This window comes from Streptomyces sp. NPDC001922 (assembly GCF_042891165.1).
Taxonomy (GTDB): Bacteria; Actinomycetota; Actinomycetes; order Streptomycetales; family Streptomycetaceae; genus Streptomyces.
The window spans coordinates 1-57,671 of sequence record NZ_JBIASV010000017.1 but is presented as its reverse complement, the minus strand read 5'-3'; the positions used below and the strand labels follow the sequence as shown (position 1 = coordinate 57,671).

Annotated in this window: 44 protein-coding genes; 29 read left to right on the top strand and 15 right to left on the bottom strand. The window is 72.7% G+C overall.

Going from position 1 to position 57,671, the window contains the following annotated elements; genetic code table 11:
• Positions 1 to 222 precede the first annotated feature (222 nt).
• The 6 genes from ACFYYR_RS28235 (at position 223) to ACFYYR_RS28210 (ending at position 6,498) form a co-directional block, all read left to right on the top strand.
• The gene (locus ACFYYR_RS28235; RefSeq protein WP_388859486.1) at positions 223 to 603 is read left to right on the top strand and encodes an STAS domain-containing protein; all 381 of its coding nucleotides are present in this window, start codon (positions 223 to 225) and stop codon (positions 601 to 603) included.
• Between the two features lie 172 nt (positions 604 to 775).
• The gene (locus ACFYYR_RS28230) at positions 776 to 1,264 is read left to right on the top strand and encodes an ATP-binding protein (protein ID WP_388859483.1); all 489 of its coding nucleotides are present in this window, start codon (positions 776 to 778) and stop codon (positions 1,262 to 1,264) included.
• Positions 1,265 to 1,416: 152 nt separating this feature from the next.
• On the top strand, positions 1,417 to 2,181 hold the full coding sequence (locus tag ACFYYR_RS28225) for a peptidase (protein WP_388859480.1): 765 nt from the start codon (positions 1,417 to 1,419) through the stop codon (positions 2,179 to 2,181).
• Between the two features lie 386 nt (positions 2,182 to 2,567).
• Positions 2,568 to 3,635 carry a hypothetical protein gene (locus ACFYYR_RS28220; RefSeq protein WP_388859477.1) on the top strand — a complete coding sequence of 356 codons (1,068 nt, stop codon included), beginning with the start codon at positions 2,568 to 2,570 and terminating at the stop codon, positions 3,633 to 3,635.
• A gap of 221 nt (positions 3,636 to 3,856) precedes the next feature.
• Positions 3,857 to 5,104 (top strand): hypothetical protein, encoded by a 1,248-nt coding sequence (locus tag ACFYYR_RS28215; protein WP_388859474.1) that lies wholly within the window; start codon positions 3,857 to 3,859, stop codon positions 5,102 to 5,104.
• A 14-nt stretch (positions 5,105 to 5,118) separates the two neighbouring features.
• A complete protein-coding gene (locus ACFYYR_RS28210) occupies positions 5,119 to 6,498 on the top strand; it encodes a hypothetical protein (protein ID WP_388859843.1) in 1,380 nt (459 codons plus the stop codon).
• A 177-nt stretch (positions 6,499 to 6,675) separates the two neighbouring features.
• On the opposite strand, the gene ACFYYR_RS28205 is transcribed toward ACFYYR_RS28210, so the two are convergent.
• Positions 6,676 to 8,202: a peptide MFS transporter gene (locus ACFYYR_RS28205; protein ID WP_388859471.1), complete on the bottom strand. Its 1,527-nt coding sequence runs from the start codon at positions 8,200 to 8,202 to the stop codon at positions 6,676 to 6,678.
• 406 nt (positions 8,203 to 8,608) lie between these two features.
• Between ACFYYR_RS28205 and ACFYYR_RS28200 the strand changes: the two genes are divergently transcribed.
• Together ACFYYR_RS28200 and ACFYYR_RS28195 are read left to right on the top strand one after the other, a co-directional pair.
• Positions 8,609 to 9,289, top strand: a complete 681-nt coding sequence (locus ACFYYR_RS28200; protein ID WP_351513349.1) for a response regulator transcription factor — start codon at positions 8,609 to 8,611, stop codon at positions 9,287 to 9,289.
• A 167-nt stretch (positions 9,290 to 9,456) separates the two neighbouring features.
• Positions 9,457 to 10,695, top strand: coding sequence for an ATP-binding protein (locus tag ACFYYR_RS28195; RefSeq protein WP_388859467.1), 1,239 nt, complete (start codon positions 9,457 to 9,459; stop codon positions 10,693 to 10,695).
• Positions 10,696 to 10,839: 144 nt separating this feature from the next.
• On the opposite strand, the gene ACFYYR_RS28190 is transcribed toward ACFYYR_RS28195, so the two are convergent.
• Entirely contained in the window at positions 10,840 to 11,364 is a 525-nt protein-coding gene (locus tag ACFYYR_RS28190) for a GtrA family protein (RefSeq protein ID WP_388859464.1), read from the bottom strand.
• Between the two features lie 206 nt (positions 11,365 to 11,570).
• Here ACFYYR_RS28190 and ACFYYR_RS28185 point away from each other — a divergent pair, with 206 nt between their 5' ends.
• From ACFYYR_RS28185 to ACFYYR_RS28175, 3 genes are read left to right on the top strand one after another with little or no spacing between them, the layout of a single operon-like run.
• On the top strand, positions 11,571 to 12,725 hold the full coding sequence (locus ACFYYR_RS28185) for a 5-(carboxyamino)imidazole ribonucleotide synthase (protein ID WP_388859461.1): 1,155 nt from the start codon (positions 11,571 to 11,573) through the stop codon (positions 12,723 to 12,725).
• Between the two features lie 28 nt (positions 12,726 to 12,753).
• Complete coding sequence (purE, locus tag ACFYYR_RS28180; protein ID WP_388859458.1) at positions 12,754 to 13,323, top strand: 5-(carboxyamino)imidazole ribonucleotide mutase; 570 nt, start codon at positions 12,754 to 12,756, stop codon at positions 13,321 to 13,323.
• Positions 13,324 to 13,332: 9 nt separating this feature from the next.
• Positions 13,333 to 14,547 carry a dipeptidase gene (locus tag ACFYYR_RS28175; protein ID WP_388859456.1) on the top strand — a complete coding sequence of 405 codons (1,215 nt, stop codon included), beginning with the start codon at positions 13,333 to 13,335 and terminating at the stop codon, positions 14,545 to 14,547.
• Between the two features lie 103 nt (positions 14,548 to 14,650).
• On the opposite strand, the gene ACFYYR_RS28170 is transcribed toward ACFYYR_RS28175, so the two are convergent.
• Positions 14,651 to 15,991 (bottom strand): UDP-glucose dehydrogenase family protein, encoded by a 1,341-nt coding sequence (locus tag ACFYYR_RS28170; protein ID WP_388859453.1) that lies wholly within the window; start codon positions 15,989 to 15,991, stop codon positions 14,651 to 14,653.
• Between the two features lie 162 nt (positions 15,992 to 16,153).
• Between ACFYYR_RS28170 and ACFYYR_RS28165 the strand changes: the two genes are divergently transcribed.
• Positions 16,154 to 17,323, top strand: a complete 1,170-nt coding sequence (locus ACFYYR_RS28165; RefSeq protein ID WP_388859450.1) for an acyl-CoA dehydrogenase — start codon at positions 16,154 to 16,156, stop codon at positions 17,321 to 17,323.
• Between the two features lie 114 nt (positions 17,324 to 17,437).
• On the opposite strand, the gene ACFYYR_RS28160 is transcribed toward ACFYYR_RS28165, so the two are convergent.
• Entirely contained in the window at positions 17,438 to 18,718 is a 1,281-nt protein-coding gene (locus ACFYYR_RS28160; RefSeq protein WP_388859447.1) for an LCP family protein, read from the bottom strand.
• Positions 18,719 to 18,847: 129 nt separating this feature from the next.
• Between ACFYYR_RS28160 and ACFYYR_RS28155 the strand changes: the two genes are divergently transcribed.
• Positions 18,848 to 19,396: an acyl-CoA thioesterase gene (locus ACFYYR_RS28155; protein WP_388859444.1), complete on the top strand. Its 549-nt coding sequence runs from the start codon at positions 18,848 to 18,850 to the stop codon at positions 19,394 to 19,396.
• Positions 19,397 to 19,546: 150 nt separating this feature from the next.
• On the opposite strand, the gene ACFYYR_RS28150 is transcribed toward ACFYYR_RS28155, so the two are convergent.
• Positions 19,547 to 20,974 carry an LCP family protein gene (locus tag ACFYYR_RS28150; RefSeq protein ID WP_388859441.1) on the bottom strand — a complete coding sequence of 476 codons (1,428 nt, stop codon included), beginning with the start codon at positions 20,972 to 20,974 and terminating at the stop codon, positions 19,547 to 19,549.
• 196 nt (positions 20,975 to 21,170) lie between these two features.
• On the opposite strand from ACFYYR_RS28150, the gene ACFYYR_RS28145 reads away from it, so the two are divergent.
• A complete protein-coding gene (locus ACFYYR_RS28145) occupies positions 21,171 to 22,196 on the top strand; it encodes a glycosyltransferase family 2 protein (RefSeq protein WP_388859438.1) in 1,026 nt (341 codons plus the stop codon).
• 69 nt (positions 22,197 to 22,265) lie between these two features.
• Here the strand turns inward: ACFYYR_RS28145 and ACFYYR_RS28140 are convergent, their stop codons facing one another.
• From ACFYYR_RS28140 to ACFYYR_RS28125, 4 genes are all read right to left on the bottom strand, one after another.
• A complete protein-coding gene (locus ACFYYR_RS28140; RefSeq protein ID WP_388859435.1) occupies positions 22,266 to 23,915 on the bottom strand; it encodes an LCP family protein in 1,650 nt (549 codons plus the stop codon).
• 52 nt (positions 23,916 to 23,967) lie between these two features.
• The gene (locus tag ACFYYR_RS28135) at positions 23,968 to 25,689 is read right to left on the bottom strand and encodes an LCP family protein (protein ID WP_388859432.1); all 1,722 of its coding nucleotides are present in this window, start codon (positions 25,687 to 25,689) and stop codon (positions 23,968 to 23,970) included.
• Positions 25,690 to 25,904: 215 nt separating this feature from the next.
• Positions 25,905 to 27,431: an LCP family protein gene (locus ACFYYR_RS28130; RefSeq protein ID WP_388859429.1), complete on the bottom strand. Its 1,527-nt coding sequence runs from the start codon at positions 27,429 to 27,431 to the stop codon at positions 25,905 to 25,907.
• A 194-nt stretch (positions 27,432 to 27,625) separates the two neighbouring features.
• Positions 27,626 to 28,381, bottom strand: a complete 756-nt coding sequence (locus tag ACFYYR_RS28125) for a TIGR03089 family protein (protein ID WP_388859426.1) — start codon at positions 28,379 to 28,381, stop codon at positions 27,626 to 27,628.
• 128 nt (positions 28,382 to 28,509) lie between these two features.
• Here ACFYYR_RS28125 and ACFYYR_RS28120 point away from each other — a divergent pair, with 128 nt between their 5' ends.
• From ACFYYR_RS28120 to ACFYYR_RS28110, 3 genes are all read left to right on the top strand, one after another.
• Positions 28,510 to 29,841: an N-acetylmuramoyl-L-alanine amidase gene (locus tag ACFYYR_RS28120; protein WP_388859423.1), complete on the top strand. Its 1,332-nt coding sequence runs from the start codon at positions 28,510 to 28,512 to the stop codon at positions 29,839 to 29,841.
• A 134-nt stretch (positions 29,842 to 29,975) separates the two neighbouring features.
• Positions 29,976 to 31,058: a sugar phosphate nucleotidyltransferase gene (locus tag ACFYYR_RS28115; RefSeq protein WP_388859420.1), complete on the top strand. Its 1,083-nt coding sequence runs from the start codon at positions 29,976 to 29,978 to the stop codon at positions 31,056 to 31,058.
• A 67-nt stretch (positions 31,059 to 31,125) separates the two neighbouring features.
• The gene (locus tag ACFYYR_RS28110) at positions 31,126 to 32,058 is read left to right on the top strand and encodes a DNA-3-methyladenine glycosylase family protein (protein ID WP_388859840.1); all 933 of its coding nucleotides are present in this window, start codon (positions 31,126 to 31,128) and stop codon (positions 32,056 to 32,058) included.
• A gap of 461 nt (positions 32,059 to 32,519) precedes the next feature.
• Here ACFYYR_RS28110 and ACFYYR_RS28105 read toward each other — a convergent pair whose 3' ends face one another.
• The 3 genes from ACFYYR_RS28105 to ACFYYR_RS28095 all read right to left on the bottom strand — a co-directional run bounded on the left by ACFYYR_RS28105 (position 32,520) and on the right by ACFYYR_RS28095 (position 35,714).
• The gene (locus ACFYYR_RS28105) at positions 32,520 to 33,965 is read right to left on the bottom strand and encodes a coenzyme F420-0:L-glutamate ligase (RefSeq protein WP_388859417.1); all 1,446 of its coding nucleotides are present in this window, start codon (positions 33,963 to 33,965) and stop codon (positions 32,520 to 32,522) included.
• Positions 33,962 to 34,942 carry a 2-phospho-L-lactate transferase gene (cofD, locus tag ACFYYR_RS28100; protein ID WP_388859414.1) on the bottom strand — a complete coding sequence of 327 codons (981 nt, stop codon included), beginning with the start codon at positions 34,940 to 34,942 and terminating at the stop codon, positions 33,962 to 33,964. The genes ACFYYR_RS28105 and cofD overlap by 4 nt, the downstream gene beginning before the upstream one ends.
• A gap of 277 nt (positions 34,943 to 35,219) precedes the next feature.
• On the bottom strand, positions 35,220 to 35,714 hold the full coding sequence (locus tag ACFYYR_RS28095; RefSeq protein WP_388859411.1) for a cysteine dioxygenase: 495 nt from the start codon (positions 35,712 to 35,714) through the stop codon (positions 35,220 to 35,222).
• A gap of 626 nt (positions 35,715 to 36,340) precedes the next feature.
• Between ACFYYR_RS28095 and ACFYYR_RS28090 the strand changes: the two genes are divergently transcribed.
• The 3 genes from ACFYYR_RS28090 to ACFYYR_RS28080 all read left to right on the top strand — a co-directional run bounded on the left by ACFYYR_RS28090 (position 36,341) and on the right by ACFYYR_RS28080 (position 42,914).
• A complete protein-coding gene (locus ACFYYR_RS28090) occupies positions 36,341 to 36,604 on the top strand; it encodes a WhiB family transcriptional regulator (protein WP_004952403.1) in 264 nt (87 codons plus the stop codon).
• Positions 36,605 to 37,524: 920 nt separating this feature from the next.
• Positions 37,525 to 41,397 carry a glycosyltransferase gene (locus ACFYYR_RS28085; RefSeq protein ID WP_388859408.1) on the top strand — a complete coding sequence of 1,291 codons (3,873 nt, stop codon included), beginning with the start codon at positions 37,525 to 37,527 and terminating at the stop codon, positions 41,395 to 41,397.
• Positions 41,394 to 42,914, top strand: a complete 1,521-nt coding sequence (locus tag ACFYYR_RS28080; RefSeq protein WP_388859405.1) for a DUF5719 family protein — start codon at positions 41,394 to 41,396, stop codon at positions 42,912 to 42,914. Before ACFYYR_RS28085 ends, ACFYYR_RS28080 begins: the two co-directional genes overlap by 4 nt.
• 88 nt (positions 42,915 to 43,002) lie before the next feature.
• Here the strand turns inward: ACFYYR_RS28080 and ACFYYR_RS28075 are convergent, their stop codons facing one another.
• Entirely contained in the window at positions 43,003 to 43,464 is a 462-nt protein-coding gene (locus ACFYYR_RS28075; RefSeq protein ID WP_388859402.1) for a metallopeptidase family protein, read from the bottom strand.
• A gap of 239 nt (positions 43,465 to 43,703) precedes the next feature.
• Between ACFYYR_RS28075 and ACFYYR_RS28070 the strand changes: the two genes are divergently transcribed.
• The 6 genes from ACFYYR_RS28070 to ACFYYR_RS28045 all read left to right on the top strand — a co-directional run bounded on the left by ACFYYR_RS28070 (position 43,704) and on the right by ACFYYR_RS28045 (position 49,873).
• The gene (locus ACFYYR_RS28070) at positions 43,704 to 44,156 is read left to right on the top strand and encodes a DUF3499 domain-containing protein (protein WP_388859399.1); all 453 of its coding nucleotides are present in this window, start codon (positions 43,704 to 43,706) and stop codon (positions 44,154 to 44,156) included.
• Between the two features lie 282 nt (positions 44,157 to 44,438).
• Complete coding sequence (locus tag ACFYYR_RS28065) at positions 44,439 to 45,797, top strand: phosphomannomutase/phosphoglucomutase (protein WP_388859396.1); 1,359 nt, start codon at positions 44,439 to 44,441, stop codon at positions 45,795 to 45,797.
• A gap of 309 nt (positions 45,798 to 46,106) precedes the next feature.
• A complete protein-coding gene (locus ACFYYR_RS28060) occupies positions 46,107 to 46,301 on the top strand; it encodes a Trm112 family protein (protein ID WP_388859393.1) in 195 nt (64 codons plus the stop codon).
• 56 nt (positions 46,302 to 46,357) lie between these two features.
• Positions 46,358 to 47,536 carry an SIS domain-containing protein gene (locus tag ACFYYR_RS28055; RefSeq protein ID WP_388859390.1) on the top strand — a complete coding sequence of 393 codons (1,179 nt, stop codon included), beginning with the start codon at positions 46,358 to 46,360 and terminating at the stop codon, positions 47,534 to 47,536.
• Positions 47,537 to 47,614: 78 nt separating this feature from the next.
• Entirely contained in the window at positions 47,615 to 48,817 is a 1,203-nt protein-coding gene (gene manA, locus ACFYYR_RS28050) for a mannose-6-phosphate isomerase, class I (protein ID WP_388859387.1), read from the top strand.
• A gap of 87 nt (positions 48,818 to 48,904) precedes the next feature.
• The gene (locus tag ACFYYR_RS28045) at positions 48,905 to 49,873 is read left to right on the top strand and encodes a cation diffusion facilitator family transporter (protein ID WP_388859384.1); all 969 of its coding nucleotides are present in this window, start codon (positions 48,905 to 48,907) and stop codon (positions 49,871 to 49,873) included.
• A gap of 238 nt (positions 49,874 to 50,111) precedes the next feature.
• Here the strand turns inward: ACFYYR_RS28045 and ACFYYR_RS28040 are convergent, their stop codons facing one another.
• Positions 50,112 to 52,334, bottom strand: coding sequence for a fructose-specific PTS transporter subunit EIIC (locus tag ACFYYR_RS28040; RefSeq protein WP_388859381.1), 2,223 nt, complete (start codon positions 52,332 to 52,334; stop codon positions 50,112 to 50,114).
• A gap of 375 nt (positions 52,335 to 52,709) precedes the next feature.
• On the opposite strand from ACFYYR_RS28040, the gene ahcY reads away from it, so the two are divergent.
• Both ahcY and ACFYYR_RS28030 read left to right on the top strand, forming a co-directional pair.
• Positions 52,710 to 54,167: an adenosylhomocysteinase gene (gene ahcY, locus ACFYYR_RS28035; protein WP_388859378.1), complete on the top strand. Its 1,458-nt coding sequence runs from the start codon at positions 52,710 to 52,712 to the stop codon at positions 54,165 to 54,167.
• A 66-nt stretch (positions 54,168 to 54,233) separates the two neighbouring features.
• Positions 54,234 to 54,848 (top strand): hypothetical protein, encoded by a 615-nt coding sequence (locus ACFYYR_RS28030; protein WP_388859375.1) that lies wholly within the window; start codon positions 54,234 to 54,236, stop codon positions 54,846 to 54,848.
• Between the two features lie 133 nt (positions 54,849 to 54,981).
• Here ACFYYR_RS28030 and ACFYYR_RS28025 read toward each other — a convergent pair whose 3' ends face one another.
• Positions 54,982 to 56,106 carry an RDD family protein gene (locus ACFYYR_RS28025; protein WP_388859372.1) on the bottom strand — a complete coding sequence of 375 codons (1,125 nt, stop codon included), beginning with the start codon at positions 56,104 to 56,106 and terminating at the stop codon, positions 54,982 to 54,984.
• Between the two features lie 182 nt (positions 56,107 to 56,288).
• Here ACFYYR_RS28025 and ACFYYR_RS28020 point away from each other — a divergent pair, with 182 nt between their 5' ends.
• Positions 56,289 to 57,296 carry a stage II sporulation protein M gene (locus tag ACFYYR_RS28020; protein ID WP_388859369.1) on the top strand — a complete coding sequence of 336 codons (1,008 nt, stop codon included), beginning with the start codon at positions 56,289 to 56,291 and terminating at the stop codon, positions 57,294 to 57,296.
• The last annotated feature ends 375 nt before the right edge of the window (positions 57,297 to 57,671 follow it).

Genomic DNA, 57,671 nt, shown 5'->3' with positions numbered 1-57,671 from the left:
GGCGTATGGCTGCCGATGCCGATATCTCCTACTGCGGTGTGCGGCGCCTCCGAGCCGGCCGTGGTTGAACGTGTCTCTACTAGCCCTACCCGTTCGGACCCGAACAAAGCAAGGCCAGAATGTGGCGGTATGACCGTTTCGAGGGGATGTTCGGCTACCAGACGGCGTATCGAAGGCGTAGGGTTCTCAGTGCGCCGTCGCAAGCAACCAGAAGGGGTGCGCATGGACCGCGGGATGGTCGGCAGTACCAGTCGGGGCCGACTCCAGGTCGAGGTTCGGCACCACGGGTCCAGCGCTGTCGTGACGCCTGCGGGTGAGCTCGACCACCACACTGCCGAGCTGCTGCGGGAGCCGCTGGAGGAGTGCGTGGACCAGGGGCGTTCGCGCCTGGTCGTCGACTGCTCACGGCTGGAGTTCTGTGATTCCACCGGCCTCAATGTGCTGCTCGGTGCCAGACTGAAGGCGGAGGCGGCAGGCGGCGGTGTCCACCTGGCCGGCATGCTCCCGGTGGTGGCGAGAGTGTTCGAGATCACGGGTGCGGAAGCGGTCTTCACCGTGCACGACACCCTGGACGAGGCACTCGCCGACTCACCGACCGACTGATCGTTCCACCCCTCCGCTCAGGGGCGTGATGTGCGCCGTTACATGCGTCACACGTTTCGTACCGAAGAAGTGGGTGTTCTCACCGATCGGTCGGGCAGGAGACAGCTGAATCTGATGAATCCGTCAGGTACTCGTTACCTGCCTATCGGCGAATCGGTGAGGTGAAGCACTGATGAGCACCACTCGGCCGTACTCGCCGGGCGACCGTGGCCCGGAGTCGGACGGTGCTTCCCCAGCCGTTCCCGCGGCCGGACAGGTGCGGAGGCTGCGACTCAACGGAGCCAGCGGCATCGTCCCGAGTGCCCGGGACTTCACGCGGCAGGCGCTCTACGACTGGGGCTGGCTGCCCGCGTCCACCGGCGACCAGCGCGCCGCGGCCGAGGACGTCCTGCTCGTCGTCTCCGAGCTGGTCACGAACGCCTGTCTGCACGCCGAGGGCCCCGAGGAGCTGCGGGTCGGCTGCGTCGGGAAGGTGCTCCGCCTCGAGGTCGTCGACCTGGGGACGGGCTCCCCGGCGCCGCGTACCCCGCACCGGGCCGGCCGGCCCGGCGGCCACGGCATGTTCATCGTCCAGCGGCTGTGCCTGGACTGGGGGGTCGTGCGCAACCCCGAGGGCGGCACCGGCAAGACCGTCTGGGCGGAGCTGGCCGCACCGGCCTAGCGCCGCCGGCTTCACCGTTCCTTCCCCGAACACGCCGATCCGGCGTGTTCTTTGTCTTCCCTCCTTGACGGGCCCGGCGTACTGTCGGCGCCCGATCTGATGTGCCGTCAGCAAACTCCGCCGGGCGGCACGCGCCGAGAGGGGAGCCCGAGGTGTCCCACACGAAACGCCGGCCGGCCTGCCGCGGGGGCGCTCTCGCGGTGGCCGCGGCAGTGGCCGGGTCCGCCGCGCTCTGGGCGGCTCCGGCCGCCCATGCCGATGTCGTGGACGTCAACTACCAGTGCAAGACGCCGATCGGGGACAAGAGCGCGGTGTCGCCGATCGACATCAAGAGCGTGCAGAGCGGCGGCTCGTACAAGCTCACCATGTCCTTCCGGAAGGGTGTCTCCTCCAGCCCCGTGGAGCTGGGCAAGGGGGCGATGAACCCGAGTGCGCTGATCAAGCTGGGCGGCGCGGAGAGCGGCACGCTGCCCGTCTCGGGGCCGCCGAACCCCGAGGCGATCCCCGCCAACACCCCCATCAAGATCACCGACCTGTCGGGTACGTACCGGCCGAAGGCGAGCGGCAAGGTCACCTTCACCGCCTCCACCCTCACCATCAAGGCGCTGGGCACCACCACCACCTGCACGCCCAAGAACAACCCCGGGCCGTCGCTGACGCTCGATGTGCAGGGCACGGGCGGGGGCACCGGCTCGGGTTCCGGTACCGGCTCCGGTTCGGGCTCCGGCGGGGGCACCGGCTCCGGTACGACGGGCTCCGGGGGCGCGCCCGCGGGTCCGTCGGGCGGCGACGCGCTGCCGCAGACCGGACCGGCCGACTCGGCGGTCGCGCTGGGCACGCTGGGCGGGACCGTGCTGCTCAGCGGGGTGGCCGGAGCGCTCTGGCTGACCCGGCGGAACCAGCGGCCGGCCCGTTAGGGAGCTGTCGTCCGGACCGGGCCGGGATCGCGGGCCCGCATCACGCCTCGTCGCGGCGCCGTCGGTCGCCATGGCTCCGTCATGACTTCCGCCTGCGCCGTGGGACGCCCCCGGCCAGCCCGGGGGCGTCCCCGCACCGGACCCGCACCCGCCGCACGACAGCCCAGCCCGCCCGCCAGGTCCGCACAACAGCCTCAGCCCTCCGCCTGATCCTGCCGCACGACAGTCCAGCCCGCCCGGTCCGCACGACAGCCTCAGCCCTCTGCCTGATCCGCAACGACAGACCCAGCCGCCCGCCCGGGGCGGCCGCCGCGGGCGGATGTGCCCCGCCCGCGGCGGCCCGGGGCCCCGCCCGTCCACCCGCGAGCGAACCTCTGGAGCCGCCGATGCCGCCCCGCCCGCGCAGCGCCGTCCTGTGCGCCGCCACCCTGTCCGCGGCCGCTCTGACCGTGCTGTGCGGGCCGCTGGGCCCGCGCCCCGCGGCTGCCGCCGGGCCCGGCGGCCCGGAACGGCCGGCGGGCGGACCGGACTGGTCGGTCGCCCCCGCGTCCGGCGGCGCGGGCGGATCCCGGGCGGACCGGCGGCCGTACGTCTACCTGGAGGGCCGGCCCGGTGCGGTGCTCCAGGACCGGCTCTCGGTCACCAACCGTGCCGACCGGGCCCGCACGGTCCGGCTGCGCGGTCGCACCGGCCCGGAGACCGGCTCGGAGACCGGCGCGGGCGTCCGGGTCTCCTTCGCCGCGGCGGCGGTGCGGATCCCGGCGCGGACCCGCGCCGACATCCCGTTCACGGTCGGCGTCGCCCCGGACGCCGTCCCCGGCGAGCGGTCCGGGGCGATCACCGTCACCGGCGGCAGCCGCGCGGCGGACGTCCGGATCCATCTGCGGGTCACCGGGCCGACGCTGCCCGCCCTGGCGGTCGAGGACGTGTCCGTCGTACGGACCGGGGCCGCCGCCGAGATCCGCTACGCGCTGGTCAACCGGGGGAACACCGTCCTCCGGCCGCGCCTCGCCGTGCGGGCCGAGGGGCTGTTCGGCGAGGTGCTGCACCGGGACGCCCGCCCGCTCCGGCTGACGCTGGAGCCGGGGCGGCGGGTCCGGCTCACCGAGCGGTGGCCCGGGGCACCCCGGCTCGACGCGGTCGACGTACGGCTCGTCGCCACCGCCGCGGGCGGCGCGCACGCCGCGGCCACCGCCTCGTACTCCGGGGTCCCCCGGTACGCGGCCGCGCTGCTGCTCGGCCCGGTGGCGGCCGCGGGAGCGTGGTGGGCCCGGGCCTCCGGACGGCGGCGCGGTGCCGGGGGGAGCGGCCCCGAGGAGGCGGGGTCCGACGAGAGCCGCCCCGACGAGAGCCGCTCTGAGGGGAGCCGTCCTGGGGGGAGCGGCCGAGGGGGCCGGCCGCGAGGCCGGGATACGGACGGCCCGACGCGGGAGCGTGCGGGGGTGGAGCGGTGATCGGCTACGGTTCCCGGCCGGTGCCGCGCGGGCGGCGGGCCCGGGCGGTGTCGCGCTCCTCCGAGGTGCTCCGGATCCGTGCAGCGGTCAGGGCGGGTTCCCGGGCGCCCGCCCCGGAGCCACCGGGTGGCGCTCCTCGCCGCGCTGACCTGCGCAGAGTCTTACGCACCGCCCTGTGGCCCGCGCGCCGGTACGCCGCCGCGCGGTGGCCCGTCCAGGCGGTGGCCCTCCTCGCCGCCGTGTTCCTGTGCGCGCTGCTCCCGGTGCGGACGAGCAGCGCCGTCGACGTCCCCGCCTCCGCCGACGGCCCAGCCTCCGTCACCGTCCCCGCTTCCGCCGCCGCGGCGGCAGCCGCCGTCGGGCCCGCGCTGCGGCCCGCCGCAGCCCCGGACGCCCGCTCCCCGAAGAAGCCGGCCCCCGCCGTCACCGTGTCGAAGAAGAAGGCCGGTGCCGGGGGCAGCATCACCGTTCGCGGTACGGGATGGCGGCCGAAGGCGCTGCTCACCCTGCTCATCTGCGGTCAGAACATGATCGGCGGGACCAACGCCTGCGCCAACGCCGACGGCCGCGCCGTCACCACCCGCTCCGACGGCACCTTCCGCAGGGAACTGCCGGTGAGCGAACCGCCCAAGCCCTGCCCGTGCGTGGTCCACGCGGCGACCGTGGAGGGCGCAGCGGCGTCCGCGGACGCCGCGTTCGCCGTCGCCGGACACCCGGTGAGGCCGCTGCCCCGGGAGGGCGGCACCGGCCGGCTCACCGTGCTCGACGCGCGGCTGGACGGGTCGAGCGGGCTGCTGACCTGGTTCGGCGCGCCCCCGCAGCGCCGGCTCGTGCTGACCGTCGGCAACGTGGGCTCCGCGGCCGTACGGAACCCGGTCTTCCGGGTGGGGACGTCGCACGGGGTGTTCGCCCCCGCGTGGGAGGAACAGCAGTGGCGGGGGACCGTACCGGCCGGGCGCCGGGCCCGGATCGCCCTGCCGGTGGAACTGTCCGCGGGTGCGCACGGCGACTACCTGGTGTCGCTGAAGTACGGCGACACCGTCCTCACCGAACAGCCGTGGGGCGTGGGCCGGCCGTGGGGCGTCACCCTCTTCTGGCTGCTGCTCTGCGTCGTCGTGCCCGCCGCGGTCTTCCGGATCGGGATGGCGGTCGTCGACCGGGTGCGGCCCCGCGCCCCGTCCCGCACCGGACGCCACCGCACCCGGCGGCTCCGGGACCCGGCCCCGCCCCGGCGCGGCGGGAGGCCGTACGCCGGGCAGCCGCCCGGCACCGGGCAGCCGTACACCGGGAAGCCGCGCACCGGGAGACCGCGCTCCGGAGAGCCCGGCACCGGCGAGGAGTCCGGCCGGGTCCGGGCAGGGGACGGCGGCGCCGGTGACCTGCCCTGGTTCAGCCCGGACACACTGCCCGGCTCACCAACCCCTGTCTCCGCACCGTCCGATGACCCCACGACGAAAGGAAACACGTGACCACGCAACGGAGGATGAGCGCGGCCGGTGTCGCGCTGATGCTCGGCGGCGCGGGGATCGTGATCGCCGCGAGCCCGGCGCAGGCAGCCGACGTGAGTTACGCGACGGAGTGCGTTCCGCCCCCGATCTCCGGAATGGATCCGGTGCAGGGCACCACGAAGGTGGAGGTCCGGGCACCGGCGACGGCCAAGGTCGGCGACGAGGTCGAAGTGGTGTGGAAGACGGTGGAGGCCGCTTCCAGGAATCCCGGCATCCTCGATCTGTCGAAGGACACCGTCCAACCGACCGGGAAGATGACGGTGGCCGGCGCGCAGACCGGTGAACTGGCCGTCGCAGGACCGCGCCAGAACCCGCCGATCCCCAAGAACAGCCCCATGGTGCTGTCCGAGATGAAGGGAAAGCTGAAGCTGACCGCGGCCGGTGAGGTGACCGTGTCGCCCGGCTTCTACAACATCAACGTCAACAAGCCGATCTCCACGGACACCAAGTGCTCCCCCAAGGAAACCGTCAAGCCCGGGGCGACCATCAAGGTCACGGACGGCGGCGGCACTTCGGGCGGCACGTCGAGCGGCGGGACCTCCGGCGGCAGCACGGGCGGCACCACGGCGGGCGGGACGTCCAGCGGCGGTACGACGGCCGGTGGGACGTCGAGCGGCGGTGCGTCCGGCGGAAGTTCGGCCTCCGGCGGTACGACGGCCGGCGGGACGACCGGCGGCGGGGGCGACCCCGACGGCACCGACCACCCGGGCAAGGAGGTCTCGGTCGACTACGCCTGCAAGACGCCGATCGGTGACAAGAAGGCGACCTCCCCGGTCCGGATCAACGCCCGGAAGGACGGCGGCGCGTTCGGTCTCACCGTCCAGTTCGGCAAGTCCGTGATGGACAGCCCGGCCGACATCCCCGCCGACTCCGTCAAGCCGTCCATGGCCGTCACGGTCGGCGGCGCGGACAAGGGCTCGGTCACCGTGGAGGGCGCCACCAACAAGGACCCCATCAAGTCCGGTGAGCCCATCGAGATCCCCGACCTGAAGGGCACCTACAAGCCCGGTGCGAGCGGGAAGGCCACGCTCACCCCGGGCGTGCTGACCGTCAAGGCCCTGGGCACGACCACCACCTGCACCCCGGAGAAGGACCCGGGGGTCTCCCTCGAACTGGACACCACGGCCCAGCAGGGCGGGGTCGCCGGCGGCGGGAGCGGCGGCACCGGCGGTGCCACGGGCGGCGGTTCCGGTGCGGCGGGCGGCTCGGCCGCGGCCGGGGGCGGGCTCGCCGAGACCGGTGCGGGCGACCACGGCGGCCTGCGGGCGCTGGCCCTGGTGGCGGGCACCGTCACGCTGATCGGCGGCGCCGTCTTCACCTTCACTCCCTGGCGGAGGCTGCGCGGCCTCCGCTGACGCACCCGGCGGCCCTCCGGCCCGCCGGACGGGCCGCCATCCGTCGACGGGCCCGGGCCCGTGACCACGATGGCGCCCGGGAACGCCGCAGGGCCCCGCACGCAGCCGCGTGCGGGGCCCTGCGCACCGTACGGGCCGGACCGCGGCCCGGTCCGTACGGCAGCGTCGTGGGGACGGTCAGTGGACGTCGCCCATCAGCTGAATGATCTTCTTCCGGTAGGCGTAGACCGCGGCACCGGCCAGGACCGCCATGGTGGCCTCGGTCGCCACCACGGCGGAGCCGCTCAGGTCGACACCGCCGATGGAGAGCAGTCCGGTGATGCAGTCGCCGGCGGTGACGGCCAGGAACCACACGCCCATCATCTGGCTGGCGTACTTCTCCGGAGCCATCTTGGTCGTCACGGAGAGGCCGACCGGGGAGAGGCAGAGCTCACCGGCGGTCTGGATCAGGTAGATCGAGACGAGCCACATCGGGCTGGCCTTCGCCCCGTCCGCGGCCATCAGCATCGGCACGACGAAGACGAAGAACGAGCCGCCGATCATCAGCAGCGAGAGGGCGAACTTCACCGTGGTGCTGGGCTCCCGGTCGCTGCGCGCCAGCCACAGCCACAGCCAGGCGAAGACCGGGGCCAGCGCCATGATGAACAGCGGGTTCAGCGACTGGAACCAGGACGACGGGAAGTCGATCCCGAACACCTCGCCGGCGGTCTTGGTCTCCGCGAAGGCGGCCATCGTGGAGCCGCCCTGGTCGTAGATCATCCAGAAGATGGCGGCGACCACGAAGAACCAGATGTAGCCGCTCACCTTCGTCTGCTCGACGGCGGTGAGCTCCTTGTCGCGCTTGATGCGCACCAGCACCGCGGCCGGGATGATCAGGCCGAGCAGGGTGATCGGGACCAGCGCCCAGTTGAGGGTGAAGTTCCCCGTGAAGGTGACGATGCCGTAGAACACGGCGGCGACGACGAGCCAGAGCAGACTCTTGATCAGAGCGGAGTTCCGCTCCTCGGCGGAGAGCGGGGTGGGGACGACGCTGCTCTGTGCGTCGAGGTGCCGCGAGCCGATGAGGAACTGGACCAGACCCAGACCCATGCCGACGGCGGCGAGCCCGAAGCCGAGGTGCCAGTTGTACTGCTGGCCGACCGTGCCGATCACCAGCGGCGCGAAGAAGGCACCGAGGTTGATGCCCATGTAGAAGACGGTGAAGCCACCGTCGCGGCGCGGGTCCTGCGGGCCCTTGTAGAGCTGGCCGACCATCGTGGAGATGTTGGCCTTCATCAGGCCCGAGCCGAGCGCGACGAGCGCCAGGCCGAGGAAGAACATCGCCTCGCCGGGCGCGGCCAGCGTCAGGTGACCCGCCATGATGACGCTCGCCGCGATGGCGACGGTCTTCCGCGGGCCCCAGACCCGGTCGCCGAACCAGCCGCCGGGCATGGCCAGCAGGTAGACCATCGCCATGTAGACGGAGTAGATGGCCACCGCGTCGGCCTCGGGCATGCCCAGCCCGCCGCCCTGGGCGTCCTTGTCGGCGTCGGGGCCGCCGGAGATCAGATACACGACGAGCAGCGCCCGCATGCCGTAGAAGCTGAACCGCTCCCACATCTCCGTCATGAACAGGGTGGCCAGACCGCGTGGGTGGCCGAAGAAGGTCTTGCCGCCGGCAGGGGTCTCCTGCGGGGAAGCGCCCTTCGTCTGGCTGGATGCCATGGTGGGATCCTTGCTCGCTCGGGACGCGCCGCCGCGGGGTGGGCGCCCGGAATGGGGGGAGGACGGCACCGGAGCAAGCAAGCACACAGGACCGCATCCGTGCACCGTGCGGCGCGCGGACCGGCCCAGAGGTCCTTCACCTTGTCCCATGCCGGTGGTACCGGCCCTGCACCGCAAAGGGACCCTCGGCGTGTCCTACGAGCCAAAGGTCCCTGAGGTGCTATGGGCGCATCGCCACCTTACGTCACAGTAGCGTGCTATATGAAAGGACTTGAGATATGGATCACAGCCGCTGTGGGAACTGTTGACGCGTATCCGACGGTAACTGACAGCCCGTCCAACGAGTCCTCCGGGGGCTCCGTCCGAGCGGCCCCGCCCCACCACCTGCGCGGACTACCATCGGTCCATGACCCGAGTACTGCTCGCCGAGGATGACGCATCCATCTCGGAGCCGCTCGCCCGCGCACTGCGGCGCGAGGGCTACGAGGTCGAGGTGCGGGAGGACGGTCCCACCGCACTCGAAGCCGGCCTCCAGGGGGGTGTGGACCTCCTCGTGCTCGATCTGGGCCTGCCGGGCATGGACGGCCTCGAGGTCTGCCGGCGCCTCCGCACCGAGGGCCACGTCTTCCCCGTCCTCGTGCTCACCGCCCGCGCCGACGAGGTGGACACCGTCGTCGGTCTCGACGCCGGCGCCGACGACTACGTGACCAAGCCCTTCCGGCTGGCCGAACTCCTGGCGCGGGTACGGGCCCTGCTGCGCCGGGGGGCCGTCGAGACCCAGCAGCAGGCGCCCGCCACGCACGGCGTGCGGATCGACGTGGAGTCGCACCGCGCCTGGATGGGCGAGGAGGAGCTCCAGCTGACCGCCAAGGAGTTCGACCTGCTCCGGGTGCTGGTGCGGGACGCGGGCCGGGTGGTGACCCGCGACCAGCTGATGCGCGAGGTCTGGGACACCACCTGGTGGTCCTCCACCAAGACCCTCGACATGCACATCTCCTGGCTGCGCAAGAAGCTCGGCGACGACGCGGCGAACCCCCGCTACATCGCCACCGTCCGGGGCGTCGGCTTCCGGTTCGAGAAGAGCTGACGCCGCTGACGGGCGCGCCGCTCACGGCGCGTCCCGGACGCGGAGCTCTCCGCGTCCGCGGAACGGGAGGCCGGTGATGCGACATCATCGGATACCGGGCGGCGGAGACATCCGCCGCGCTCCGCTCCAGAGCGGACCCGATTCGCGAAACCGGCCCGGAGGGCACTGTGCGCCGCCGTCTGATCAACTCCACGCTCGCCGTGGTGCTCGTGGTGATCGCCGTCTTCGGCGTCTCCCTCGTCATCGTGGAAACCCGAACCATCGAGAACAGCGCCCGGGAGAGCGTCGAGTCCGAGGCGGTACGCCTGGTCAGCATCGTCGACAGCCGGCTCCTCGGCGGGGAACGGGTCAGCACCGAGGTGCTGCGCGACCAGGTCGGCCCCGGGCGCTACGCCCGGATCGAGATGCCCGGCCGGCAGCTCATCGAGGTCGGCAAGCCGCCCGGCGGCGGGGTCATCGAATCCCGTGAGACCGGCGAGCGGGGGGAGACGGTCACCGTCCAGGCGCCCGCCGCCGCCGTCAGTGAGGAGATCGGCCGGACCCTGCTGATCATCCTCGCGGTGGCCCTGCTCGCCGTCGTCGCCGCCGTCCTGCTCGCCGTACGGCAGGCGCACCGGCTGACCGCCCCGCTCACCGACCTCGCGGAGACCGCCGAGCGGCTGGGCTCCGGCGACCCGCGCCCCCGCCACCGCCGCTACGGGGTGCCGGAGCTGGACCGGGTCGCGGACGTCCTGGACGCCAGCGCCGACCGGATCGGACGCATGCTGACCGCGGAGCGCCGGCTGGCCGCGGACGCCTCCCACCAGCTGCGCACGCCCCTGACGGCGCTCTCCATGCGGCTGGAGGAGATCTCCGCGACGGACGACCCGGACACCGTGAAGGAGGAGGCGACGATCGCGCTGGGGCAGGTCGAGCGGCTCACCGACGTCGTGCAGCGGCTGCTCACCAACTCGCGCGACCCGCGGACCGGCTCCGCGGTCGCCTTCGACCTCGACGAGGTGGTCAAGCAGCAGATCGAGGAGTGGCGCCCGGCCTACCGGAGCGCGGGGCGGGCCATCGTCTGCTCGGGCACGAAGGGGCTGCGGGCGGTCGGGACCCCGGGTGCGGTGGCCCAGGTCCTCGCCACGCTGATCGAGAACTCACTGATGCACGGCGCGGGACCGGTGGCCATCCGCACCCGGGTCACGGGCAACCAGGTGGTGGTGGAGGTCACGGACGCGGGCCCGGGCGTGCCGCCCGACCTCGGGGCCCGGGTCTTCGAGCGCACCGTCAGCGGCCGGAACTCCACCGGTCTGGGGCTGGCGGTCGCCCGGGACCTGGCCGAGGCGGACGGCGGCCGCCTGGAGCTGGTGCAGCAGCACCCGCCGGTCTTCGCGCTCTTCCTGAGCCGTGAGGCGGGCCACTAGGCCCTGTCGTCGAGGCGGGCCGGCCGGCCGGGCGGGCTCCCGCGGCCGTGGGGCGGGCGCCGGGAAACGGCGGCCTGAGCGGCGCCGAGCCCGTGCACCGAGCCCCTGCGCCGAGACCCTGCACCGGGCCGGGGGCCGCCGGGGCTACTTGATCCGGCCGGACTGGTAGCGGGCCTCGCCGAGCAGCGCGTCCTCCTCGAGGAACGATTCAGCGGTCTCCACCGCCTCCCGCGCCGGAAGCCCGCGGAAGACCCAGGTCCGGTAGGACCAGAAGCGGAACGCCGTCCCGATCCCGAGCCCGATCACGTTCTTCGCGACGTTGTCGGCCACGGTCGAGGTGAAGCCGAAGCCGTAGTGCGAGAGGGCCAGGATGCCGTTCTCGATGATCAGGCCGATGCCGCTGAACAGCAGGAACAGCGAGAGCTCCCGGCTGCGGTGGGACTTGTCGGAGCTCCGGTAGGTCCAGTAGCGGTTGCCGATGTAGTTGGTGCCGATCGCGACGACCGTGGCGATGACACCGGAGCGCACCACGGCCAGGCCGAAGGCGTGGATGCACAGGTTGAAGACGACGAAGTTGACCAGGAAGCCGACGGCGCCGACCGTCCCGAATTTGGCGAGTTCGCGGGCCAGCTGCCGCAGCCGCGAACGCAGTGTGGGCCGTTCACTCATAGGGATCGTGTGGCTCCGTGGTTGGCGTTGATCGTCTTTGTCCGGCTTCCTCATGCTAACCAGGGGCCGGGCGGCCCGCCGCCCGGACGGTGCCGAAGGCGGCCGTCCGGGGCGGAAACGGAACGCAGCCGGAGCAGTACCGTCGAATTGGAGGATCCTCCAATGGCGAAAGGTGCGCCGCTCCGGGGTCCGGATACTCTGGTCGGGTGACATTCCCGGTAGTCGGCATGGTCGGTGGCGGTCAGCTCGCCCGAATGACCCACGAGGCGGGCATCCCCCTCGGCCTGAAATTCAAGCTCCTCAGCGACACCCCGCAGGACTCTGCGGCACAGGTCGTCAGCGAGGTCGTCATCGGCGACTATCGCGACCTCGACACCCTTCGTGCTTTCGCACAAGGCTGCGACGTGATCACCTTCGATCACGAGCATGTGCCGACCGAGCACCTCCGTGCCCTGGAAGCCGATGGCATCCCGGTGCGCCCCGGTCCGGACGCCCTGGTGCACGCCCAGGACAAGGGCGTGATGCGGGCCAGGCTCCGGGAGATCGGTGCGCCGTGCCCACGGCACCGGATCGTCTCCGGCTCCGAGGACGTCGAGCGGTTCGCCGTCGAGGAGGGCGACGGGTACCCGGTCGTCCTCAAGACCGTCCGCGGCGGGTACGACGGCAAGGGGGTGTGGATCGTCCGCGGCCAGGAGGAGGCGGCCGAGCCGTTCCGCGCGGGCGTGCCGGTGCTGGCCGAGGAGAAGGTCGGCTTCGTCCGGGAGCTCGCGGCCAACGTCGTCCGGTCCCCGCACGGCCAGGCGGTCGCCTACCCCGTCGTGGAGTCCGTCCAGGTCGACGGCGTCTGCGACACCGTGATCGCCCCCGCCCCGGGGCTGTCCGAGGAACTCTCCGCCCGGGCGCAGCAGCTGGCCCTCACCGTGGCCGAGGAGCTCGGCGTGGTCGGCCATCTCGCGGTGGAGCTGTTCGAGACCCGCGGCGCGGACGGAACGCCCGGGATCCTCGTCAACGAGCTCGCCATGCGCCCGCACAACTCCGGCCACTGGACCCAGGACGGCGCCATCACCTCCCAGTTCGCCAACCATGTGCGGGCCGTGCTCGACCTGCCGCTCGGCGACCCCCGCCCGCGCGCCACCTGGACCGTGATGACCAATGTCCTCGGCGGCGACTTCCCCGACATGTATCCGGCCTATCTGCACTGCATGGCCCGGGACCCGCAGTTGAAGATCCATATGTATGGCAAGGACGTGAAGCCGGGCCGTAAGGTCGGCCATGTCAACACCTACGGCGACGACCTCGCCGAGGTACGCGAGCGCGGCCGGCACGCCGCGGACTACCTGCGCGGGACCGTCGTTGAATAGTTCCGTGGCCGAAGAGGAGAGCTCAGGAATGACCGCCCCGTCCCCCGGCCACGACTCCGGTACCGGCACCGGACCCTCCGCTCCCCTCGTCGGCATCGTGATGGGCTCCGACTCCGACTGGCCGGTCATGGAGGCCGCGGCCCAGGCGCTCGACGAGTTCGAGGTGCCCTACGAGGTCGACGTCGTCTCGGCCCACCGGATGCCGCGCGAGATGATCGCGTACGGCGAGCGGGCCGCCGAGCGCGGCCTCAAGGCCGTCATCGCCGGTGCGGGCGGCGCCGCCCACCTGCCCGGCATGCTCGCCTCGGTGACCCCGCTGCCCGTGATCGGCGTTCCGGTGCCGCTGAAGTACCTCGACGGCATGGACAGCCTGCTGTCCATCGTGCAGATGCCCGCGGGCGTTCCGGTCGCCACCGTCTCGGTCGCCGGCGCCCGCAACGCCGGGCTGCTGGCCGTCCGGATGCTCGCCGCCCACGACGACGAACTCCTCGGGCGGATGCGGCAGTTCCAGGACGACCTGAACGAGCAGGCCACCGAGAAGGGCAAGCGGCTGCGCGCCAAGGTCGACGGCAGCGCCGGCTTCGGCTTCGGACAGTAGGGGGAGACCGTGACCGATCATCTCGCCGCGGCCGGGGAGCTCCTGGCCGCCCACCCCGTCGTCGACGGACACAACGACCTGCCCTGGGCCCTGCGGGCGCAGGTCCGCTACGACCTCGACCGGCGGGACATCGCCACCGACCAGAGCGCCCACCTCCACACCGATATCCCGCGGCTGCGGGCGGGCGGCGTCGGCGCGCAGTTCTGGTCGGTGTACGTCCCCGCCGACCTGAGCGGCGACGCGGCCGTCAGCGCCACCCTCGAACAGATCGACGTGGTGGGCCGGCTGATCGACCGCTACCCGGCCGACCTGCGCCGGGCGCTGACCGCCGACGACATGGAGGCCGCCCGCGCCGAGGGCCGGATCGCCTCCCTGATGGGCGCCGAGGGCGGCCACAGCATCAACTGCTCGCTGGCCACCCTGCGCGCCCTGTACGAGCTGGGCGTCCGCTACATGACGCTCACCCACAACGACAACATCCCGTGGGCGGACTCGGCGACCGACGAGCCGCGGCTGGGCGGCCTCAGCCGGTTCGGCGAGGAGGTCGTCCGGGAGATGAACCGCACGGGCATGCTCGTCGACCTCTCGCACGTCTCGGCCGGCACGATGCGGGACGCGCTGCGCGTCTCCGAGGCACCCGTGGTCTTCTCGCACTCCTCGGCGCGCGCCGTCTGCGACCATCCGCGCAACATCCCGGACGACGTGCTGGCGCTGCTGCCCGCCAACGGCGGCATCGCCATGGTCACGTTCGTACCGAAGTTCATCCTGCCCGCGGCCATCGAGTGGACGCTGGCCGCCGACGAGAACATGCGTGCCCACGGTCTGCACCCGCTGGACACCACCGAGCCCGGGATGACGGTGCAGCGGGCCTTCGAGGCGGTCCGCCCGCGGCCGGTCGCCACCGCGGCCACCGTCGCCGACCACCTCGACCACATGCGCGAGGTCGCGGGGATCGACCACATCGGCATCGGCGGCGACTTCGACGGCAGCGCCTTCACGCCGTCCGGGCTGGACGATGTGGCGGGTTACCCGAACCTGGTCGCCGAACTGCTGCGGCGCGGCTGGTCGTCGGCCGACGTGGCCAAGCTGACCTGGCAGAACGCCGTCCGCACGCTGCGGTCCGCGGAGGACGTGGCGCGCGGGATCCGGGCGGATCCGCGCCGCGGCCCGTCGAACGCGACCATCGAGGAGCTCGACGGCGCGGCCGTCGACGCCCGCACCTGAGACGGCGGAAGGCCCGCCCGCCCCGGCGTTCCGGGGCGGGCGGGCCTTCCGAGGTCCGTCCCTTCAGGAGGGCCGCGGTGCCGGTGTGCCCGGCACGGCGGGGTCAGGCGCGGGGCCGCCCCAGCGCCCGGTACGTCCAGCCCGCCTCGCGCCAGCGCTCCGGGTCCAGCGCGTTCCGCCCGTCCAGCATCCGCCGCTCCGCGACGACCTCGCCCAGCGCCGCCGGGTCGAGCTCGCGGAACTCCTGCCACTCGGTGAGGTGCAGCACCACATCCGCGCCGCGGGCCGCGTCCAGCGCGGTCGGCGCGTAGCCCAGGGTCGGGAACAGCCGGCGGGCGTTCTCCATGCCCTTGGGGTCGTAGATGGTGACCTGGCCGCCCTGGAGGTGGATCTGACCGGCGACGTTGAGCGCGGGGGAGTCCCGCACGTCGTCCGAGTCGGGCTTGAACGCCGCGCCCAGCACGGCCACCCGCTTGCCCAGGAAGCTGTCGCCCACCGCCTCGCGGGCCAGCTCCACCATCCGCGCCCGGCTGCGCATGTTGATCGAGTCGACCTCGCGGAGGAAGGTCAGCGCCTGGTCCGCGCCCAGCTCACCGGCGCGGGCCATGAACGCCCGGATGTCCTTGGGCAGGCAGCCGCCGCCGAAGCCGATACCGGCCCGGAGGAACTTCTTCCCGATGCGCTCGTCGTGGCCGATGGCCTCCGCGAGCTTCACCACATCGCCCTCGCCCGCCTCGCACACCTCGGCCATCGCGTTGATGAACGAGATCTTGGTGGCCAGGAAGGAGTTGGCGGAGGTCTTGACCAGCTCGGCGGTCGGGAAGTCGGTGACGACGAACGGCGAGCCCTCGCCGATGGGGGCCGCGTACACCTCGCGCAGCTGCTTCTCCGCGCGCTCGCCGGCCACTCCGACGACGATCCGGTCGGGGTGCAGGGTGTCCCGGACGGCGAACCCCTCGCGGAGGAACTCCGGGTTCCAGGCCAGCTCGGCGTCGGCCCCGACCGGGGCCAGCTCCGCCAGCCGCGCCGCCAGCCGCTCCGCGCTGCCGACCGGCACGGTGGACTTGCCGACCACCAGCGCCGGCCGGGTCAGATGCGGGGCCAGCGACTCGAAGGCGCTGTCCACGTAGCTCATGTCACACGCGTACTCGCCGTGCTTCTGCGGAGTGTTCACACAGACGAAGTGGATGTCGCCGAACTCGCCGGCCTCGGCGTAGGAGGTGGTGAAGCGCAGCCGCCCGGTGGAGCCCTCGTGCCCCGCGACGTGCTTGCGCAGCAGCTCCTCCAGCCCCGGCTCGTACATCGGCACCCGGCCCGCCGCGAGCATCTCGATCTTCTCGGGGACCACGTCCAGACCCAGCACCTCGAAGCCCAGCTCGGCCATGGCGGCGGCGTGGGTGGCACCGAGGTATCCGGTGCCGATCACAGTGATCTTCGGGGCCATGTATCGCTCCGTGGTCGAACGGTCTGGACTGCGCGCCCGAGCATAGTCGGGCCGCGGACCGGGCATGGGGCCCGCTGTCGGCAAGCTCACGTATGCCCGGATGGGGCATCGCCCCTAGACTCGGGTTACTTAACGGTAGTTAGCATTTGGGAGTGAGGACCCGTGGCGCCCTCGGGGAGCACAGCGAACGACTTTGACCTCTACCGGCCGTCCGAGGAGCACGACATGCTCCGGGACACGGTGCGCGCGCTCGCCGAGGCGAAGATCGCGCCGTTCGCCGCCGAGGTCGACGAGGAGGGCCGCTTCCCGCAGGAGGCCCTCGACGCCCTGGTGGCCTCGGACCTGCACGCCGTGCACGTGCCCGAGTCCTACGGCGGCGCGGGCGCCGACGCCCTGGCGACCGTGCTCGTCATCGAGGAGGTGGCGCGCGTCTGCTGCTCCTCCTCCCTGATACCGGCGGTCAACAAGCTGGGCTCGCTGCCGGTCATCCTCTCCGGCTCCGAGGAGCTGAAGAAGAAGTACCTGGGCCCGCTCGCCAAGGGCGACGCGATGTTCTCCTACTGCCTCTCCGAGCCGGACGCCGGCTCCGACGCCGGCGGCATGAAGACCAAGGCGGTCCGGGACGGCGACCACTACATCCTCAACGGTGTGAAGCGCTGGATCACCAACGCGGGCGTCAGCGAGTACTACACGGTCATGGCCGTGACGGACCCGGAGAAGCGCACCAAGGGCATCTCGGCCTTCGTCGTCGAGAAGTCGGACGAGGGTGTCTCGTTCGGCGCCCCGGAGAAGAAGCTCGGCATCAAGGGCTCGCCGACCCGCGAGGTCTACCTGGACAACGTCCGGATCCCGGCCGACCGCATGATCGGCGCCGAGGGCACCGGCTTCGCCACCGCGATGAAGACGCTCGACCACACCCGCATCACGATCGCGGCGCAGGCGCTCGGTGTCGCCCAGGGTGCCCTGGACTACGCCAAGGGCTACGTCCAGGAGCGCAAGCAGTTCGGCAAGCCGATCGCCGACTTCCAGGGCGTGCAGTTCATGCTCGCCGACATGGCCATGAAGGTCGAGGCCGCCCGCCAGCTCACCTACGCGGCCGCCGCCAAGTCCGAGCGCGGCGACAGCGACCTCACCTTCCAGGGCGCCGCCGCCAAGTGCTTCGCCTCGGATGTCGCCATGGAGGTCACCACGGACGCCGTGCAGCTGCTCGGCGGCTACGGCTACACCCGTGACTACCCGGTGGAGCGCATGATGCGCGACGCCAAGATCACCCAGATCTACGAGGGCACCAACCAGGTCCAGCGCATCGTCATGGCGCGCAACCTGCCGTAGCCCCCGGCACGCCGGCGTACCCAGAGCCGGCATACGCAGAGCCGGCATACGCAGAAGGGCTCCACCGACCGGTGGGGCCCTTCTGCGTACGAGGAACGGTGTGCGGCGGGACGGTCAGTCGCTGGAGACGGTGACCTTCTCGTCGTTCTTGAGCTGGCTCACCAGCTGCCTGACCTTGGCCTTGTCCCACTGGAGGTTGCCGCCGACGCTGCCGGAGGTCGGCATGTTCATCTGCTTGCCCTCGCCGCCGGAGACGCTCTTCATCGCGAAGAACATCTCGGACAGGTCGAACAGGCCCATGTCCTTGTCGACCACCAGGGTGTCCAGGCCCGCGCCCATCGTCGGGTAGAGCCGGAACGGGTTGAGCACCGTCGACGGGGTCGCGGTCTGGCTCGCCAGCGCGGAGAGGAACTTCTGCTGGTTCTTCGTCCGGTCGAGGTCGCTGCCCGGCAGGGCGTAGCGGGTCCGGACGAAGGCGAGCGACTGCTGGCCGTCGAGCGTCTGCTTGCCCGACTTGAAGTCCGCGCCCGACTTCTCGTCCTTGAAGCCCTTGGGGATGTTCATCTCGACGCCGCCGACCGCGTCCACGATCTTGGCGAAGCCGCCGAAGCCGATCTCCGCGTAGTGGTCGATGTGCAGACCGGTGTTGGACTCGACGGTGCGGACCAGCAGCTGCGGGCCGTCCTCGGCGTAGGAGGCGTTGAGCTTGGTGTGCCGGCCCTGGCCCGGGAAGAGCTTGCCGGAGTCCGAGCCGCGGTAGGACGGGATCTCCACGTCCGAGTCGCGGGGCAGCGAGATCATGGTGTTCCCGCTGCTGCCGACGTGCAGGATCATCATCGAGTCGGTGCGCTTGCCGTTCGCCGACCCGGTGTGCAGCCGCTTCTTGTCCGCGGCGGTCATGCCCTCACGGCTGTCCGAGCCGACGATCAGGTAGTTGGTGCCCTCGCCGGTCTCCGGGCGCTCGATCACCTTGCTGAGGTCGACCCGCCGCTGGAGCTTGGAGTCGGCCCAGAAGTAGGTGCCGATCGAGACCGCCAGCAGCGCGACGACCAGGGTGATCGCGCCTATCTTGATCCGGCGGCGCCAGTCCGGCGCCGGGCGGCCGTACGGATCCCCGCCGGCCCGGCCCCCGCGCCCGCCGCCGTAGACCTGGCCGGTGTTGTAACCGTTGTCGTACTCCGCGTAGTCGTCAGGGCCCCGTTGGCCCGGGACGGAGCCGTGTTGCGGCGACAGATGCGGCGGAAGCGGCGGCTCCGCGTGCTGCCCGCCGCCGTAGCCGCCACCGCCGCGCTGCACATGGCGCATGGCGCGGGCGGACTCGGGACGCGAGCTCCCACTGCCGCGTCCGTACCTGTCCCTGCTGTCGCCGGTCCATCCCTCAGGCCAATCATTCATAGGCAGAAGTGTGCCTGCCCGGGGGGACCCTCTTACAGGGTGAGTGGCGAATCGCACCTGGCCTGTAGCAGATCTGATGCAAAGAGGGGAAGGCGGGGGCGGGGTGTTTCCCCGCATATGGTGGACGGCATGACTGACCAGGCCCAAGCCCCGGAGGGCGAGATTCCGGGCAAGCCCACCGCAGCCTCCCGTACCACGCTGTCACACATCATGACCGGCAGTGACACCAACCTCCTCGGCACCGTCCACGGCGGCGTGATCATGAAGCTGGTCGACGACGCGGCGGGCGCCGTCGCCGGGCGGCACTCCGGCGGGCCGGCGGTCACGGCGTCCATGGACGAGATGGTCTTTCTGGAGCCCGTCCGGGTCGGCGACCTGGTGCATGTGAAGGCCCAGGTCAACTGGACCGGCCGGTCCTCCATGGAGGTCGGGGTCCGGGTGATGGCCGAGCGGTGGAACGAGTCCACGCCCGCCTCCCAGGTCGGCAGTGCCTATCTGGTCTTCGCGGCGGTGGACGCGGACGGCAAGCCGCGGCGGGTGCCGCCGGTGGTCCCGGAGTCCGAGCGCGACAAGCGGCGCTACCAGGAGGCGCAGATCCGGCGCACGCACCGGCTCGCCCGGCGCCGCGCCATCAAGGAGCTCCGCGAGAAGCGGATCGCCGACGGCTTCGACGCCTGACGGCGGGCGACCGACGCCTGAAGAACGACGCCTGACGATCGACGCCTGACGATCGACGCCTGACGCACGACGGCGGGCGACAGCGGGCAACCGGACGTCCGCCGGGGTGGTCCGCAGGGCCCGGCTCAGCGGCCCGGCTCAGCGGGACGTTCAGCGGCACATGATGTGGTCGCCGGTGAGCGCCGCGTCGTCCAGCGCCCCGGCCACGCGCACCCGCTGCACGGACCGGAAGTCCGGTCCGACCGTGACCCGCATCACCGGGCCCTGGCCGTACACCGGCCGCAGTTCGGCGCCGGGCAGCGCGGTGGCGAGCGCGCGGGCCGAGCGGTCCCAGCCCGGGTCGTAGCCGATGACGGTGCGCCGTACCGGGGCCGCCGCGGTCACGGGGGCACCGGAGGTGACGAAGCCGGCCTTCCGCAGGGCCGTGTCCGCCCGGGTGCCCAGGCCGGCGCGGTCGGTGCCGTTCTCCACCTGCACCCGGATCCGCTGCGGCGCGACATCGACCGGCTTGCCGCGGCCGCCCCGCCGGTGGCGGACGGCGAGCGGCCGGTCGGCGCGGAGGGTGCGGAAGATCTTCGTGGCCTTCGCGGTGTCCCAGCGGACGGTGGAGCCCAGGCCCGGCACCCGGTACCCGGCGTCCGCGACCGGCACGGAGACGAACTCCGAGGAGGCCGGGGAGAACCCGCGCATCGCCCGGCCGAGGTCCATCAGTTCGTCCGCGCCGAGCCCCCGGTCCGCGCGGACCGAGCCCACCAGGGTGCCCGCCACCTTGTTGAGCAGCACCGGGTTCATCAGCACCCCGCCGCTGGTGACGCGCTGCACCAGCGCGGCCATGAAGTGCTGCTGACGGCGCATCCGGCCGAGGTCGGCGGCGCCGTCCACATGCCGGGAGCGCACGTACTGCAGGGCCTCGCCGCCGTTCAGCCTGCGGGTCCCGACCGGCAGGTCCAGGCCGGTGTAGCTGTCCCGCATCGGGCGCACGGCACAGATCTTCACCCCGCCGAGGGCGTCCACGGTCCGCATGAAGCTGGTGAAGTCCACTTCGAGGTAGTGGTCGATGTGGATGCCGGTCATCTGCTCGACGGTGCGGACGGTGAGCCGGGGACCGCCCTGGGCGTAGGCCGCATTGATCTTCCCCGGGTGGGCGGGGAACTGCTCCCCGGTGGCCGGGTCGGTGTGCTCGGGCAGCTGGACGTAGCTGTCGCGCGGGATGCTGACGATGGACGCGCGGTCCCGGTCCGCCGAGAGATGCACCACCATGATGGTGTCGGTGCACCGGCAGGGGGCGCCGCCGAGGTGGTACTTCCGCCGGGTCGCCGGGTCGAGCCGCTCCCGCCCGTCCGTGCCGACGACCAGGAAGTTCAGCCCCTCGGTGCCGCGCGGCCGGTCGTTGAGGCCCGCGAAGGGATCGACCCTGCCGATCGCGGTGTCCAGCCCGGTCACCATCGCGTGCCCGGCTCCGGCACCGGCCAGCAGGAGCGCGGCTCCCGCCATGGCCAGCCGCACCCCCCAGCGGGGGCGGCGCGGCGGGGGCACGGTGCGGGGGTGCGGCTGGGTGGGGGGAGCCGGGGCGGTCACAGATGACACCTCCGCGGGCGCGTGGGGCGTGACCGAACTCACGGTAGGTCCATACGATCTGCATCCCGTGGCCCCACGCCGCCCGCGGACCGCCCTGCCACTCGGCCGCGTACGGGCGTGTCGGCCATTCGCGGTAACGTGAGTGCCGACCTGCAGTCTCCGGGGGCGCGGCCCCCGTACCCCCGAGGACCCACCGTTGCCCGCAGCACCCGAAGCGAAGCTCCCGGCCGTCTCCGTGATCATGCCGGTGCTCAATGAGGAACGTCATCTGCGCAATGCGGTCCGGCACATCCTGGAGCAGGAGTACGCCGGTGAGCTCGAGGTGGTGATCGCCCTCGGCCCGTCGGCGGACCGGACGGACGAGATCGCCGCCCAGCTCGTGGCCGAGGACTCCCGGGTGCACACCGTGCCGAACCCGACGGGCCGCACCCCCGCCGCGCTCAACGCGGCCATCAAGGCGTCCCGGCATCCGGTCGTGGTGCGGGTCGACGGGCACGGCATGCTCTCCCCGGACTACATCGCCACGGCGGTGCGGCTCCTGGAGGAGACCGGCGCGCAGAACGTCGGCGGCATCATGCACGCCGAGGGGGAGAACGACTGGGAGCACGCCGTCGCCGCGGCCATGACCTCCAGGATCGGCGTCGGCAACGCGGCCTTCCACACCGGTGGTGCCGCGGGCCCGGCCGAGACCGTGTACCTCGGTGTCTTCCGCCGGGAGGCGCTGGAGCAGCAGGGCGGCTACAACGAGGAGTTCATCCGGGCCCAGGACTGGGAGCTGAACTTCCGGATCCGCGAGGCCGGCGGGCTGATCTGGTTCTCCCCGGAGCTGAAGGTCTCCTACCGGCCGCGGCCGTCGGTGCGGGCCCTCGGCAAGCAGTACAAGGACTACGGCCGTTGGCGGCACGTGGTGGCCCGCTACCACCAGGGCTCGATCAACCTCCGCTACCTGGCTCCGCCGACCGCGCTGACCGCCATCGCCGCCGGAATCGTCGTCGGCGCGGCGCTGACCCCGTGGGGCTTCCTGGTCCCGGGCGGGTACCTCGCGGCCATCGCGGCGGGCTCGGTCCCGGCCGGCCGCGGCCTCCCGCTGAAGGCCCGGCTGCGCATCCCGGTCGCGCTGGCCACCATGCACATGGCCTGGGGCTGGGGCTTCCTGACGAGCCCCCGGGCGCTGGCGCGGAAGGTCATCGCCAGCCGGCGTCCCGCGGTGCTCGCCGGATAGCCGACCGCCACCCGTTGCGCAGCAGGGGCCGGACCCGTCGGGTCCGGCCCCTGCTGCGCACGGCCGCTGTCACCAGACGTTCGCCGGGTTCACCTTCATGCAGGCGGACTTGTCGTCGCCCTTCAGCGCGTCGGCGCTGTCCGGGGCCTTGTCGTCGCCGGGCTTCTCGGACCCGCCGGACTTCGGGTACTCCATGCCGGTCCGCCAGTCGGCCCCGATGACCAGGGTGACCTGCGAGACCTCCGCCGCCGGCCGCACCGCGCTGTCCGGCAGACCCAGGGCCTCGGCCACCGCCTGGGCGTCACCGCGCTGGTCCGCCTTGGGGTACGAGACCGTGGTGTCCGCCCGGGACTTCGGGGTCGCGTCGGTGGTGGCCTGGGAGAAGCCGAGCCGGGTGAGCTGTCCGGCGATCGTGGCGGCCCGGCCGCGGACCGCGATCTGCGCCGCGGTGCCGGTGCCGTTCTGCACGGTGACCGGGATCTCCCCCTTGGGGGCGGCCGGGTCGCTGGGCGCGGGCTTCTTCTTCGGCCCGTGCTTCTTCTTGTCCTTGCCGTCGAGCCCGACGTCGTTCCGCATCAGCGAGAAGGTCTTGTCGGCGTCGCCCGGCTTGGGGATGACATGGGCGGGGTTCTGCGCGTCGGGGACCCAGGGCATCGTCGCCATGGTGATCCGCTTCGTCGGCACCCGCTTGAGGTCGTTGCCCAGGTCGTACAGCTTCTTCACGGTGCCCAGGCCGTCGTCCACGGTGAGTGCCTTGGTGGCCGCCTCGGCGAGGTCGGTGAGCTTGTCCGGGTCGGTGAGCTTCGTTCCGGCCTTGAGCTGGCGCACCATCGAGTTCATGTACAGGTGCTGGGCCTTGGCCCGGCCGATGTCGCTGCCGTCCTCGAAGCCGTGCCGGGTGCGCAGCCACTGCAGGGCCTGCACGCCCTTGATGGTCGAGTCGCCCTTCTTCAGCCGCAGCCCGGACTTGGCGTCGTACACGTTGCTGTCCACGCAGACCGGGACGCCGCCGACCGCGTCGGCCATGTCCACCACACCCGAGAAGTCGATCATCATGAAGTGATCGATCGGGATGCCGGTGAGCTCCTCCCAGGTCGCCACCGTGCAGCCCGGACCGCCGTGCGCCAGGCTGGAGTTGATGGTGTCGCTGGTCTCCGGATAGACCTTGTCGCTGTCCTTCTTGTCGGTGCACCGCGGGATCGTCACCCGGGTGTCGCGCGGGACGCTGATCACCGACATGTTGCTGCGGTCGGCCGAGACGTGCAGCAGCATCTGCACATCGGCGAGCGCCGGGCGGTCCCGGTCGGCCCGGGCCCCGCCCAGCTTGACGTTCTCCTTGGACTTCCTGCTGTCCGAGCCCAGCAGCAGGATGTTGAGCGGCGTCTGACCGGCGGCGTTCGGTGCGCTCTTGTCGAGCTTGTTGTCGCCGAGGTTCAGATCGTCCTTGTCGAGATTGCCGTTGAGGTGCTCGTAGTAGAGGTATCCGGCGCCGGCCGTCCCGAGTATCAGGACGGCCAGCGTGGTGGAGACCCAGCGCAGGACCCGGCGTTTCCCGCCGGGCCCCGGCGGCCCGCCCCCCTGGTGCCGGCCGCCCCGGCGCTGCCCCGGTACGTCGCCCGGACCGGCCCCGTCCCGGCGCGCGCCCCCGCCCTGCTCCGTCGTCCCGGCACCGGAGGTGCGGCGTTGCGCTCCCGGTCCCTGAACACTGCTCTGCCGCATCGGGCCTCCCCCATGAATTCGGTTGTGCCGACCCGCCCGAGCGGCGGCCGTGTCACTTGGCGCAGACCTGCTTGTCCGCGTGGACCTTCTGGACGCCGTCCGGTGCCTTCTGCGGCGCGGTCAGCGGCGTCCCGGCGGCCTTGAAGTCGGCGCCGAGCGTGAGGGTCATGTTCGCCCTCGGTGCGGCGTTCTTGCCGCCCGGCTTCAGAGCCGACGCCGACAGGCCCATCAGGTCGGCGAGCCGCCGAGCCTGGTCGGCCTGGTTCGGCGCGTACTCCAGCGTGGTCTTCTTCAGCTTCGTGCCGGTGGCGTTGCCGCCGTTGCTGGACTTCAGCACACCCTCGGTGTTCTGCATCCAGTCGACGGTGTCCTGCGCGGCCCCGAACGGCCCCCCGCCGTTGAGCACCTCGACGCGCACGTCGGCCGGATCCGCCTTGGGCCCCTTGAGCTTGGCGGCCTCCTTGGCCTTCGCCTTCTTCTTGACCTCGGTCAGCGACTGGTCGGCCCGCATCATCGCGAAGAGCTGCTCCGCGGGCTGCTCGTTGAGGACGACCGTGGTCTTGACCTTCTCGGCCGGGTTGTCGATGACCGGCAGGGTCGCGAACGTGATGTTCTTGGTGTCGACCCCGCTCAGATTCTGGCCCAGGTCGCTGAGTTTCTTGATGCTGCCTATGCCGGTGTCGACGGTCAGCGCCTTGGTGGCCGCGTTCGCCAGCTTCCAGAGCTTGCTGCCGTCGGTGAGCGTCTCGTTGGACTTCATCTTGCGGATCATCGAGCTGAGGAACTGCTGCTGCAGCTCGATCCGGCTCAAGTCGCCGCCGGTGCCCACCGAGTGGCGGGTCCGGACGAACGCCAGCGCCTGCTCACCCTGCAGGGTGTGCGGGCCCTTGTTCAGCTTGAGGTGGGAGTCCGGGTCGTCGATGTCCTTGCCGAGGCACACGTCGACGCCGCCCACGGCGCTGGTCAGGGACTTCACCGCGTTGAAGTCGGCCATCATGAAGTGGTTGACCGTGAGGCCGGTGAGCTTCTTGACCGTCCGCATGGTGCAGCCGGGGTCGCGCCCCTCCTGCCCGAGGCTGGTGTTGAACCGGGTCTTCGGCGTCCCCGGAACGACCTTCGTCGACCCGTCCTTCTGCTTGGTCGGGCAGTCGGGGATGTCGGTGATCAGGTCGCGGGGGATGCTCATCGCCGTGGCGTTGGAGCGGTCCGCCGACACGTGGAAGAGGATCGTGGTGTCGGCGTGGCCGACACTGCCCGAGTCGCCGTAGCCCTCGTTGCCCTTGCCGGTCCGGACGTCGGTGCCGAGGACGAGGATGTTCATCGGCCCGTCGGGGATGGTGTCGCCACTGCCCGCGTCACCGACGTCGACCGTGTTCAGATTGCCGTTGAAGTGCTCGTACACGAAGTACGCGCCCGCACCGCCGGCGACCAGGACGAAGGCCATCACGCCACCGGTCCAGTGCATGGCCCGCTTCTTGCCCGACGGCTTCGCCTTCGGCTTCCGGCGGCTGCTGCCGGGCGGCGGCGTACCGCGTCCGGCACCAGCACCAGCACCAGCACCGGCGGCACGCCGGCCGCGCTGCGTGGGCAGCGGGCGGGTGTCGTCGTCGACCGGCGCGGCGGCGGCCCTTCTGGACGCTCTGCGCTGCGTAGGGGGAGCCGACTGCTCTGCGGAAGGTTCCAGTCGCAGTTCGTAATTACCGGTGTCCGGGTCGAACACCCACTGGTCCGCGGGATCGATATTGCCCGCCCGCCCACGTTCTTGCGCGTCCACGGTCGCCTGAATCCTCCGTCGGTGCCACGCGGCGCCTCCCCCTCAAGGCGCTCGGTCCATCGTCCTCGGCTGCCCCACGAGAGGTCGGGCAGCACCGGGGCGCTCACACTATCCGCCCAGTTCAGCGTCGGGCGACGCCGGTGACAAATTCCACTCCCCTACAACTGGGCAATCTGCCCAATCCCTTTCGCGCGGGGTCTCCACGCCCCTCGAATTCATCCGCACATACCGTTCGCCGCTGTTGTTCCGCGGTAGGTGGGAGCCGGATCCGTCGGCTCGGCGCTGGGGCTCGCCGTCCGCTGATCACCGGTCATCGTTCCCGGTCTGTTGTCGGGCCGGGGGGTCGGGGTCGCACCGGCCTCGCGCCGCTTCGGGGCAACCGATACGGGGAGGTCGTTACGGAGGAGATTGAACAGCTGCGCCGCGTCCGGCTGGACGAGTTCGTCCCGGTTCGCGTTGAGCGAGTACGCCCGGCGCGGCACGGTGAGGAACTGTACGCGGTCGGTCGGGATCTTGCGCAAACTGCGGGCCAGGTCGTACAGCTCCCGCAGCGAGTCCAGCCCGGAGTCGGTGGTGAGCGAGGACGTCGCGGCGTCCAGCACCGGGTAGAGCCGGGCCGGGTTCAGCAGCACCCCGTTGCTCTGCACCTTCTTCACCAGGGCGCCGAGGAACTGTTGCTGCCGGTCCATCCGCTCGGTGTCGCTGCCGTTGCCGATGCTGTAGCGGGCGCGGACGTAGCCGAGTGCCTGCTCGCCGTTGAGCTTCTGCCGGCCGGCGGGCAGCTTCAGATGGGCCTCCCGGTCGTCCACGGGGTCCTTGAGGCAGACCTCCACCCCGTGCACCGCGTTCACCATCCGCTTGAACCCGGTGAAGTCCACGATCATGTGGTGGTCGACCCGGATGCCGGTGAGGTTCTCCACGGTACGGATCGTGCAGGCCGGGCCCGCCACCTCGAACGCCGAGTTGAACTGGGCGAACTGCGGCTTGGTGCGGCTGCCGTCCGGCTTCCGGCAGGCGGGCACGTCCACCATCAGGTCCCGCGGGATGCTGACCCCGGTGGCGCTCTTCCGGTCCGCGGCCAGGTGCAGCAGGATCGTGGTGTCCGAGCGCTGCGTGCCGTTGTCCCGGCCGTACTTGCTGTTGCCGTCGCCCCGGTTGTCGGAGCCGATGAGCAGGACGTTCCGGGCGTCGTGCACCATCGGCGCCGGGCGCTCGGCCTCGTACCGCTTCAGCTCCTCGGCCGTGCCGGTGTCCGTGGTGATGTTGCCTTCGAGCTTCTGGTAGATCATCCAGCTCGCGCCGGCCGCCACCAGGACCGCCACCGACGTCACCAGAGCCGTCCGGCGCAGCCAGGGCCGCCATCGGCCGTGCGGCGCGGAGCCGGATCCGTCTCCCGTCGGGCCGTCACCCGGCGCGCCGTCACCCCGCGAGCCGTCTCCCGTCGAGGAGGCCGTCGCGGCGGCACCGTCCGGGAGGGCCCCGTCCGAGGGGGCGGTGTCCTGCGCCGCCGCGTCCTGCGCCGCCGCGTCCTGCGCCGCCGCGTCCTGCGGCGCCGCGTCCTCCGGTGCCGCGTCCTCCGAGTGGGCCTCCTCAGCAGCCGCGTCCGAGGCACCGGCCTTCGAGGAGCCGCCGCCGGACGGCGCGCCGCCCGGTGCCGGGTCCCCGGCCCGGGGCGCACCGTCCGCCCGCTCGCGCCCGGAGGGGTCCTCGGGCCCCTCGGGCGTGCCAGCACTGTCGGTCACGTCTGCGTCCATCCCTCACGGAGTAAGGCGGCTTCGCTCCGCGCGGGCCCGCCGGTCACAGGAGCAGACGGTCGAGCCCCTCGCTTGGTTGTGCGTACGGCTGCACTTTCGCGCCCATCATCACTCCGGGAGGCCGGCGCACCCGGCAGGCCAGGCCCGCTGTGCGCCGGACGAGTGGCGGCCCGGACCGGTGCTCAGCCCGCCGTCGTGGTGACCCGTTCGCTCTCCCGCCGCTGCTCCAGGGCCTCCGGCGGCAGCCGGTCGAGATGCCGGCAGAGGACGACGGAACCGCCGGCCGCCAGCGGGGCCAGCAGCCCGGCCGACAGGCCGTCCCAGCTGTCGTAGGGGAGCCCGGACAGCTGGCGCGAGACGGGGGTCAGGCCGCGCGCCGCCGCGTCGGCCCGCGCCCGCTCGACCGTCCCGGCGCCGGTGAGTTCGCCGGAGCCCGCGAAGGCCAGCGCGGGGGAGTCCGGGTCGACCGGGGCGTACGGGGCGAAGCGGTCGCCCTGGCTGGGCACCTCCACCGCGTAGTCGGCGAAGCCCGCCGGGGTCTCGGGGAAGCGTCCGCCCAGCGGCCGGAGGGCGAGCGCCACGCGCTCCCCGCGGCAGGCGCGCGCCCGGTCGAGGGTGTCGGGGCCGCTGACCACCAGATCGGCGGCTCCGGGGTCGCCGCCCAGGTCCGCGACAACTCCGGTGGAGGAGCAGGCGAGTACCCAGACGGCCGTCTGCCAGTGGGCGGGGAGCAGCAGCGCGAGCCGGTCGCCCGGCTCGGCCCCGAGGTCGTCCTGGAGCAGGTTGGCGGTCTTCGCCACCCAATTGGCGAAGGTGGCCACGGACAGTTCGACGCGTTCGCCGGTGGCGTCGTCGTAGAAGGTGACCAGGGGGCGGGCCGGGTCCGCGGCGAGCGCGGATCGCAGCAGGTCGGCAGGGGTGCGATCGGTGGCGTTCACCCGCGCAAGGGTACGCGGCCGGGCAAGCGGGAGGAGTCGGTCACGGGCCCGCGGAGCTCACCTGTTCGGCAGACAGTCCGTCAGATCACGAATAGACAGATTGTCGGGATATGCCCACGATTTTGTTCATGCGTGGACTCCTTGCTTCTTCCATCGGCGTCGCCTGCACGGCCGCACTCGCGCTCCCGCTCGCTCCGCCCGCCGGAGCGGCGGCCGCAGCCCCCGCCGAGCCCCATGTGCCCGGCAGCACCCAGTCGCTGCCCCTCGGTCCGCTGGGCGGCCCCGACCGCTCCGGGAGCACCTCCCCGGACGCCGGCGCCCCGCAGGGCCTCCCGAAGCGTGACGTCCGGCCGTTCTCCCTGGTGGGTGTCGTCTGGGACGACCCGGCAGCCGACTTCCACGGACAGGTGCGGATCCGCACCCGCGCCGCGGACACCGGCCGCTGGTCCTCCTGGCAGGACCTGCAGACCCACAACGACGACCAGCCCGACCTCGATTCGCCCGAGCGGAACGGCGGCCGGATGCACGGCAGCACCGCCCCGCTCTGGGTCGGCGACTCCGACGGCGTGCAGGTCCAGGCGCTGCCCGAGCCCGCCTCCGACCGGGGCGCCCCGACCGCGCTGCCCGGCGGGCTGCGCATCGAACTCGTCTCACCGGACAACGCCCCGGCCGCCGGGCCCGGCCGGACCGCCGGGCCGCCGGAGCAGACCCCGGAAGAGGCGGCGGCCTCCGCGGTCAACGCCGAACTGGCCCCGCTGGGCGCCACCGAGATCCCGGCCCTCGCCCAGGAGACGACACCGGAGGACGACCCGGACGCCGTCACCGGCGCGAACGGGTCCGTCGCGACCCGCGCCCACATCGGTCCGCGGCCCGGCATCGTCACCCGCCACGGCTGGGGTGCGGACGAGTCGCTGCGCGAGCGGAACTTCCTCTACACCAAGACCGTGAAGGCCGCGTTCGTGCACCACACGGCCAGCGGCAACAACTACACCTGCAAGCAGGCGCCGTCGGTGCTCCGCAGCATCTACCGCTACCACGTCAAGAGCCTGGGCTGGCGGGACTTCGGCTACAACTTCGCGATCGACAAGTGCGGAAAGATCTACGAAGGCCGGGCCGGCGGCGTGGCCCGAGCCGTGATGGGCGCACACACGCTCGGTTTCAACACCAACACGATGGGCATTGCGGTCATCGGGAGCTTCTCGGGCGTCACACCACCCGCCGCGGCGGTGCGGTCCGTCGCCGCACTGTCCGCCTGGAAGCTCGGCCTGTTCGGCAGGAACCCGGCCGGCAAGGTCACCCTGGTGTCCGGCGGCGGCAACAAGTACAAGAAGGGCACCAAGGTCTCGCTCAACGTCATCTCCGGGCACCGCGACGGGTTCTCCACCGACTGCCCCGGAGCCCGCCTCTACAGCAAGCTGGGCTCGATCCGCAGCACCGCCGCCAGAGCTCAGGGGCGGTGAGGACCGTCCCGGTCCACTTCGGCTGAGCCGAGCGTCAGTCCACGTCAGCCGGTCGGCGTCTGCTTACACTGGCCGCCGGCCTCAACCGGTGGGGGCCCGTCAGCCGACCCCTGGCAGGAAGCAGAGAAGACAAGGTGACAGAAGCGATCCTCCTGGTCGGCGGCAAGGGCACGCGGCTCCGCCCGCTGACGGTGCACACGCCGAAGCCCATGGTCCCGGCAGCCGGTGTGCCGTTCCTCACCCACCAGTTGGCCCGCGCCCGGGCGGCCGGGGTCGAGCACGTGGTGCTCGCCACGTCCTACCTCGCCGAGGTGTTCGAGCCGTACTTCGGTGACGGCTCGTCCCTCGGACTGCACCTGGAGTACGTCACCGAGCACGAGCCGCTCGGCACCGGCGGCGCCATCCGCAACGTCGCCTCGCGCCTGCACTCCGGCCCCGACGAGCCGGTGCTCATCTTCAACGGCGACATCCTGACCGGCCTCGACATCCGCGCCCTGGTCGACACCCACCGCACCTCCGGCGCGGACGTCTCCCTGCACCTCACCCGGGTCGAGGACCCGCGGGCGTTCGGCCTGGTGCCCACGGACGCCGACGGCCGCGTCACCGCCTTCCTGGAGAAGCCGCAGACGCCCGAGGAGATCGTCACCGACCAGATCAACGCGGGCGCCTACGTCTTCAACCGCTCCGTCATCGACTCCATCCCCGACGGGCGGCCCGTCTCGGTCGAACGGGAGACCTTCCCCGGCCTGCTTGCCTCCGGAGCCCACCTCCAGGGCATGGTCGACTCCACCTACTGGCTGGACCTCGGCACCCCGCAGGCCTTCGTCCGGGGCTCCGCCGACCTCGTGCTCGGCCGCGCCCCCTCCCCGGCCGTCCCGGGCCGCTGCGGCGACCGCCTGGTCCTCGAAGGAGCCGAGGTCGCCGCCGACGCCAAGCTCACCGGCGGCACGGTCGTCGGCACCGGTGCCCGGATCGGCGAGGGCGCCCGGATCGACGGCAGCACCGTCCTGGCGGGCGCGGTCGTGGACGCGGGCGCACAGATCCAGAACTCCCTGATCGGCGCGGGCGCCCGCATCGGCGCCCGCACCGTCCTGGACGGCGCGGTGATCGGCGACGGCGCGGTGATCGGCGCCGACAACGAGCTGCGGGACGGGGTCCGGGTCTGGTGCGAGGCGGAGATCCCGGCGGGAGCGGTCCGCTTCTCCTCCGACCAGTGACGCCGCCTACCCTCGGAGGGTGACCCCTGAGGACCGGCTGACCCGCACCACCGTCCGCGGCGGCCGGCTGCGGGTGCCCACACCCCGGCACGCGTCCGCCGCGACCCGCCGCTGGCGCCCGGCCGGGCCGCTCGATCCGGGACTCACGGTCGGCCCGCTCGGCCGCGGCCCCGGCGATCCCGCGTTCCGCGTCACTCCGGACGGCTCGGTCTGGCGGGCCAGCCGCACCCCGGCCGGGCCCGGCACCCTCCGCTTCAGCCGGCACTCCGGGGAGATCGAGGCCGAGGCCTGGGGCCCGGGCGCCGACTGGCTGCTCGACGGCCTCCCCGCCTTGCTCGGCGCCGACGACGACCCGGCGGCGTTCACCCCGCGCCACCGCCTGGTCCACGAGATGCACCGCCGCACCCCCGGCCTGCGGCTCACCCGCACCGGGCTGGTCCTCGAATCCCTCATCCCGTCGGTCCTGGAACAGAAGGTCACCAGCGACGAGGCGTACCGCGCCTGGCGGCTGCTCCTCCAACGGCACGGCGAACCGGCCCCCGGCCCGCTCGACGGCCTCCATGTGATGCCCGACGCGCGCGGCTGGGCCATGCTCCCGTCCTGGGAGTGGCACCGGGCGGGCGTCGACGGCAAACGCGCGGCCACGATCGTCCGCGCCGCCCGCGTCGCCCGCCGCCTTGAGGAGGCCGTGACCATGGACCTCCCCGCGGCCCTCGCCCGGCTCCAGCTGATCCCCGGCATCGGCCCCTGGACGGCCGCGGAGACCCTCCAGCGCAGCAACGGCGCGCCCGACGCGATCACCGTGGGCGACCTCCACGTACCGAAGATCGTCGGCTACGCCCTCACCGGCCGCCGGGGCACGGACGACGCGACGATGCTGGAACTCCTGGCCCCCTACGCGGGCCAGCGCCACCGCGCATGCCGCCTCATCCTCCTCTCCGGCCACACCCCACCCCGCCGCGCCCCCCGCTTCGCCCCGAACGACATCAGCGCCCTCTGACCCGATCCGAACGGGGCCTGAGCCCACCGAACGTCAGCCCCCAATACGCCTGCGCATGTCGGCTGCGGCCATCGGGACGAACCGCACGGGATGGGCCGCTCCGGCCCGCTGCTCCGCTTCCTTCCCTGCACAGGGCGGTCGGGGCGAACCGTCCTGAGCACCGGAAGGCACGACGACATCACACCCGCACGGGGCCCATCACCGCTGTCATACGTACCCGCCTGAGCCCACCGGACGTGAGGGGGACGGGGTCGGAGGGGTGGGGGGTTCCGGAAGCTGCCGTGTATTTGTGGCCCGCCAGGGCCGCAAATATACGTTCCGGAACCCCCCACCCCGGAGGCCCCGGCACCCGCCCGCACACCCAGCAACCTCAGCCCAGCAGCGGCACAGACCCCGTCCCCCCGGACTCGCCCCCTGCACGCGCAGCCGGCCGCCCGCCGACGCACCCCCACCGGCAGGTGCTACCGCACGGCGATGAACCCCTCCACCCCACGCTCCCCCCGCTCCCGCGGCACCCCCGCCGCATGACCCACCGCCACAGCCCCCATGGGATCCCAGTCCCCGGGCAGGCCCAGCACGTCGCGGACGACGTCCCGGCAGAACATCGTCGACGACACCCACGCCGAGCCGAGCCGTTCCCCGGCGAGCGCGACCAGCAGGTTCTGCACCGCCGCCCCCGCCGCCACCACGAACATCTCGCGTTCGGCACCCTGCCGCCGCGTGTCCGGGTAGGCGTGCGCACCGTCGGCGACCAGGCACGGCACCACCAGATACGGCGCCCGCCGCAGCACGTCCCCGCGCCGCACCCGCTTCGCGATGCTCTCCTCCGTGAAGCCGTCGCCCCGCAGATCCGCCACCCACGCGTCCCGCATCGCGTCGAGCAGCCGCTCCCGAGTCTCCGCCGACTCGAGCAGCACGAACCGCCACGGCGTCGTGTGGTGCGGGGCCGGCGCCGTCACCGCGGCGGCCACGGCGCGCCGCACCGCCGCTCCGTCGACCGGTTCGTCCGTGAACTCCCGCACCGTGCGCCGCAGGGTCACGGCCTCCCGTACGGCCTCGGACGTCCCGAGCCGGAACATGTCGTCGACGGCGCTGCGCACCAGAACCCGCGCCCCGGCGTCACCCCGGCCCGAGCCCGCGTCACCCGAACGCGCGTCGCCCGAACCCGCGTCACCCGGGCCCGCACCCGCGTCGCCCCCGACCCGGCCCTCCTCGCCCCGGCCTTCGTCGCCGTCGCCGTCGGCGTCCCGGACGACATGCGGCAGCCCGCGGACCACGGCGACGGGCAGCCCGTCGGCCTTCCCCTTCACCAGGTCACCCGCGGCGGCCAGTTCGTCGGCGGTGGCCACGACGGTCGCGGCGAGCGGATTGCCGTACGCGTCGGTGCCGCCCCGCAGGTCGTCGAGGACCCGCACCCCGGCGGCGCCGATCGCCACATCGGTCAGCCCGTTGCGCCAGGGGCGGCCGAACGTGTCGGTCACCACCACCCCGATGTCGACCCCGAGCGCGTCGCGCAGCCCGGCGCGGATCAGCCGGGCCGAGGCGTCCGGGTCCTCGGGCAGCAACAGCACGGTGCCGGCGGGGGTGTTGGAGGCGTCGACCCCGGCCGCGGCCATGACGAAGCCATGCCGGGTCTCGACGATCCGGGTCGGCCCGCGCCGGGCGACGACCCGTACCGCCTCGGCGTCGATCGCCGCTTCGCGGTCCGCCGCCTCCATGACGCGGCCCTCGGCCTTGCTGACGATCTTCGAGGTCACCAGCAGCACGTCGCCGTGGGCCAGGCCCGGCAGCCCCGGTGCGGTGGCCGCGTCCGCGATGAGCTTGGCGAGGTCGTCCCCGGACTGCACCTCGGGAACGCCCGGCAGCGCCCACACCGTGTACGACGGCGCCTCCCGGCCGGCGCTCACGGCCGGACCTCCGCGGCCAGTGCCAGCGCCTCGCTCGCCATCCGGGCCGTCGCCTCGGTGTCGGTCATGATCAGCGGGACGGCCCGGCAGCGGATGCCCGCCGCCTCCACCTCGTCCACGGCGCCGGCGTCGACGGTGTCGACGAGCCAGCCGTCCAGCAGCCCGGATCCGTAGTGCCGGGCGACGGCGCCGGCGGTCGACTCCACGCCGACCGCGGCGAGCACCTTGTCCGCCATGCCCCGCACGGGTGCGTCGCCGACGATCGGGGAGAGCCCGACGACCGGTACCCCGGCCTCGGCGATGGCCTCCCGCACGCCGGGCACCGCCAGGATGGTGCCGATGCTGACGACGGGGTTGGACGGCGGGAACAGCACCACGTCCGCCTCGGCGATGGCTTCGAGCACTCCGGGCGCGGGCTTGGCCTGCTCGGCGCCGACCGGCACCACCGCGTGGGCCGGTACGGAGGCCCGCAGCCGCACCCAGTACTCCTGGAAGTGCACGGCCTTCCGGCCCTCGTTCTCGGCGGAGTCGCCGAGGTCCGCCGTGTCGATGAGGACGTGGGTCTCGATCCGGTCGTCGGACATCGGCAGCAGCCGGACGCCGGGCTGCCAGCGGGCGCACAGCGCCTCGGTGACGGCGCTGAGCGGATAGCCCGCGCCGATCATCTGGGTACGGACGATGTGGGTGGCGAAGTCCCGGTCGCCGAGCCCGAACCACTCGGGGCCCACGCCGTAGGCCGCCAGCTCCTCCTTCACGGCGAACGACTCCTCCGCCCGCCCCCAGCCCTGTTCCTCGTGGATGCCACCGCCGAGCGTGTACATCACGGTGTCGAGGTCCGGGCAGACCTTGAGCCCGAAGAGATGGATGTCGTCACCGGTGTTGCCGATGACGGTGATGTCCGCGTCGGGGGCGGCCGACTTCAGACCACGGAGAAAACGGGCGCCGCCAATGCCGCCGGCCAGAACCACAATGCGCATAAAGACAGTGTGTCAGCCGAAGGCCGGTCGAATGTGGGTGGTGGCGGGTGCGGCTGTCGGCCGGAGGCTGGTCCTTTGAGGGTGGTGGCGGGTGACGGGTGCGGGCTGTCGGCCGGAGGCTGGTCCTTTGAGGGTGGTGGCGGGTGACGGGTGGGCCTGTCGGCCGGAGGCCGGCACCCTTGATGCCCGAGGCAGGCGACGGGCCTGATCGCCGACGGCCCCACGCCCCGCCGAGCGCGCCGCCCCGCCCAGCCGTCGGACGGTGACGCCCCCCCCGTCAGACGGTGACGGCCTCGTCCGCCCGGGCCGAGCACTGACCGCTGTGCATGGTCATCTCGGTCAGGCCCGGGAAGTAGACGTGCAGGCTGACGGCCGGGGTGAGCGCGTCGTTGGTGACCTCGTGGACGTAGCCGGGCGCGAAGACCCGCTGGGCGCCCGCGCCGAGTGTCCGCCGGACCTGCCCGGACTGCTCGGTCAACTCGCCCTCCAGGACGGTCAGTACACCGGAGGAGCTGCCGTGGTCGTGCAGTCCACTGCCCTGGCCGGGCACCCAGCTGAGCAGCCACACCTCGTAGCCGGGGCCGGTGCGCAGCCGGTGGTACCAGCGGCTGGTGGCGTCGTACCGGACGAGGTGTTCCCAGCTCGCGCGGTCCGCCGCGACGGAGCGGGCGAGACCGGCGAACTCCGCGACGGTGGAGGGGTGCGCGGGTACGGGCGGCAGCAGGTGGGGGATGGCGAGCGGGTCACCGGCGATCGAAACGTCGCTGTTCATGTGCGGAAGGTTCCTCGGGAGAAGTTCTTGGGCACAGATGGCTGGAGCGCGGGGGCATCAACAGCTGGAACAGCGACAGTGAGCCTGCACAGCGCAACGGAACCCGCGGGGGCGGGTCCGGAAGCGGTCTCCCGTGCCCAGGGCAAGGGGAGCGTGCGTCACTGGCATGCCCCAAGGAGAGCGGTTCGCCCACCGGATGTCAACTTGACGCCCGTTTCGCCGCTCATCGTTCACCTCATCCGGTTGCTGTCTCCGGAGAAAGGTTTGTGCGCTCAACTGCCGGGACACACGGGGCATCAGTCGCACCCCTGGGCGCCGTTACCTTCTCGACACCGCACTGTGATCCACTCCGCTTCCGTGATCGGATCGCAACGAAACGAGTCGTGTTCTCGTCCTCCTCTGCAAGGAGAAGGGGAGTGGCGATGGAACGAGCGTCGATAGTGGTTTATGGCGATTTGAACACTTTCCGCACGGCTTTGGTTCCGCAGAGTGAATAAGGGGCTCAATAGCAGATCTCGGCTTGACTGGCCCGGAGCCACACACTTGTAATTTCACTCGTGTCGTTCGGCCGTGATCGGTAACGGCAGCATCACGGGGACGCAAAAAAAGACAAACGAGGGGCGCACATGACCGAGCTGTTCCAGCAACTGCTGGTCGAGGAGGCGGACGAGGAGCTCGGGTGGCAGGAGCGTGCACTGTGCGCCCAGACCGACCCCGAGTCGTTCTTCCCGGAAAAGGGCGGGTCGACCCGCGAGGCCAAGAAGGTCTGTCTCGCCTGCGAGGTGCGCTCCGAGTGCCTCGAGTACGCCCTGGCCAACGACGAGCGGTTCGGTATCTGGGGCGGCCTGTCCGAGCGGGAGCGCCGGCGTCTGAAAAAGGCCGCTGTCTGACGGTCTTTCCGAACGGGCGCGGGCCGCGCCCATTCACGCCGCCTTTCCCGTGCGGGCCTTCCTCCGCCGCGGCGGGCGGTGTCCGTGAGTTTCGCCCCCGAAGACCGGCCCAGACGTTCCGGTTCCGCACTGCCGGGCCATCGGGTCAAGGCCCTGAGGTCACTTCCGGTCACTGTTGCGGGAGAGCGGACCTCTCGGATCGTGGTGCGGGACAAAGGGGCATCCTCACCCGCGAACGGCACTTCCGGACCACCCTTCCGTACCACCCTCCGGATGGCCGCGTGGATTTGCCGGAGGCATTCGCCGAGACGGACGCATGCGCCGGGATTTCGGCCCGATTTCCCGCCGGACGTCATGTGTGCCGGGCCTCTCTTCGCGCGTTCACCGGTGCGTCCGGCCCCCTGATCCGCCAGCCCCGCCCGGAGCGGGTCCGCATCCCGGAACGGGTCCTGCAACCGGGGCGGCCGCCTCCCGGCGCCGGCCCACCGGACGATGCCGTCCCGCGCCGGCCCCCGCGCCTCCCGTCGGCCCCCGCGCCGACCCACGCGTCCCGTCGGCCCACGCCCCTCCCAGCCTCCCGCCGGTCCACCTGCCTCCCGCCGGTCCACCCGTCCCCCCACCGGCGCACGCGTCCCCCGGCGGCCCGCTGTTCGACGGAGCCGGCGCGTTCGCCGCGCCCGTCGGCGTGCACCCGCACACCGGACCCGTACACCGGCCCCGCAGAACCGGACCCGTACACCGGACCCCCGACCTGCCGCGCGCCCGCGCGCGGGCCGGGGCAGCCGTCCCCGTCCGCCCCGGTGCACACGGCCGGTTCCGGGGTGGCCGCGAGCCGTTAGTGTTGGGGGCCGTCCGAGACGCACCAACGCCCCCGCGGGCGTGCGTCCACCGCAGTCCAGCGAACCGGGGCCCGTACCTCGATGTCCGTGCACAGTCACTCGGCGGCCCACCACGAGGCCGCCACTCCTGAGTTCCCGCGGCATGTCGTCACCGCCGTGCTCGTCGCCCACGACGGCGCCCGCTGGCTGCCGCAGGTGCTCTCGGGCCTGGCGGGCCAGGAGCGCCCGGTCCAGAACGTGATCGCCGCCGACACCGGCAGCGCCGACAACTCCGCCGCCCTGCTCGCCGACGCCCTCGGCGACGAGCGGGTGCTGCACCTCGCCCGCCGCAGCGGCTTCGGCACCGCCGTCGACGAAGCGGTCCGGACCGCGGCCGTCCTCACCCCGGACGACCTGCCCTATCTGAAGCGGCCGAGCGGCTGGGACCCCGTCAACCGCACCTGGCGCGACGACGCGTACGACCTGCCGGAGCTGCCGCACGGCGAGCCCGTCCAGTGGCTGTGGCTGCTGCACGACGACTGCGCCCCCGAGCCGGGCGCCCTGGCGGAGCTGCTGCGCGTCGCCGACGCCAGCCCGTCCACGGCCGTCATCGGACCCAAGCTGCGCAGCTGGTACGACCGGCGGCAGCTGCTCGAGGTCGGCGTCAGCATCGCCAACAGCGGGCGCCGCTGGACCGGTCTGGAGCGGCGGGAGCAGGACCAGGGGCAGCACGACCAGGTGAAGCCCGTCCTCTCCGTCTCCAGCGCGGGCATGCTGATCCGCCGGGACGTGTGGGAGGAGCTCGGCGGCTTCGACCGGCGGTTGCCGCTGATGCGCGACGACGTCGACCTCTGCTGGCGCGCGCAGGCCGCCGGGCACGGAGTGCTCATCGCCCCGGACGCCGTCATGCGGCACGCCGAGGCGTCCGCCCGCGAGCGGCGCCCCATCGACTGCGTCGGCCGGTCCGTCGCCAACCCGCACCGGGTCGACAAGGCGGGCGCCGTCTACGCGATGCTCGTCAACAGCCGCGGCGCGGTCCTGCCGTATGTGCTGCTCCGGCTGGTGTTCGGCACCCTGGTGCGCACCCTCGCCTATCTGGTGGGCAAGGTGCCCGGCCAGGCGCTGGACGAGGTCACCGGACTCCTCGGGGTGCTGCTGCGCCCCGGCAGGGTCCTCGACGCGCGCAAACGGCGCGGCAAGCAGGCGGTGGAGGCGAACGAGCTCCGGCCGCTGTTCCCGCCGCCCGGCGCGACCCTGCGGGCCACCGTGGAGCAGGTGGCCGGCAACTTCAGCGGACGCTCGGAACCCGAGCTGGCGTCCGGCGGGCGGCACGGGGCCGTCGAGTCCGGGCCCGGCGGGGACGACGCGGACTTCCTGGAGGTCGAGCAGTTCGCCCGGCTGAAGCGGATCGGCCGCAAGCCGGGTCCCGTCCTCTTCCTCGTGCTGCTGCTGGTCTCGCTGATCGCCTGCCGCGGACTGCTGGGCACCGGGGCGCTGTTCGGCGGCGCGCTGCTGCCCGCCCCCGACGGCGCCTCCGAGCTGTGGGAGCGGTACGCCGCCGGCTGGCACCCGGTGGGGGTCGGCGGCACCGGGTCGGCGCCGCCGTATCTGGCGGTCGTCGCCTCGTTCGCGTCCCTGCTGTTCGGCAGCACCGGACTCGCCCTCACCCTGCTGCTCGTCTGCTCGGTGCCGCTCGCCGGGCTCACCGCCTACTTCGTCTCCCGGCCGCTGACCGAGTCCCGGCTGCTGCGGGCCTGGGGCAGCGTCGCCTACGCCTTCCTGCCGGCCGCGACCGGCGCGCTCGCCACCGGGCGTCTGGGCACCGCGGTCCTCGCCGTGCTGCTGCCGCTGCTGGCACGGGCCGGGGTGGCCGCGGCCGGGCTGCGGCTGTCCGCGCAGGGCGGCGCGCGCCCCGGCTGGCGGGCCGTGTGGGCGTACGCGCTGCTGCTGACCATCGCCACCGCGTTCACTCCCGTGGTCTGGCCGGTCGCCCTCGTCCTGGGCGTCGGCGTCCTCGTGCTGCGGGCGCTCGACGGCCACCGGGACCAGCTGCCCGCGTACGGACTGCGGTTCGCCGCCGCGCTGGTGACCCCGCTGGTGGTCCTCGCCCCCTGGTCGCTGTCGCTGCTGACCCGTCCGTCGGCCTTCCTCCACGAGGTGGGGCTGGACTACGGCACCGGCTCCGCCTCCGCCCTCGACCTGCTGACGCTCAGCCCGGGCGGCCCCAAGGCGGCGGGCGGCGTGCTGCTCATCGGTGTGGTGCTGGCCGCTCTCGGCGCCCTGCTGCGGGACGACCGGCAGCTGACGGTCCGGGCGGCCTGGGCCGCCGCGCTGACCGGTCTGCTGTTCGCGGCGCTGTCCAACGGCTCCGCCTGGGCCGGTCCGGCCACCCTCGTCTACGGTCTCGCCCTGCTCGCGGCCGCCGCGGTCGGCGCGGAGGGCGCGCGCGAGCGGGTCGCGGCCCGGAACTTCGGCTGGCGGCAGCCGGTCGCGGGTCTGATCGCCGCGGCTGCCGCGGTGGCCCCCCTGGTGGCCGCCGTCGGCTGGATGGTCAGCGGCGCGGACGGCCCGGTCGACCGGCGGCAGCCGGTCCAGGTGCCGGCGTTCGTCGCCGAGGAGAGCGGCACCCGGGACCAGGCGCGCACCCTCGTCATCGGCGGGGACCAGGAGGCCCGGGTCGGCTACACCCTGGTGCGCGGCTCCGGTGCCCGGCTCGGGGACGCCGACCTCGCCGCCACGAGCGGCGGCGACGCCCGGCTGGACCGGATCGTCGCCAACCTCGTGGCGGGGTCCGGCGCCGACCAGACGAGCCAGCTCGGCGGGTACGCCGTGCGCTACGTGCTCGTCCGGGACGGCGCCCCGCGGGAGATGCGCCGGGTGCTGGACGCGACGCCCGGCCTGACCCGGCTCAGCCAGGAGGACGGCAGCGCGCTGTGGCGTGTGGACCAGCGGGTCGCGCGGGCCGCCATCGTGCCCGCCGGAGGCTCCGGCGGGCAGGGCGCCGCCGCCGCGGTCCCGGTGGCCGCCGGGCCGGTCGAGGCGCACACCACCGTTCCCGCGGGCGGGAACGGCCGGGTGCTGCGGATCGCCGACAAGGCCGACGCCGGCTGGCAGGCCACGCTCGACGGCAAGCCGCTGACGCGGAAGACCGTCGACGGCTGGGCCCAGGGCTTCGAACTGCCCGCGAACGGCGGCCGGCTGGACCTCACCTACGAGACGCCGCTGACCCGCACCGCCTGGGTCTGGGCCCAGGGGCTGCTGGCCGTGGTGCTGCTGGTGCTGGCCCTGCCGGGGCGCCGCCGGGACGTCGACGACGACCTTCCGGACCAGGTGGCCGAGGCCGTGCCCGCCGAGGCCGTCGCCGGGGAGGGCCGCCGGGCCCGTCGGCTGCGGGCCGCCGCGGAGGCGGAACAGGCCGCGCGGGGCGGCGAGCAGGGACCCGGCGCCCCTGCCGGGCCGCCGCCCGCCGAGCCGGGGCAGGCGCCGTACGCCGGTGCCGGAAACGCGGGCCCCGGGGCGGAGTTCACGGACGCCGACCCGATGGGTCCGGTGCCCGCCGAGGCCATGCCGCCCGGCCCGCACGACCCCGGAGCCGACCCCGCACAGCCCTATGGCACCGTGCCGCACCAGCCGCTGTACGGCGAGTGGGACGGGCAGCAGCCCGCCGCGGGCCAGGGCGCCGACCCGTACCAGGCCGTGCACCCCGGTGAGCAGTACCCGGCCGGCGCCTATCCGGCGGCCGGCTACGGGGACGGGGCGTACCCCGGCGGCATGTACGACCCCCGGTACGCCGAGGGGCAGTACGCGGCCGGACCGTACGACCAAGGGCAGTACGGCGGCGGCCAGTATGCCGACCCGTACGGCTACGGCGCCCAGCAGCCCTACGCCGACGGCACCTACCCTCCGGAGGGCGAGACGATCCACGGGGACGGCACCGAGCCCGGTCCCCGCCGCGACGGGAGCGAGCACCAGTGAACCGCACCACCCTGTCCCTGATCGGCACCGCGACCGCGCTCGCCGCCGTGACCGGGTTCGCCGCGCTCACCGTCCCGGACGCGTCGTCGGGCGGCACCGCGGCGACCGCCGCCCGGCTGCCCGTCGAACGCTCCACGCTGCTCTGCCCGGCGCCCACCTCCTCGGAACTCGCCGAGACCACGTACACCTCGTTCACGCCGAAGGGGAAGGACGCCCGCACGGACGGACAGCGGAACCGTGCCGAACTCCTCCCCGCGGAACGGGCCGTGGAGGGCGCCGAGAAGAAGCCGGAGGGCCGCGGCAAGGACCGGCGCCCGGACGAGCCGGTGGTGGCGCTGAAGGAGCCGGGCACCCCCGTCACCGCGGAGACCTCGGACGCCGAGGCCCCGGCCCTGATCGGCACCGCGGACGGCACCCTCGCGCCCGGCTGGAGCACCCAGCAGACCACGGTGATCACCGCGGGCGAGGCCCGCGCCGTGCTCGGCGCGAGGTGCACGGCACCGGACACCGCGTTCTGGTTCCCCGGGGTCAGCACCGCCAAGGACCGGCAGGACTACGTCCACCTCACCAATCCGGACAGCTCCGCGGCCGTCGTGGACCTGGAGATGTACGGACGGAACGGGAAGCTGAAGTCCACCGCCGGAGAGGGGATCACGATCCCGGCCCGGTCCAGCGTCCCCGTCCTGCTCTCGACCCTCACCGAGGAGCCGACGGCCGACGCCACCCTGCACGTCGTGGCCCGCGCGGGGCGGGCCGGCGCCGCCGTGCAGGCCGAGGACGACAAGCGCGGCGGCGACTGGCTGCAGGCCGCGGCCGACCCGTCCGGCAGCGCCGTGCTCCCGGGCATCCCCGCGGACGCCACCTCCGTGCAGCTGGTCGCGATGGCCACCAGCGAGGACGACGCCGACGTCAAGGTGCGGCTCGCCGGCCCGTCCGGCCCGATCACCCCGGCCGGCCACGAAACGCTGCACGTGAAGAGCGGCATGACCGCGGCGGTGGACCTCGCCGACGTCACCAAGGGCGAGCCGGGCTCCCTGGTCCTCACCCCGGCCGAGAAGGACGACGCGGCCCCGTTCGTCGCCGCCCTCCGGGTCACCCGCGGCAAGGGCGGCAAGCAGGAGACGGCGTTCATCCCGGCGACCGGACCGGTCGAGGAGCGGGCCACCGCCGCCGACAACCGGGCCAAGGGCACCTCCCTGTCACTCGTGGCGCCGGGCGCCACCGGGAGGGTGAAGGTGATCGCCTCGGCCGGGAGCGGCGGCGGCAGCGCCACGGCCAAGTCCTACACGGTCAAGGGCGGTACGACGCTCGCGGTGCGGCCGCCGGTGCCGTCCGGGGCCAAGGGCGGCTACGCGGTCACCGTGGTCCGTGAGTCCGGCGGGCCCGTGCACGCCTCGCGTTCGCTCGAACTCCGGGAGGCCGGTGTCCCGATGTTCACCGTGCAGACCCTGCCGGACGACCGGGGCACGGTCGTCGTCCCGGAGGCGGAGCAGGACCTGTCGCTGCTGACCGACTGACCGACTGACCGACCAACCGACTGACCGACTGAGCCACTGAGTGGCTGAGTGACCGACTGGCCGGCCTGACCGGCCGGCCGGTCCCGGCTCAGTCCTGCCCGTAGCGCGGATCCACGGACTCCGGTGCCAGCCCCAGCAGTTCGGCGACCTGTTCGACCACGACCTCGTGGACCAGGAGGGCGCGGTCGTCCCGCCCCTTGGTGCGGATCTCCACCGGACGGCGGTAGATCACGATCCGCGCGGGGCGGTCCCCCTGCGCGGCGACCATCCGGCCCAGCGGCACCGTCCCGTCGTCCCAGGTGCCCGTCCCCGGGGGCTCGGCACCGCCCGGCGGGGGCACCTCGCGGACGAGGAACTCGACGTCGGACAGCTGGGGCCACCGCCGCTCCAGCCGGTCCACGGAGTCGTGCACCAGGTCGACGAACGTGTCGGCCCGGCTGACCGACAGCGGCACCTGAGGGGGTGCGATCGGCCCGCGCATGCCGCGGCCGTGGCGGTCACGGCGTCGTGGTCGCGGCTCGGACGGGCGGGGAGGTACGGGGTTGTCCATCACATCCGAGGGTAGCCGTCCCGTCGCACCCGGCACGCGCTGACGGATCCGCCGCGCGGCATGTCGGTACATGAGCGTTCCAGCCACGGTTGCGCCCGTTTCAGCACACTTCGGCGGCCGGTGATCACGAGATGAATGACACTATTTGGACCCAGTGGTGACGGCGATCGTCGTCGCCGGTCTGCCGCGCCCCGGCCCTCCACGCAGGTCAGAATGGGTGTCCGCAGGTCAGGCCCCGCGTGTCGGCGGGAACGACACGGCGGGGTGAGCTCGGGGAGAGTCGTCGCGGCCCGCTCAAGAGTGCGGTACCGTCCAACGTCGTGAGCCCTGTACGTCGCTGTTCGCGCACCGCGTGCGGCCGCCCCGCCGTCGCGACGCTGACGTACGTCTACGCGGACTCGACCGCGGTTCTCGGGCCGCTCGCCACCTACGCCGAACCGCACTGCTACGACCTCTGCGCCGAGCACTCCGAGCGGCTGACCGCCCCCCGTGGCTGGGAAGTCGTCCGGCTCGCCGTCGACACCGGTCCCGCCCGCCCCAGCAGTGACGACCTCGAGGCGCTGGCCAATGCCGTGCGCGAGGCCGCCCGCCCGCAGGAGCGCGCGGCAGGGGGCGGTGGCGGCAGGGGGACGGAGCCCATGGAGGTCGCCCGGCGCGGCCACCTCCGCGTCCTGCGGTCGCCGGACTCCTGACGCCCGCGAGCGCCCCGGCGGATCTCCGCCCGGGGGTCCGCGTCCTCTCCTGAAGCCGTGCCCGCCCGGCCGGGTGCCCCGGCCGCGGTGCAGCGGTCCCGGAGCCCGCGGCGTGGCGGTCCCGGAGCCCGCCGAGGTCTGCGCCCCCGCTCCGGCCCGCGCCCCCGCGGTGCTCCTCGTCGAGTCGGTGGTTCCGTCCTGCCCGACTTGTCACCTCGTCCGGGTACTGTGCTGTCACGAGGTCGCCAGCAGGGGCAGGACCGACTCCAGGAGGCGTGCAAGGTGCCCGACTTGTCGCAGATCGTGAAGGCCTACGACGTGCGCGGTGTGGTCCCCGACCAGTGGGACGAGCCGCTCGCCGAACTCTTCGGCGCCGCCTTCGCCCAGGTGACCGGCGCGGACGCGATCGTCGTCGGCCATGACATGCGGCCCTCCTCGCCCGGCCTGTCGCGGGCGTTCGCGCGCGGCGCCGCGGCCCGCGGCGTGGACGTGACCGAGATCGGCCTCTGCTCCACCGACCAGTTGTACTTCGCCAGCGGCCAACTCGGCAGGCCCGGCGCGATGTTCACCGCCAGCCACAACCCGGCCCAGTACAACGGGATCAAGATGTGCCGGGCCGGCGCCGCGCCGGTCGGCCAGGACACCGGGCTCTCCGAGATCCGCGCCCTCGTCGAGGAGTGGGCGGAGTCCGCGCCCCCGGCCGCCGCCCCGACCCCCGGCGCGATCAGCCGGCGGGACGTCCTCGAGGACTACGCCGCCCACCTGCGCTCACTCGTCGACCTCACCGCGATCCGCCCGCTCAAGGCCGTCGTCGACGCGGGCAACGGCATGGGCGGCCACACGGTGCCCACCGTCCTCGCCGGCCTGCCCATCGAGGTCGTCCCGATGTACTTCGAGCTGGACGGGACCTTCCCCAACCACGAGGCCAACCCGCTCGACCCGAAGAACATCGTCGACCTCCAGGCCAAGGTCCGGGAGACCGGCGCGGACATCGGCCTCGCCTTCGACGGCGACGCCGACCGCTGCTTCGTCGTCGACGAGAACGGCGACCCGGTCAGCCCCTCCGCGATCACCGCCCTGGTCGCCGCCCGGGAGCTGGCCAAGCACGGCGGCGGCACGGTGATCCACAACCTGATCACCTCCTGGTCCGTCCCCGAGGTCGTCAAGGAGCAGGGCGGCACGCCCGTCCGGACCCGGGTGGGGCACTCCTTCATCAAGGAGGAGATGGCCCGCACCGGCGCGATCTTCGGCGGCGAGCACTCCGCGCACTACTACTTCCGGGACTTCTGGAACGCCGACACCGGCATGCTGGCCGCCCTGCACGTCCTCGCCGCGCTCGGCGGCCAGTCCGGCCCGCTGTCCGCGCTGGTGGCGCAGTACGACCGGTACGCCGCCTCCGGAGAGATCAACAGCACCGTCGCCGACCAGGCGGGGCGCGCGGCGGCCGTCAAGGCGGCGTTCGAGGGCCGGGAGGGGGCCGCGCTCGACGAGCTCGACGGGCTGACGGTCACCACGCCGGACTGGTGGTTCAACCTCCGCGCCTCCAACACCGAGCCGCTGCTCCGGCTCAATGTCGAGGCCCGCGACACCGAGACCGCCGACCGGATCCGCGACGAGGTCCTCGCCATCGTCCGCGCCTGACCGGCCGCTGCATCCCGGCCCGGCCGTGGGGCCGATGCCTCCCGTCCGGGCCGGTGCTCCGGTCCGGGCCCGTGCTCCCGTCCGGCAGCGGCCCGGCGCCCGTTGCGTCCAGGGGAGTGGCACACGCGACCACGACGGGTCCGGCCCGTCCGCGAGGCCCGGGACGTCCGGTACCGCCCGGCCGGACCGCGCGGTCCGACCGGCCCGACCGGCCGCCGGGGCCGCGCTCCGGGGCGGCCCGGCGGTACCCTGGCCGGGCCGAACCACCTTCCTTCCCGGGGGAGGAAGGCCCATCCGAAGGGACAGCCCATGCCGCTCGAAGCCGGTCTCCTGGAGATCCTCGCCTGCCCGGCGTGCCACGCTCCGCTCCGCGACGACACCTCCGCGGACACCGGGGCCGACGCCGGCGAGCTGGTGTGCACCGGAGCCGACTGCGGCCTGGCCTACCCGGTGCGCGACGGCATCCCCGTCCTGCTGGTCGACGAGGCCCGCCGCCCGGCCTGAGCGCGGGACCGGGCCCGGCCATGACAGCCCACCGGTGATCGGAGGCTCCGTACACGATGCTCGACGAGTCACTGCTCGACACGGCCGAAGCCCTGGCCCGGGCCGACACCCTCGGTCTGCTGCGCGGCGCGGCCGAGTCGGGCGCCCGGGTCCGCACCGCCGTCCGCGCCGCCGTCGAGGCCGGCCTCGCGGACCTCAAACCCGACGGCCGGCCGCGGGCGCTGCTCGTGGCCGGCCCCGGTCCCACCGTCGGCTGCATCGCCGAACTGCTCTCCGCGCTCGACGGCGGCAACGTGCCGGTCAGCCACATCCGGCCGTACGGCGCCCTCGCCGACCCCGGGGCCCTGCTGTGGACCCTGCCCGGCTGGGTCGGTCCGATGGACCTCCTGCTCGTCGTCACCACCGACGGCGCCGAACCCGGCCTCTCCGCACTCATCGAGCAGGCCTACCGGCGGGGCTGCTCCATCGTGACGCTCGCCCCGCCGAACTCGCCGCTCACCGAGGAGGCGGGCGGCCGGCACGGGCTGGTGGTGCCCCTCGCGCCCACGTCGCCGTACGAGGAGGTCCCCGAGGACCAGCCGCTGCCGACGACCCGGCTGCGGCCCGCCCCCACCGCCGAGCTCCCCGGCACCCTCTGGGCGCTGCTCACCCCGCTGCTGGTGCTGGCCGACCGGATCGGCCTCTTCTCCGTCCCGCCGCCCGTCGTCCAGGCGGTCGCCGACCGGCTCGACCGGGTCGCCGAACGGTGCGGCCCCGCCATCGCCACCTACGGCAACCCGGCCAAGACGCTGGCCGCCGAGCTCGCGGACGCCCTTCCCCTGCTGTGGAGCGACGGCCTCGTCGCCGGGGCCGCCGGGCGGCACTTCGCCCGGGTGCTGACCTCCGTCGCCGGCCGCCCCGCGCTCGCGGAGGCGCTGCCCGAGGCGCTGACCGCGCACGGCACCCTCCTCTCCGGCGCCTTCGCCGCCGGCGCCGATCCGGACGACTTCTTCCGCGACCGTGTGGAGGACCCGCAGGCACTGCACGCGCGCGTGGTGCTGCTCCGCGAACAGAGCACACCCCCCACCCACTCGCCGGTCCCCGCCGCCCGCGAACTGGCCCTGAGCCACGACACCCCCGTCAGCGAGCTCGAACCGTCCCTCGGCGGTCACTCCGTGGAGGTACTGGCGGAACTGCTCGCCGTCTCGGATTTCGCCGCTGTTTACCTGGCGCTCGCTTCCGGAGAGAGAACATGAGCGGTCAGCGCTCGTAGCGGGGTCGCAGCCGCCGCGAGCACCGGTTCACACCTCGTCCGCACAGTCAGGATCAGCCGCATGGACCGCCTCACCAATACCGTGCGCCCCTATGCCTGGGGCTCCACCACCGCCATCCCGCAGCTCCTGGGCGCCGAGCCGACCGGTGAGCCGCAGGCCGAGCTGTGGATGGGCGCACACCCCGGCGACTCCTCCCGGGTCGACCGCGGCTCCGGCCCGGTCGCGCTCTCCGAGCTGATCGACGCCGACCCCGAGGGCGAGCTGGGCAAGGTCGCGGCCGACCGCTTCGGACCGCGGCTGCCGTTCCTGCTGAAGATCCTCGCCGCGGGGTCACCGCTGTCCCTCCAGGTCCACCCCGATCTGCCGCAGGCGAAGGCGGGGTTCGCCGACGAGGAGGACCGCGGGGTCCCGATCGAGGCACCGCACCGCAACTACAAGGATGCCAACCACAAGCCCGAACTGATCTGCGCGCTCACGCCGTTCGAGGGGGTGTGCGGCTTCCGTCCCCCGGCCGAGGCCGCCGAGCTGCTCGCGAGCCTGGAGGTCGACTCCCTCGAGCCGTACGTCGACATCCTGCGGGCGGAACCGGAAGGCGACGCCCTGCGCGAGGTGCTCACCGCCGTGCTCACCGCGGAGCCGGACGCCATGGCCGAGACCGTGGCGCGCGCCGCGAAGGCCGCCGAACGGCTCGCCGGACACGACGGGCCGTGGCAGGACGCCTACGCCGCCTACACCTTCCTCGCACGGCACTACCCCGGGGATCCGGGCGTGATCGCCGCCATGCTGCTCAACCACGTACGGCTGCAGCCGGGGGAGGCGCTCTTCCTCGGGGCCGGTGTCCCGCACGCCTACCTCGACGGCCTCGGCGTCGAGATCATGGCCAACTCCGACAACGTCCTGCGCTGCGGCCTCACCCCGAAGCACGTGGACGTCCCCGAACTCCTGCGCGTCGTCCGCTTCGAGCCGACCGCGCCGGACGTGCTCCGGCCCGAGCCCGTCGGCGGCGACGGCGCGGAGGGGGCGTACCGCACGCCGATCGACGAGTTCCGGCTCTCCCGCATCGAACCGGCCGAGGGCGACGGGCCGCTGCGTCTCGGCACCGGCACCCCGGACATCCTGCTCTGCACCCACGGCACCGTCCGGCTGCGGTCCGGAGCGGAGGAACTGCTGCTCACACCGGGCGATTCGGCGTTCGTCCCGGCCGCCGAGGAGGTCACGGTCTCCGGGGACGGAACGGTCTTCCGGGCCACCGTGGCGGTCTGAGGAGACGGCTGTCGGCCGGGCTGCAACAATGTCCGCCGGTAAAGGGGGAGCAAAGCTCCCGGTCGACGGAAGGGACACTCGGCACTCATGAGTGCATCAGGCGGAACCAAGGCGATCGTCGCCGCCCTCGGGGCCAACCTGGCCATCGCCGCAGCCAAGTTCGTGGCGTTCGCCTTCAGTGGCTCGTCGTCGATGCTGGCCGAAGGCGTGCACTCGCTCGCCGACTCCGGCAACCAGGGGCTGTTGCTGGTCGGCGGCAAGAAGGCCAAGCGCGAAGCCACGGCCGAGCACCCCTTCGGCTACGGCCGCGAGCGGTACATCTACAGCTTCCTCGTGTCGATCGTGCTCTTCTCGGTCGGTGGCATGTTCGCCCTCTACGAGGGCTACGAGAAGATCAAGCACCCGCACGAGATCGAGGACTGGTACTGGCCCATCGGCGTCCTGGTCTTCGCGATCATCGCGGAGGGCTTCTCGTTCCGCACCGCCATCAAGGAGTCCAACGAGCTGCGCGGCAAGCAGTCGTGGACCGACTTCGTGCGCCGCGCCAAGGCTCCGGAGCTGCCGGTCGTCCTGCTGGAGGACCTCGGCGCGCTCGTGGGTCTGGTCCTCGCGCTCGGCGGTGTCGCCCTGGCCATCGCCACCGGCAACGGCATCTGGGACGGCATCGGCACCCTCTGCATCGGCGCACTGCTGATCCTGATCGCCCTGGTTCTGGCGGCGGAGACCAAGTCGCTGCTGCTCGGCGAGTCGGCCGGTGCGGACGACGTGGCGAAGATCCGCGAGGCGGTCGTCGACGGTACGGGTGTCACCCGCCTCATCCACATGCGCACCCTGCACCTGGGCCCGGAGGAACTGCTCGTCGCCGCCAAGGTCGGGGTTCCGCAGGACAGCAGCGGCGCCCAGGTCGCGGAGGCGATCAACGCGGCCGAGGCCCGGATCCGGGAGGCCGTGCCGATCGCCCGCGTGATCTACCTGGAGCCGGACATCTACAGCGAGGCCGCGGCGGCAGCGGGCGCCGACCCGACCAAGACGCCGGGCGGCGCGGGGGCGCACTGACAGCCGGGGACCGCTGATGTCCGGGCAGGCTCCGGTTTCGTGCAGGCCCGGGCTTCGGCTGCGGCCCTGAGCCGGACCGGTCCTCGGATCGTCCCCGGCTGCGCGGGGGACGACTGTGCCGGCTCCGACGTCCCCGGCTCCGATGTGCCGGGGACGTCGCACGAAACACCTGAAGAGCAAACGAAGGCCTCCACCCACCGGTGGAGGCCTTCGCTCTGCACGGACTACGGGACCCCGTTCACCGGATCTCGCCCAGGACCCGCATGATCGCGGCCGTGTCCGGTGCCGCCGTCAGCCGCTCCCGGAACGTGGTGTCCATCAGCTTGCGGGAGAGCAGCGCCAGAATGCGCAGATGCTCGTCGCCCGCCGCGGCCTCGGGCACGGAGATCATGAAGAGGAGCCGGGCCTTGGTGCCGTCGAGAGAACCCCACTCGATGCCCTCGGCCGAGCGGGCGAAGCCAACGACCGGGGCCGTCACCGCGTCCGTCTTGGCGTGCGGGATGGCGATCTCCTCGCCGAGACCCGTCGTTCCCTGGTCCTCACGGGCGAGCGCGGCCCGAATCAGGCCCTCCTCGTCGGCGACCTTGCCGGTTGCGGCGAGCATCCGCGCCAGTTCGCGGATCGCCTCCGCCTTGCTGCCGGCAGCGAGCTCCTGCCGCACGGTCTGCTCGCTCAGATAGCCGGACAGCACCGCCGAGTCCTTCACACCGGCGTCTCCCGTTCCGGCGTCCTTCACACCGGCGTCCTTCACACCGGCGCCCTTAACACCGGCGTCCCTCGCTCCGGTGTCCTTCACGCCGGTCTCCCTCGCTCCGGCGTCTCCCGTTCCGGAGCTCGCTCCCAGCCCCGTACCCGCTCCTGCGCCGACCCCGGCCAGGACGGGCTCGGCCAGGGCGGGCTCGGCCAGGACGGGCTCGGCCAGGGCGGGCTCGGCCAGGGCGGGTTCGGCGGTGCGCACCGCGGACGGCGCCGGGGCCGCCTCGCTCACGGCCGGGCCCCGGCTGCCGAGGGCCATCAGGGCGACGGTCGTGATCGCCGTCGCCACCGTGCCGACCACCACGGCCAGGAAGAACATCGGGACACCGCCGACCGCACCCAGCACTGCAACGATCGGTCCCCCGTGCGGCACGCTGTCGGTGACCGCCGCGAGACCCGCCAGAGCCCCGGCCAGTGCGCCGCCGAGCATGTTCGCCGGAATGACCCGGGCGGGCCGTGCCGCCGCGAACGGGATCGCCCCCTCGGTGATCCCGAAGAAGCCCATGAACAGTGCCGCCAGCCCGGTCTCGCGCTCCTGCTCGCTGAAGAGCTTCCGGCGCAGCAGTGTGGCCAGCCCCTGCCCCAGCGGAGGCACCGGGATGGCCGCGGCACAGATGCCCATGATCTCGGGGTTCTTCGACACCAGCCCGGCGCCGAACAGGAAGGCGGTCTTGTTGACCGGGCCGCCCATGTCGAACGCGATCATGAGGCCGAGGAGGACGCCCAGCAGCGCCGCGCTGGTACCGGTGAGGCTGCCCAGCAGACCGGTGAGGTTCTCGAAGACCCAGGAGATGGGCCGCCCGATCACATAGATGAAGAAGAGTCCGAGCGCCGTGGTCGCGACGATCGGGATCACGATGATCGGCATGATCGGCTGGACGAACTTCGGCACGCGGACCTTCTTGATCCACGCCACCAGGTACCCGGCGAGGAAGCCGGTGACGATCGCGCCGATGAAGCCCGCGCCCGACTTGGAGTCGTACAGCTCACCGGTGTTGGCGATCCAGCCGCCGATCATGCCGGGCACCAGGGCCGGACGGTCGCCGATGGCGTAGGCGACATAGCCGGAGAGGATCGGGATCATCAGTGTGAAGCCGATCACGCCGATGTCGTTCACGTGCTTCCAGAACGTCCCGTCCGGGATGACCAGACCGCCGTCCGCCTGCGGAGTGCCGCCGAGGGCGAGTGAGACCGCGATCAGCAGACCGCCCACGACGACGAACGGAATCATGTAACTGACCCCGTTCATCAGGGCCTTGTACGCGACGCTCCGCTCCTTGCCGCCGCTGCTGCCGCCGTTCGCCGCCCCCGCCGGGCCGCTGCCCGCGGCGCCCCCGCCGTCCCCCTGCTGGAGCGGCGCGTCCAGTACCCGTTCGATGAGCCGCTCGGGGTGGTGGATCCCCTCCGCCACCCCGACGACCAGGACCCTCTTGCCGACGAACCGGCTGCGGTCGACGTCCTTGTCCGCCGCGATGATGATGCCGTCCGCTTCGTTGACATCGTTGTCGGAGAAGGCGTTCTCGACCCCGATCGAGCCCTGGGTCTCCACCTTCATCCGGTGACCGAGACTCTCCGCGGCCCGGGCCAGCTTCTCGGCCGCCATATAGGTATGGGCTATGCCGGTCGGACAGGCCGTCACCGCGAGCAGTCTGAGGCCCTGCCCGCTCCCTCCGGTGGCCTCCAGCGGGTCGGCTGAACTGGTCACGTGGTTCTCCTTACCGGTCTTGCGCGCGAGTCGTGCAAGTGTTCTCGGGCGGGCCGCATCCCGCAACACCCTGGGACCGGAACCACATCCCGTACCGGCCGGATCAGAAGTCGGCAGCCTCCAGGGCCAATCGGCGCAAAGCGGGCGCAGATCGTCACCCCCGGACCGGAGGCGGGCTGGGGTCCGCTGCGCTGATCGGTGTAGATTCGTGACCAGACAGACGTCGCTGCTGATGGCGGTCGGGCGGTCCGTGTCATGGGCCGGCCGAGGGAGAGAGGGCCTCCGACGGACTGCGCTGCGGCCCGGGGGACCAGTGTGTCCACTGCCGCAGAACAGCCGTGTCCACTCGCACTCGATTTCACGAGGAGCAGCCGCATGACCACTGCAGCCACCGGCCAGGACTTCAAGGTCGCCGACCTGTCCCTGGCCGCCTTCGGCCGCAAGGAGATCACCCTCGCCGAGCACGAGATGCCCGGTCTGATGGCGATCCGCGACGAGTACGCCGCCTCCCGGCCCCTCGCGGGCGCCCGCATCACCGGTTCGCTGCACATGACCGTGCAGACCGCCGTGCTGATCGAGACCCTGGTCGCCCTCGGCGCCGAGGTCCGCTGGGCCTCCTGCAACATCTTCTCGACCCAGGACCACGCCGCCGCCGCCATCGCGGTCGGCCCCGACGGAACCCCCGAGAACCCGCAGGGTGTCCCGGTCTTCGCCTGGAAGGGCGAAACCCTCGAAGAGTACTGGTGGTGCACGGAGCAGGCGCTGACCTGGCCGAACACCCCCACCGGCGGGCCGAACATGATCCTCGACGACGGCGGCGACGCGACGCTCCTGGTCCACAAGGGCGTCGAGTACGAGAAGGCCGGTGCGGCACCGGACCCGTCCACCGCCGACAGCGACGAGTTCCGCATCATCCTGCAGCTGCTGAACCGCACCCTGGGTGAGAGCCCGCAGAAGTGGACCCAGCTGGCGTCCGAGATCCGCGGTGTCACCGAGGAGACCACGACCGGCGTCCACCGTCTCTACGAGATGCACCAGGCCGGCTCGCTCCTCTTCCCGGCCATCAACGTCAACGACGCCGTCACCAAGTCGAAGTTCGACAACAAGTACGGCTGCCGCCACTCGCTCGTCGACGGCATCAACCGCGCCACCGATGTCCTCATCGGCGGCAAGGTCGCGGTCGTCTGCGGCTACGGCGACGTCGGCAAGGGCTGCGCCGAGTCGCTGCGCGGCCAGGGCGCCCGCGTCATCGTCACCGAGATCGACCCGATCTGCGCCCTGCAGGCCGCCATGGACGGCTACCAGGTCGCGACCCTCGACGACGTCGTCGAGACGGCCGACATCTTCATCACCACGACCGGCAACAAGGACATCATCATGGCCGGCGACATGGCCAAGATGAAGCACCAGGCCATCGTCGGGAACATCGGCCACTTCGACAACGAGATCGACATGGCCGGTCTCGCGGCGATCCCCGGCATCGTCAAGGACGAGGTCAAGCCGCAGGTCCACACCTGGACCTTCGCCGAGGGCAAGAAGATCATCGTGCTCTCGGAGGGCCGTCTGCTCAACCTGGGCAACGCCACCGGTCACCCGTCGTTCGTGATGTCCAACTCCTTCGCGAACCAGACCATCGCCCAGATCGAGCTGTTCACCAAGCCCGAGTCGTACCCGACCGACGTCTACGTGCTCCCCAAGCACCTGGACGAGAAGGTCGCCCGCCTCCACCTCGACGCGCTCGGCGTGAAGCTCACGACGCTGCGCCCGGAGCAGGCCTCCTACATCGGCGTCCCGGTGGAGGGCCCGTACAAGCCCGACCACTACCGCTACTGACAGCACCCAGCCGATGAGCCCGGGCCCCCGCCATCCGCGGGGGCCCGGCCCGTCAAGGACCTCACCATGCCCCGCGGCCGCTACTCCCTCCACGACCCCCACGACCGCACCCCCCTCGGCGAGGAACACTTCCACTGCGCCACCGGCCCCTCCGGCTGGCGCTACGTCTCGCAGATCACCGCCCCTTCCGGCGATCACTCCGGCTCGGTCGACCTGACCACCGACGAACTCGGCCGCCCCATCCGTCTCCAACTGCACGCCGGCGGCTGGCAGGTCCGGGGTGCCGCCCTCGAAGGCGTCACCTGGGTCCGTACCGATCCCACCGGAGAGCACGCCACCGAGGGCAATGTCCGCGCCCATGCCTTCACCGGTGCCTCCCCCGCCTTTCTCGTGGCCACGGCCCGGCTGCTGCGCCTGGAACCCGGCGCCCCCGCCACCCGCGTCCGTCTCGTCGCCCTGACCGACCCCGTCCTGGCTCCCCGCACGCTCGACCAGTCCTGGGCCTTGCTGCAGAGCGAAGCACACGCCACTGACAGCGGCCCTCTGACCGTGGACGCCTACCAGGTCACCGACCTGGACACGGGGGAGCAGCAAGCGGTGCACATCGCCGGCGACGTCGTCCTGGCGGCCCCCGGCATCGAGCTCGAGGACCTCGAAAGCCCGCCGTCGTCCTTCAGCTGACCCGGCTCACGGGCCGCGACGCGCGGGCACAGCCGCGCACGACGCGACCACGGCATCGACAACGTGGCTTCGACAACGTGGCTTCGACAACGCGGCACCGACAACCGGGCCTCGACGAACCTCGGCCCGGACGTCAGGCAGGCGGCACGAACCCCGTCCGAGCTGCGGCAGCACCTTCCGGCTCCGCGGAGACCGCCCCTGGTCCGGTCACCGGAGCGGCCCCGCCCGCGTCCGGACGCCCCGGCGCCACGGACGGCGAACCTGCCGGAGCGTCCCCCACCGCACGCTCCCCGGCGAAATCTCCCGGAGCCCCCACGATCGGAGCGGTTACGCCACTGTCCGGCCCGGCTCCGTAGCCGTCGGAACCGTGCCGGCCGTGACCATCGGAACCGTCACCACCGTGCTCATCGGAACCCCGCCCGCCCTGCCCCTCAGAACCCTGCCCCTCGGAACCAAGCCCCCCGTGACCAGGTGCGACGGGCTCCCCGGCCCGCCCGGTACTCCCCGGCACCCCTCCGAAGACCCGCTGGGCGTCCCGCGCCTGCCGCTCGCCCACGACGCCTGCCAGATAGGCATGGGGTGGCACCCCGTCCGGTACCGGAGCCCCCGTGCAGGCGGCCACATCACCCGCCAGCTGTTGCGCCAGGGCCCAGCCGACCTGCGGATCCAGCTGTTCCGTCCGTGACAGGTACTGCCGCACCGCCAGCCACAGGCCCTCCGGAACCCGCGACAGATCGAGCGCCCCGAACTGTCCCGCCAGCCAGGGCGGAGGCGGCGGTATCCGCACCGAATGCGGTGCCGGTACGCGCTCCCGTACCACCAGCGTCCCCGCGAAGACATCGCCCAGCCTCCGCCCCCGCGCGGACACCAGGGAGGCGACCACCGCGATCACCCCGAAGGTCAGCAGGATCTCGACCACGCCCATCGCGCCACGGACCAGGGCGTGCCGGAACCGGATCGGCCCCCCGTCGTCCCGCACCACCCGCAGCCCGCACGCCATCTTTCCCAGCGAGCGCCCGTGGCTCAGCGTCTCGACCGCGATCGGCACTCCGACCAGGACGAGAAGGAACGTCGCCACCGAAACGGCCGCTCGCGCCGCAGCGTCCAGCGACGCCGTAGCGGCGGCCAGGCCCAGCGCCACCGCGATGTAGACGGTGAAGACCACCACCAGGTCGAGCACGACTGCCAGTGTGCGGCTCGGCAGCTTCGCGGGCCGCAGCCCCAGTACGACGGCCTCGCCGGTCACGAGCTCACTCATCCGCGGTGTCCTCCCTCTCCACGGGCCCCGCTGTCGCCCTGCCCCCGGACGCCCGTACGAACAGTCTGCCCGCTCTGCCGCCGACGGCCTCCGTCTGCCAAGCTGATCGCCACCCCTGACCGTCCCTGCCGACCCGCACCGGGCGGGGGAGGGGACCGACGCCGCCGGAGGAGCAGCGCTTCATGGACCTCGATGTGTTCGTCGCCGCCCACCGGGCCGAGTGGACGCGGCTGGACGAGCTGCTGCGCCGACGGCGCCGGCTGACCGGCGCGGAAGCGGATGAACTCGTCGCCCTCTACCAGCGGACCGCCACCCACCTCTCCCTCATCCAGTCGAGTGCCCCCGACCCGCAGCTGATCGGCCGGCTCACCCAGCTCGTCGCCGGTGCCCGCAGCGCCGTCACCGGTGCCCGCAAGGCGAGCTGGCGGGACGCCACCCGCTTCCTGGCGGCCGGCTTCCCCGCGGCGCTCTACCGGACGCGCCGGTGGTGGACCACCACCGCGGTGCTCTCCCTGGTCCTGGCGGCCGTGGTCGGCTGGTGGATCGGTACGCACCCGGAGGTCCAGTCGTCGATCGCCGCCCCCGACGAGCTGCGCGAGCTCACCCGCCCGGGCGGCCAGTACGAGACGTACTACTCCAGCCACGCCGCGGCATCCTTCGCCGCCCAGGTCTGGACGAACAACGCCCAGGTCGCGGCCGTCTGCCTGGTCCTCGGCGCGTTCCTCGGCATCCCGGTGCTCTGGGTGATCCTGCAGAACATGCTGAACCTCGGGGTCGGCATCGGACTGATGTCCTCCGTGGGACGGCTCGACACCTTCCTGGGCCTGATCCTGCCGCACGGTCTGCTGGAGCTCACCGCCGTATTCGTGGCGGCCGGTACGGGGCTGCGGCTCGGCTGGACCGTCATCGACCCGAGCCCCCGCTCCCGACGGTCCGCGCTCGCCCAGGAGGGGCGGGCGGCGATCGGCATGGCCATCGGCCTCGCCGTGGTCCTCTTCGTGTCCGGCGCGATCGAGGGGTTCGTGACGCCCTCCGGCTTGCCTCCGTGGGCCCGCATCGGCATCGGCGTCGTGGCCGAGGCGGCCTTTCTGGCGTACGTGTTCGTGGTGGGCCGGCGGGCGGCACGCGCCGGTGAGACCGGCGACGTCGCCGCGAGCGACCGCAGCGCTGAACTCCCGGCAGCGGCGTGATGTGCGGAGGACGACCACGAAGTGCTAGTGTCCAGTTCTCCCCACCGGACCCGTTGACACGGCATGGGCGGGGAGGTAGAGTCTAACGGTTGCCCGAACTGGACAGGTTCGGACGCCAACCTTTAGAATCCACTGCACTCCGACTCGGGGAATTGATCCTCGAAGGAGTGCGTCCGAAATTCATCGGGAACGTCAAGCCGATTAGGTCGGCCGAAACGAGTCTGATAAAGTCGGAGCAGCCGAAAGGCAAAAGGCCCCCAACGGCCACTGGATTCGAAACTCGGACCGGAAACGGAACGAAAAAGAGTCTGGTAAGGTTGGAAACAACGAAGGGAAGCGCCCGGAGGGCCCGAAAGGGAACAAAGGAAGCGTCCG

Bases quoted from the DNA above. Each gene is read 5' to 3' on its own strand.
- ACFYYR_RS28235 (WP_388859486.1), top strand. From the start codon at position 223: ATGGACCGCGGGATGGTCGGCAGTACCAGTCGGGGCCGACTCCAGGTC.
- ACFYYR_RS28230 (WP_388859483.1), top strand. From the start codon at position 776: ATGAGCACCACTCGGCCGTACTCGCCGGGCGACCGTGGCCCGGAGTCG.
- ACFYYR_RS28220 (WP_388859477.1), top strand. From the start codon at position 2,568: ATGCCGCCCCGCCCGCGCAGCGCCGTCCTGTGCGCCGCCACCCTGTCC.
- ACFYYR_RS28210 (WP_388859843.1), top strand. From the start codon at position 5,119: ATGAGCGCGGCCGGTGTCGCGCTGATGCTCGGCGGCGCGGGGATCGTG.
- ACFYYR_RS28205 (WP_388859471.1), bottom strand. From the start codon at position 8,202: ATGGCATCCAGCCAGACGAAGGGCGCTTCCCCGCAGGAGACCCCTGCC.
- ACFYYR_RS28200 (WP_351513349.1), top strand. From the start codon at position 8,609: ATGACCCGAGTACTGCTCGCCGAGGATGACGCATCCATCTCGGAGCCG.
- ACFYYR_RS28190 (WP_388859464.1), bottom strand. From the start codon at position 11,364: ATGAGTGAACGGCCCACACTGCGTTCGCGGCTGCGGCAGCTGGCCCGC.
- purE (WP_388859458.1), top strand. From the start codon at position 12,754: ATGACCGCCCCGTCCCCCGGCCACGACTCCGGTACCGGCACCGGACCC.
- ACFYYR_RS28170 (WP_388859453.1), bottom strand. From the start codon at position 15,991: ATGGCCCCGAAGATCACTGTGATCGGCACCGGATACCTCGGTGCCACC.
- ACFYYR_RS28160 (WP_388859447.1), bottom strand. From the start codon at position 18,718: ATGAATGATTGGCCTGAGGGATGGACCGGCGACAGCAGGGACAGGTAC.
- ACFYYR_RS28155 (WP_388859444.1), top strand. From the start codon at position 18,848: ATGACTGACCAGGCCCAAGCCCCGGAGGGCGAGATTCCGGGCAAGCCC.
- ACFYYR_RS28140 (WP_388859435.1), bottom strand. From the start codon at position 23,915: ATGCGGCAGAGCAGTGTTCAGGGACCGGGAGCGCAACGCCGCACCTCC.
- ACFYYR_RS28120 (WP_388859423.1), top strand. From the start codon at position 28,510: ATGCGTGGACTCCTTGCTTCTTCCATCGGCGTCGCCTGCACGGCCGCA.
- cofD (WP_388859414.1), bottom strand. From the start codon at position 34,942: ATGCGCATTGTGGTTCTGGCCGGCGGCATTGGCGGCGCCCGTTTTCTC.
- ACFYYR_RS28095 (WP_388859411.1), bottom strand. From the start codon at position 35,714: ATGAACAGCGACGTTTCGATCGCCGGTGACCCGCTCGCCATCCCCCAC.
- ACFYYR_RS28090 (WP_004952403.1), top strand. From the start codon at position 36,341: ATGACCGAGCTGTTCCAGCAACTGCTGGTCGAGGAGGCGGACGAGGAG.
- ACFYYR_RS28085 (WP_388859408.1), top strand. From the start codon at position 37,525: ATGTCCGTGCACAGTCACTCGGCGGCCCACCACGAGGCCGCCACTCCT.
- ACFYYR_RS28075 (WP_388859402.1), bottom strand. From the start codon at position 43,464: ATGGACAACCCCGTACCTCCCCGCCCGTCCGAGCCGCGACCACGACGC.
- ACFYYR_RS28060 (WP_388859393.1), top strand. From the start codon at position 46,107: ATGCCGCTCGAAGCCGGTCTCCTGGAGATCCTCGCCTGCCCGGCGTGC.
- ACFYYR_RS28055 (WP_388859390.1), top strand. From the start codon at position 46,358: ATGCTCGACGAGTCACTGCTCGACACGGCCGAAGCCCTGGCCCGGGCC.
- manA (WP_388859387.1), top strand. From the start codon at position 47,615: ATGGACCGCCTCACCAATACCGTGCGCCCCTATGCCTGGGGCTCCACC.
- ACFYYR_RS28045 (WP_388859384.1), top strand. From the start codon at position 48,905: ATGAGTGCATCAGGCGGAACCAAGGCGATCGTCGCCGCCCTCGGGGCC.
- ahcY (WP_388859378.1), top strand. From the start codon at position 52,710: ATGACCACTGCAGCCACCGGCCAGGACTTCAAGGTCGCCGACCTGTCC.
- ACFYYR_RS28030 (WP_388859375.1), top strand. From the start codon at position 54,234: ATGCCCCGCGGCCGCTACTCCCTCCACGACCCCCACGACCGCACCCCC.
- ACFYYR_RS28025 (WP_388859372.1), bottom strand. From the start codon at position 56,106: ATGAGTGAGCTCGTGACCGGCGAGGCCGTCGTACTGGGGCTGCGGCCC.
- ACFYYR_RS28020 (WP_388859369.1), top strand. From the start codon at position 56,289: ATGGACCTCGATGTGTTCGTCGCCGCCCACCGGGCCGAGTGGACGCGG.